48 protein-coding genes and 1 pseudogene (1 of these 49 running past the window's edge) are annotated in these 57,671 nt (G+C 63.2%); 24 read left to right on the forward strand and 25 right to left on the reverse strand.

Translation table 11 applies throughout. The features are described 5' to 3' along the window. Positions 1 to 247 (forward strand): annotated as a pseudogene (locus D0T21_RS32670) (IS110 family transposase); the annotation flags it as partial. Between the two features lie 9 nt (positions 248 to 256). Here D0T21_RS32670 and D0T21_RS29315 read toward each other — a convergent pair. Then, complete coding sequence (locus D0T21_RS29315) at positions 257 to 1,546, reverse strand: EAL and HDOD domain-containing protein (protein ID WP_229211686.1); 1,290 nt, start codon at positions 1,544 to 1,546, stop codon at positions 257 to 259. Positions 1,547 to 1,760: 214 nt separating this feature from the next. On the opposite strand from D0T21_RS29315, the gene D0T21_RS29320 reads away from it, so the two are divergent. Next, the gene (locus tag D0T21_RS29320) at positions 1,761 to 2,687 is read left to right on the forward strand and encodes an aldo/keto reductase family oxidoreductase (RefSeq protein ID WP_116994017.1); all 927 of its coding nucleotides are present in this window, start codon (positions 1,761 to 1,763) and stop codon (positions 2,685 to 2,687) included. 26 nt (positions 2,688 to 2,713) lie between these two features. On the opposite strand, the gene pssA is transcribed toward D0T21_RS29320, so the two are convergent. After that, complete coding sequence (gene pssA / locus D0T21_RS29325) at positions 2,714 to 3,493, reverse strand: CDP-diacylglycerol--serine O-phosphatidyltransferase (RefSeq protein ID WP_373995383.1); 780 nt, start codon at positions 3,491 to 3,493, stop codon at positions 2,714 to 2,716. Positions 3,494 to 3,653: 160 nt separating this feature from the next. Here pssA and D0T21_RS29330 point away from each other — a divergent pair, with 160 nt between their 5' ends. Together D0T21_RS29330 and D0T21_RS29335 are read left to right on the forward strand one after the other, a co-directional pair. After that, positions 3,654 to 4,616: a CAP domain-containing protein gene (locus D0T21_RS29330; protein ID WP_116994015.1), complete on the forward strand. Its 963-nt coding sequence runs from the start codon at positions 3,654 to 3,656 to the stop codon at positions 4,614 to 4,616. After that, a complete protein-coding gene (locus tag D0T21_RS29335) occupies positions 4,613 to 5,179 on the forward strand; it encodes an Hpt domain-containing protein (protein ID WP_116994014.1) in 567 nt (188 codons plus the stop codon). The genes D0T21_RS29330 and D0T21_RS29335 overlap by 4 nt, the downstream gene beginning before the upstream one ends. 18 nt (positions 5,180 to 5,197) lie before the next feature. Here D0T21_RS29335 and D0T21_RS29340 read toward each other — a convergent pair whose 3' ends face one another. Beyond that, a complete protein-coding gene (locus D0T21_RS29340) occupies positions 5,198 to 5,404 on the reverse strand; it encodes a hypothetical protein (RefSeq protein WP_116994013.1) in 207 nt (68 codons plus the stop codon). 336 nt (positions 5,405 to 5,740) lie between these two features. Between D0T21_RS29340 and D0T21_RS29345 the strand changes: the two genes are divergently transcribed. From D0T21_RS29345 to D0T21_RS29400, 12 genes are all read left to right on the forward strand, one after another. Continuing rightward, positions 5,741 to 7,924, forward strand: coding sequence for an ATP-binding protein (locus D0T21_RS29345; protein WP_116994012.1), 2,184 nt, complete (start codon positions 5,741 to 5,743; stop codon positions 7,922 to 7,924). Next, positions 7,921 to 8,535, forward strand: coding sequence for a response regulator transcription factor (locus tag D0T21_RS29350; RefSeq protein WP_116994011.1), 615 nt, complete (start codon positions 7,921 to 7,923; stop codon positions 8,533 to 8,535). Before D0T21_RS29345 ends, D0T21_RS29350 begins: the two co-directional genes overlap by 4 nt. A gap of 67 nt (positions 8,536 to 8,602) precedes the next feature. Then, positions 8,603 to 9,007 carry a response regulator transcription factor gene (locus D0T21_RS29355; RefSeq protein WP_116994010.1) on the forward strand — a complete coding sequence of 135 codons (405 nt, stop codon included), beginning with the start codon at positions 8,603 to 8,605 and terminating at the stop codon, positions 9,005 to 9,007. Further along, complete coding sequence (locus D0T21_RS29360) at positions 9,004 to 11,160, forward strand: EAL domain-containing protein (protein ID WP_116994009.1); 2,157 nt, start codon at positions 9,004 to 9,006, stop codon at positions 11,158 to 11,160. Before D0T21_RS29355 ends, D0T21_RS29360 begins: the two co-directional genes overlap by 4 nt. Position 11,161: 1 nt before the next feature. Next, positions 11,162 to 12,082 carry a sensor histidine kinase gene (locus tag D0T21_RS29365; RefSeq protein WP_116994008.1) on the forward strand — a complete coding sequence of 307 codons (921 nt, stop codon included), beginning with the start codon at positions 11,162 to 11,164 and terminating at the stop codon, positions 12,080 to 12,082. An 18-nt stretch (positions 12,083 to 12,100) separates the two neighbouring features. Next, a complete protein-coding gene (locus tag D0T21_RS29370; RefSeq protein ID WP_116994007.1) occupies positions 12,101 to 13,063 on the forward strand; it encodes a cytochrome-c peroxidase in 963 nt (320 codons plus the stop codon). Continuing rightward, positions 13,060 to 14,856: a DAHL domain-containing protein gene (locus D0T21_RS32675; RefSeq protein WP_229211687.1), complete on the forward strand. Its 1,797-nt coding sequence runs from the start codon at positions 13,060 to 13,062 to the stop codon at positions 14,854 to 14,856. Before D0T21_RS29370 ends, D0T21_RS32675 begins: the two co-directional genes overlap by 4 nt. 82 nt (positions 14,857 to 14,938) lie before the next feature. After that, positions 14,939 to 15,928 (forward strand): GGDEF domain-containing protein, encoded by a 990-nt coding sequence (locus tag D0T21_RS29380; protein ID WP_116994006.1) that lies wholly within the window; start codon positions 14,939 to 14,941, stop codon positions 15,926 to 15,928. Positions 15,929 to 16,108: 180 nt separating this feature from the next. Beyond that, complete coding sequence (locus tag D0T21_RS29385) at positions 16,109 to 16,888, forward strand: SDR family NAD(P)-dependent oxidoreductase (protein WP_116994005.1); 780 nt, start codon at positions 16,109 to 16,111, stop codon at positions 16,886 to 16,888. 3 nt (positions 16,889 to 16,891) lie between these two features. Next, positions 16,892 to 19,870, forward strand: coding sequence for a beta-galactosidase subunit alpha (ebgA, locus tag D0T21_RS29390; protein WP_116994004.1), 2,979 nt, complete (start codon positions 16,892 to 16,894; stop codon positions 19,868 to 19,870). Beyond that, positions 19,867 to 20,322: a beta-galactosidase subunit beta gene (locus D0T21_RS29395; RefSeq protein ID WP_116994003.1), complete on the forward strand. Its 456-nt coding sequence runs from the start codon at positions 19,867 to 19,869 to the stop codon at positions 20,320 to 20,322. Before ebgA ends, D0T21_RS29395 begins: the two co-directional genes overlap by 4 nt. Positions 20,323 to 20,328: 6 nt before the next feature. Further along, positions 20,329 to 21,774, forward strand: a complete 1,446-nt coding sequence (locus tag D0T21_RS29400; RefSeq protein WP_116994002.1) for an amino acid permease — start codon at positions 20,329 to 20,331, stop codon at positions 21,772 to 21,774. On the opposite strand, the gene ygjK is transcribed toward D0T21_RS29400, so the two are convergent. From ygjK to gcvPA, 5 genes are all read right to left on the reverse strand, one after another. Further along, positions 21,716 to 24,073 carry an alpha-glucosidase gene (ygjK, locus tag D0T21_RS29405; RefSeq protein ID WP_158568074.1) on the reverse strand — a complete coding sequence of 786 codons (2,358 nt, stop codon included), beginning with the start codon at positions 24,071 to 24,073 and terminating at the stop codon, positions 21,716 to 21,718. The genes D0T21_RS29400 and ygjK overlap by 59 nt on opposite strands. A gap of 76 nt (positions 24,074 to 24,149) precedes the next feature. Further along, positions 24,150 to 26,633, reverse strand: coding sequence for a TonB-dependent receptor (locus D0T21_RS29410; RefSeq protein WP_116994000.1), 2,484 nt, complete (start codon positions 26,631 to 26,633; stop codon positions 24,150 to 24,152). 54 nt (positions 26,634 to 26,687) lie between these two features. Continuing rightward, complete coding sequence (locus tag D0T21_RS29415; RefSeq protein WP_116993999.1) at positions 26,688 to 27,821, reverse strand: ATP-NAD kinase family protein; 1,134 nt, start codon at positions 27,819 to 27,821, stop codon at positions 26,688 to 26,690. Continuing rightward, positions 27,818 to 29,395, reverse strand: coding sequence for an aminomethyl-transferring glycine dehydrogenase subunit GcvPB (gene gcvPB / locus D0T21_RS29420; RefSeq protein WP_229211688.1), 1,578 nt, complete (start codon positions 29,393 to 29,395; stop codon positions 27,818 to 27,820). Before gcvPB ends, D0T21_RS29415 begins: the two co-directional genes overlap by 4 nt. 5 nt (positions 29,396 to 29,400) lie before the next feature. Beyond that, positions 29,401 to 30,798 (reverse strand): aminomethyl-transferring glycine dehydrogenase subunit GcvPA, encoded by a 1,398-nt coding sequence (gcvPA, locus tag D0T21_RS29425; protein WP_116993997.1) that lies wholly within the window; start codon positions 30,796 to 30,798, stop codon positions 29,401 to 29,403. A gap of 100 nt (positions 30,799 to 30,898) precedes the next feature. Between gcvPA and gcvA the strand changes: the two genes are divergently transcribed. Next, the gene (gene gcvA, locus D0T21_RS29430; protein ID WP_116993996.1) at positions 30,899 to 31,816 is read left to right on the forward strand and encodes a transcriptional regulator GcvA; all 918 of its coding nucleotides are present in this window, start codon (positions 30,899 to 30,901) and stop codon (positions 31,814 to 31,816) included. Positions 31,817 to 31,827: 11 nt separating this feature from the next. On the opposite strand, the gene D0T21_RS29435 is transcribed toward gcvA, so the two are convergent. Beyond that, positions 31,828 to 32,493, reverse strand: a complete 666-nt coding sequence (locus tag D0T21_RS29435; RefSeq protein ID WP_116993995.1) for a glutathione S-transferase family protein — start codon at positions 32,491 to 32,493, stop codon at positions 31,828 to 31,830. 116 nt (positions 32,494 to 32,609) lie between these two features. On the opposite strand from D0T21_RS29435, the gene D0T21_RS29440 reads away from it, so the two are divergent. Together D0T21_RS29440 and D0T21_RS29445 are read left to right on the forward strand one after the other, a co-directional pair. Continuing rightward, complete coding sequence (locus D0T21_RS29440) at positions 32,610 to 32,891, forward strand: type II toxin-antitoxin system RelE/ParE family toxin (RefSeq protein ID WP_116993994.1); 282 nt, start codon at positions 32,610 to 32,612, stop codon at positions 32,889 to 32,891. Between the two features lie 12 nt (positions 32,892 to 32,903). Then, positions 32,904 to 33,215 (forward strand): HigA family addiction module antitoxin, encoded by a 312-nt coding sequence (locus D0T21_RS29445; protein WP_116993993.1) that lies wholly within the window; start codon positions 32,904 to 32,906, stop codon positions 33,213 to 33,215. 12 nt (positions 33,216 to 33,227) lie between these two features. Here D0T21_RS29445 and mnmE read toward each other — a convergent pair whose 3' ends face one another. From mnmE to rpmH, 5 genes are all read right to left on the reverse strand, one after another. Next, positions 33,228 to 34,607: a tRNA uridine-5-carboxymethylaminomethyl(34) synthesis GTPase MnmE gene (mnmE, locus tag D0T21_RS29450; protein WP_116993992.1), complete on the reverse strand. Its 1,380-nt coding sequence runs from the start codon at positions 34,605 to 34,607 to the stop codon at positions 33,228 to 33,230. 66 nt (positions 34,608 to 34,673) lie between these two features. Then, positions 34,674 to 36,371 carry a membrane protein insertase YidC gene (gene yidC / locus D0T21_RS29455; protein ID WP_116993991.1) on the reverse strand — a complete coding sequence of 566 codons (1,698 nt, stop codon included), beginning with the start codon at positions 36,369 to 36,371 and terminating at the stop codon, positions 34,674 to 34,676. Between the two features lie 11 nt (positions 36,372 to 36,382). Then, entirely contained in the window at positions 36,383 to 36,646 is a 264-nt protein-coding gene (yidD, locus tag D0T21_RS29460) for a membrane protein insertion efficiency factor YidD (protein ID WP_116993990.1), read from the reverse strand. Then, positions 36,643 to 37,083 carry a ribonuclease P protein component gene (gene rnpA / locus D0T21_RS29465; protein WP_116994020.1) on the reverse strand — a complete coding sequence of 147 codons (441 nt, stop codon included), beginning with the start codon at positions 37,081 to 37,083 and terminating at the stop codon, positions 36,643 to 36,645. The genes yidD and rnpA overlap by 4 nt, the downstream gene beginning before the upstream one ends. A 35-nt stretch (positions 37,084 to 37,118) precedes the next feature. Then, positions 37,119 to 37,253 (reverse strand): 50S ribosomal protein L34, encoded by a 135-nt coding sequence (rpmH, locus tag D0T21_RS29470; protein WP_040378179.1) that lies wholly within the window; start codon positions 37,251 to 37,253, stop codon positions 37,119 to 37,121. Between the two features lie 386 nt (positions 37,254 to 37,639). Here rpmH and dnaA point away from each other — a divergent pair, with 386 nt between their 5' ends. From dnaA to gyrB, 3 genes are all read left to right on the forward strand, one after another. Then, the gene (dnaA, locus tag D0T21_RS29475; protein WP_116993989.1) at positions 37,640 to 39,037 is read left to right on the forward strand and encodes a chromosomal replication initiator protein DnaA; all 1,398 of its coding nucleotides are present in this window, start codon (positions 37,640 to 37,642) and stop codon (positions 39,035 to 39,037) included. Positions 39,038 to 39,141: 104 nt separating this feature from the next. Beyond that, positions 39,142 to 40,248 (forward strand): DNA polymerase III subunit beta, encoded by a 1,107-nt coding sequence (dnaN, locus tag D0T21_RS29480; protein WP_008453129.1) that lies wholly within the window; start codon positions 39,142 to 39,144, stop codon positions 40,246 to 40,248. A 54-nt stretch (positions 40,249 to 40,302) separates the two neighbouring features. Beyond that, entirely contained in the window at positions 40,303 to 42,807 is a 2,505-nt protein-coding gene (gene gyrB / locus D0T21_RS29485) for a DNA topoisomerase (ATP-hydrolyzing) subunit B (RefSeq protein ID WP_116993988.1), read from the forward strand. A 157-nt stretch (positions 42,808 to 42,964) separates the two neighbouring features. Here the strand turns inward: gyrB and D0T21_RS29490 are convergent, their stop codons facing one another. Further along, positions 42,965 to 44,206, reverse strand: coding sequence for a type II restriction endonuclease (locus D0T21_RS29490; RefSeq protein WP_116993987.1), 1,242 nt, complete (start codon positions 44,204 to 44,206; stop codon positions 42,965 to 42,967). 224 nt (positions 44,207 to 44,430) lie between these two features. Between D0T21_RS29490 and dcm the strand changes: the two genes are divergently transcribed. Together dcm and D0T21_RS29500 are read left to right on the forward strand one after the other, a co-directional pair. Then, the gene (gene dcm, locus D0T21_RS29495) at positions 44,431 to 45,795 is read left to right on the forward strand and encodes a DNA (cytosine-5-)-methyltransferase (RefSeq protein WP_199538637.1); all 1,365 of its coding nucleotides are present in this window, start codon (positions 44,431 to 44,433) and stop codon (positions 45,793 to 45,795) included. A 1-nt stretch (position 45,796) separates the two neighbouring features. Continuing rightward, positions 45,797 to 46,264 (forward strand): very short patch repair endonuclease, encoded by a 468-nt coding sequence (locus tag D0T21_RS29500; RefSeq protein WP_116993985.1) that lies wholly within the window; start codon positions 45,797 to 45,799, stop codon positions 46,262 to 46,264. 17 nt (positions 46,265 to 46,281) lie between these two features. On the opposite strand, the gene D0T21_RS29505 is transcribed toward D0T21_RS29500, so the two are convergent. From D0T21_RS29505 to D0T21_RS29545, 10 genes are all read right to left on the reverse strand, one after another. Beyond that, entirely contained in the window at positions 46,282 to 46,587 is a 306-nt protein-coding gene (locus tag D0T21_RS29505) for a hypothetical protein (protein WP_116993984.1), read from the reverse strand. 188 nt (positions 46,588 to 46,775) lie between these two features. Continuing rightward, a complete protein-coding gene (locus tag D0T21_RS29510) occupies positions 46,776 to 47,042 on the reverse strand; it encodes a PAAR domain-containing protein (protein WP_116993983.1) in 267 nt (88 codons plus the stop codon). An 89-nt stretch (positions 47,043 to 47,131) separates the two neighbouring features. Continuing rightward, positions 47,132 to 47,608, reverse strand: coding sequence for a hypothetical protein (locus D0T21_RS31920; RefSeq protein ID WP_147328209.1), 477 nt, complete (start codon positions 47,606 to 47,608; stop codon positions 47,132 to 47,134). A gap of 2 nt (positions 47,609 to 47,610) precedes the next feature. Beyond that, positions 47,611 to 48,528 (reverse strand): 3D domain-containing protein, encoded by a 918-nt coding sequence (locus D0T21_RS29515; protein WP_116994599.1) that lies wholly within the window; start codon positions 48,526 to 48,528, stop codon positions 47,611 to 47,613. A 65-nt stretch (positions 48,529 to 48,593) separates the two neighbouring features. Next, positions 48,594 to 51,398 carry a type VI secretion system Vgr family protein gene (locus D0T21_RS29520; protein ID WP_229211690.1) on the reverse strand — a complete coding sequence of 935 codons (2,805 nt, stop codon included), beginning with the start codon at positions 51,396 to 51,398 and terminating at the stop codon, positions 48,594 to 48,596. A gap of 9 nt (positions 51,399 to 51,407) precedes the next feature. Beyond that, a complete protein-coding gene (tssG, locus tag D0T21_RS29525; RefSeq protein ID WP_116993939.1) occupies positions 51,408 to 52,364 on the reverse strand; it encodes a type VI secretion system baseplate subunit TssG in 957 nt (318 codons plus the stop codon). Beyond that, positions 52,328 to 54,166, reverse strand: coding sequence for a type VI secretion system baseplate subunit TssF (gene tssF / locus D0T21_RS29530; RefSeq protein WP_116993940.1), 1,839 nt, complete (start codon positions 54,164 to 54,166; stop codon positions 52,328 to 52,330). Before tssF ends, tssG begins: the two co-directional genes overlap by 37 nt. 108 nt (positions 54,167 to 54,274) lie before the next feature. Next, positions 54,275 to 55,192, reverse strand: coding sequence for a hypothetical protein (locus D0T21_RS29535; RefSeq protein WP_116993941.1), 918 nt, complete (start codon positions 55,190 to 55,192; stop codon positions 54,275 to 54,277). Between the two features lie 140 nt (positions 55,193 to 55,332). After that, positions 55,333 to 57,261: an SPFH domain-containing protein gene (locus tag D0T21_RS29540; RefSeq protein WP_116993942.1), complete on the reverse strand. Its 1,929-nt coding sequence runs from the start codon at positions 57,259 to 57,261 to the stop codon at positions 55,333 to 55,335. Positions 57,262 to 57,525: 264 nt separating this feature from the next. Further along, positions 57,526 to 57,671, reverse strand: partial view of a DUF4214 domain-containing protein gene (locus D0T21_RS29545; RefSeq protein WP_116993943.1) — the final stretch only. It continues 3,226 nt past the right edge of the window; only the last 146 of its 3,372 coding nucleotides appear in the window; its start codon lies beyond the right edge, outside the window — the gene reads right to left on this strand; its stop codon occupies positions 57,526 to 57,528.

Below are 57,671 nucleotides of genomic sequence, written 5' to 3' on the forward strand. Positions count from 1 at the left end.
GATCAGTCGAACCGGCAGTACCTCATTGCGCGCTGCGCTGTACATGCCTAGCTTGGTGGCACGCCGGCACAACCCCATCCTGCATCAATTTGCAGAACGACTTACTGCAACTGGGATGGCGAAGAAAGCTGTCATCGGAGCAGTCATGCACAAACTGGCACACCTGATTTATGGAGTGATACGCAACGACAAGCCCTTCGATCCTAATTACTTATCGAAAGGGCTTGTCATTCAAGACGGTATCTGACCCCAGTTGTTAGTCGTCGTTGGCGTGGGTGTGCTGCATCGATTCCTGCGCCCACTTGAAGGCCGCCTGGCCGACCATGCCCAACCCATCCATATCCAGCCCCTCCTTCTCGGCGATCTCCAGCGCCCGTTCGACCTTGTCGCGTTCGAGCAGCAGCACGATCGTCAGATACGGCCCGTAGACCCCATCACTGTTCAGCAATACGTCGCGGATATCGTCCGACAGATGCATCTTGTCGACCAGGTTGGCCATCGGCACCCCCAGCAATACATCGAACAGCGACAGCAGCCCCACCAGGAACAACTCGTCGCGCTGCGCCTGCGGCAGCTTGCTGCACGTCTCCAGGAAACGCGCGCGCGTCAGCGCCACTTCCAGCAGCGATTCATCGCGCGCCTGGTTGGCGCCGCCGCCCAGACGGAACATCGACACCGTCAAGCCCCGGTATAGCTGATTGCGCCCCAGCACCATGAACGCCTGCTGCAAGCTGGTCACCTTGGTGGTCTGGCCGTTGCTCGGCGCGTTGGCCCATTGCAGCACCTGGTAGGTCATGCCGGGATCGCGCTTGGCCACCTCGATCATGGCCGGCAGTTCGGCGTCGGTGCGCAGCAGGTTGAGCAGCTCGATCGAGGTCATGCGGCTCTGGTCGACCTTGGCGTCCGGGTCCACCTTGTCGCTGGTGGTCAGGAAGTGGCCCATGAAGTAATTGCAGCCCCACGACATGCACATGCGCTGCTCATCCCAGGTTTCGACGCCGTCGACCGCCAGCTTCATGTCGGGATAGCGCATGCGCAACTGCTTGACCAGGGACTGGAAGTCGGCCAGCGTATGCTCGCCCAGCGACAGCATGGCGACGTCGCACACCGCCAGCAGCGGCGCGTCGGCCGGGTCCAGCGAAATGCCGCGCAGCGCCACCTTGCAGCCGGTCTCGCGCAGCGCCGTCATGCGGCCGGCGATCTGCTCCACCGGCAGGCTGGCGCCCTTGCGGTCTAGCATGAAAACGGTGTGCGGCGCCACCAGCGGCGCATGGCGGTTGAAGATCACCGCGTCCATGCTCAGCAGCACCAGCGCGATGCGGTTCTGGGCAAACTGCGGCAGACGCGCCGCGACCAGGGTCTCGACGAACACCGGCTCCGGCAGCGGCGCGCGGTTGCCGCCGAAGGGCACGGAAAAACGGTAGCCGCACAGGCGGTGGCGTTCGTCGACGATTTCGGCGCGCACCACGATCGCCTCGGGATCGCCTTCGGGTTCGGGCGGCGAGGCGGGCGCCGGCGCCGCCTTGGCGGGCGCGCTGGCCGGCACAGGCGCGGGTTCCGGTTTGGTTTTTAGAAACGATAAGAAGCCCACTTGCTTACCCTCCATCACCGTATATTAATTTCGATCATACAATGAAAAACCGGGCGAAAAACGCCCCCTGCCCAAAAATTCATTGCCAGACAAACACGAGCCCGCGTAACTAAAGTACAAGCTTGCCGCTATAATCTCCGCCACTCCCCTCAACCCTGAAAGTGCGACCATGAGCTACGCCCCGCCGACCGACCTGACCTGCCCCGCCATCGTCACCAGCAAAGGCGGGTTGTCCCTGTCGCGCATCGTCGCCGGCATGTGGCGCATGAACGAATGGCAGCTGACGCCGCAGCAGCGCGTCAGCTTCATCGAGCAATGCCTGGCCCTGGGCGTGACCAGTTTCGACCATGCCGACATTTACGGCGGCTACGGCGTCGAGGCGCTGTTCGGCGTAGCGCTGGCGCTGCAACCGTCGCTACGCGCGCGCATGCAACTGGTGAGCAAGTGCGGCATCAAGCTGGTCAACCAGGCGCGCCCGGAACACACCGTCCAGCACTATGACACCCGCGCCAGCCACATCGTCGCCTCGGCCGAGCATTCGCTGCGCCAGCTGGGCACCGACCACCTGGACCTGCTGCTGATCCACCGCCCGGACCCGCTGATGGATTTCGACGAGATCGCCGGCGCCTTCGAGCGGCTGCGCCAGGCCGGCAAGGTCAGGCACTTCGGCGTGTCCAACTTCAGCCGCCACCAGTTCGAGTGCCTGAACCGCCGCATCCCGCTGGCGACCAACCAGGTCGAGTTCTCGCCGCTGTGCGTGGCGCCGCTGTTCGATCAAACCTTCGACGGCCTGCAAGACCTGGGCGTGGCGCCGATGATCTGGTCGCCGCTGGCCGGCGGCCGCCTGTTCAGCCGCGACGACGCCGACGGCAGCCGCGTGCGGACGGCGATCCAGAAGGTGGCCGACGAGCTACGGCGCCCGTTCGGCAGCGTGGTGTTTGCGTGGATTATGCAGCTGCCGAGCCGGCCGCTGCCGTTGACGGGCTCGGGCCGCATCCAGGCGGTGGCCGAGGCGGTGGAAGCGACCCAGTTCAGCCTGAGCCGCAGCCAGTGGTTCGAGATCCTGCGCGCGGCGCGCGGTCACGAAGTGGCTTGAGTTCTACAACCTGTCTTTTTAGAAGCTTAGTCTTCGTAGACCAGCGGCGGCGCGATCCCGCGCCAGCCCTGCCGCCACGCCAGGTTCAGCACCAGCGTGCCGGCGATGTAGACGGCGAAGAACAGCGCGAAGTACACGGCCTGCAACCAGGCCAGCAAGCCCAGGTTGACCACCAGCAGCACCAGCGCGGCCTTGCTTTTCTTTTGCTTGGAGCTGGGGAAGCGCACGGTGGTCACCATCAAGCCGCCCACCACGAACAGCAGCGCGACGATCAGGCCGCCATGCAGCACCGTGGCCGCCGGGTCCGGCCACGCCACCACCACCGAGGCCACGCAGGCCGCGCCGGCCGTGCTCGGCATGCCGACGAAATAGCGCGGATCGGTACGGCCGACATTCACATTGAAACGCGCCAGGCGCAGCGCGCCGCAGGCCACGAAAAAGAAACTGGCGATGCCGCCCACCCGCAGCAAGGTCGGATGGTCCACGCCCAGCTGCACGAAGCCGTAACAATACAACAGCAATGCCGGCGCGCAGCCGAAGTTCATCATGTCGGCCAGCGAGTCGAGCTGCATGCCGAACGCGGAGGCGGTGTTGGTGGCGCGCGCGACCAGGCCGTCGAGCGCGTCGAACACCCCGGCCAGCACCAGCAGCACGGCGGCCAGCCGGTAGTCATGGGCGGACCCGATCAGGGCGTTGTCGACCGAGATCACGATGCTGCCGAAGCCGCACGCGATCGACATCAGGGTGACCAGGCTGGGCAGGGCGAACTTGGCGCGCTGCACGCGCGCATGGTGTAATGGCTTCAAATTGGGGCAATCAAAAAAACGCCGCATGGCACAGCAAACGGCAAGCTTACCATTTTAACCCGGTGTCATCGTTGTTCATACCGGGTGCTGCCAGACTGAAATCTGGCATAAAATTGCTACAGCCGGCCACGGCCCGGCGGCACACTGCACAGGAGTTTCCATGATGACCCACCGTCGATGCGCCCCCGCGCTGTCCGCCTTGCTGCTGGCCCTGTTGCTGTCCGCCTGTGGCGGCGGTGGTGGCGGCGGCGCGTCCTCCAGCGACAGCCCCAGCGTCGCACCGCCCGACTTGACCCAGGCGCCGGGCGCCCCCGTCTTCACCGGCAACACCGCGCTCGACGGCTATAACTGGATCAACTACCGGCGCGCGCAGCTGGGCCTGTCCACCCTGGCGCGCAACGCCGGCATCGACGCCGCGGCCCAGGGCCATTCCAACTACCAGCGCCTGAACAACACCGTCAGCCACGAGCAGACGCCCGGCCTGCCCGGCTTCACCGGCGCCACCCTGCTCGACCGCCTGACCAACGCCGGCTACCAGACCCCGCTGCCGTATGCGATCGGCGAAGTGATTTCCGCCACCAGCAACCCGTCCGGCTTTTACCAGGCGGAGGAATTGATCACCGCGATCTACCACCGCTTCGTGATGTTCGAGCCGGTGTTCAAGGAAGTCGGCACCGGCGCCGCGACCACCAGCGCCAACTACACCTATTTCACCGCCGACCTGACCGCTGTCGGCGGCTACGGCGCCGGCCTGGGCGCGGGCCGCATCGTCAACTACCCGGCCGCCAACCAGAGCGGCGTGCCGGTCAACTTCTTCAGCGACAGCGAATCGCCCGACCCGGTGCCGGGACGCAACGAGGTCGGCTATCCGATCAGCGTCCACGCCGACACCATCCGCGCCGGCGTCGGCGTGACGGTGCAAAACTTCACGGTGGCGCCGCGCGGCGGCGCCACGCTGGACGTGCGCCTGCTCAGCCACGCCGTCGACGCCCTGACGCCCGAGACCGCCGCCGCCATCGTGCCGCTGGCGCCGCTCAAGAGCGCCACCGTCTACGACGTCAGCTTCAGCGGCTTGGTGGCCGGCGTGGCGGTGACGCGCAACTGGTCGTTCACCACCCGATGAACGCGCCCGCCGCTGCCGTGCTGCATGTGGCCAGCGGGCTGCAACAGCTGATGGGTGACTACGCGCTGTACCTGAACATCGTGCGGCGCTTCCAGCAGCGCTACCACGCGGCCGCGGCCGAGGTGGGCGCGGCGCTGGCGGCCGGCGACCGCGCCGACGCGGTGCGCATCGTCCACACCGTCAAGGGCGCGGCCGGCATGATCGGGGCGCAGCAGGTGCAGCAGCTGGCGGCCGCGCTGGAGGCGGCATCCTGCGCCGCGCCGCTGGCGCCGCTGGAGCAGGCGCTGGCGCAGCTGATGCAGGCAATCGCCACGCTGCTGGCGGCCGAGGGCGCGCCGGACATCCCGGCCGCGCCGGCCCCGGCGGCGGACGCGCGCATGCTGGTGCAGCACCTGGCGCGGCTATTGGAGGAAGGCGATGGGGCGGCGATCGATGTGCTGGAACAGTCGGCCACAGTGCTGGCCGCCGCGCTGGGCGTGGCGCGCTTCGAGCGCGTGACGAGCGCGGCCCACCAGTTCGATTTCGAGACGGCGCTGGTGCAGCTGCGCGCAGACCCGGCCTGAATTCAACGATTCAGCGGCTCAGCGGGTATATTCCTTTTCCTCGTCGAAGGCGTCGGCGCACTCCTTGTCGCAGAAGCGGCGCACATTGTCCAACGGTTTGTCGCAGTACCAGCAGGCGCCCTTGGGCGGCAGCGTCTGCCGGGTGCGCGCGGGCGCCAGCGGCGCCGTGGCGGACGGCGCAACGCCGGCGCCATCATCCGGTACGCTCTCTTGTGTCGGTTCCACGATCGCCTCCTTTCCAGGCAGTGCTCAGGTCCACGTTTGCAAGATTACTTCAGCGGAATATCCGATGTATGAGAATTCTCAACCAAATCATGATAGCAGGTTCGGCATGGCGGCCCCATGCGCCAAAAGCCCAAAAACGTGGTTGCCCAGCCGCACCGCAAGCGCTGTAGAATGAAGAAAAATTTATTAATGGAAAAGTAGAAAATGATAGTGAGTCCGACAGGCAACATCGGGCCGCGAATTTTCGTGACTTGCTGGCGGTCCCGGGGCAAACTCGATCACCATCGACCGGTATTCCCGCCGTCCCGACGGCGCCGATAAAGCCTCCAGCGATCCATGACTTCCGCGCCTGCCCCGACCCGGCACCACGCTCCCGGCGTGCGCGCCAGTCTTGCGCTCCTGGCCATCGCTTGCATCTTGCCAGTCGTTGCCGTGACCGCTTTCCTGATCGTCCATTTCTACGACAGGGAGCGGACCCAGCTGATCGACAACACCGTCAGCCGCGCCCGCTCCATCATCACCGCCACCGACCGCGACATCGAAAGCACCCAGCTGGCCTTGCAAACGCTGAGCACCTCGAACATGCTGCTCAACCAGGATTTGCGCGGCTTCCACCAGCGCGCCAGCGGCCTGGTGGAGAAGCTGGGCGCCGACAGCATCGTCCTGATCGGCACCGACGGCGCCCTGCTGCTGTCGACCCGCCGCCCCTGGGGCGCGCCGCTGGCCAAGCTGGGGCGGGCGCCGCTGCTGCAGCGCATCCTGGCCAGCGGCCGGCCGGGCGTGTCCGACATGTTCATCGGCCCGCTGTACGGGCGGCCCATCTTCGTGGTCGGCGTGCCGGTGGTGCGGGCCGGCGTCATCGTCATGACGCTCAATGCCGTCTTCACGCCGCAGCGCCTGCAGCACGTGCTGACCGAGCAAAAACTGCCGGCCAACTGGCGCGCCAGCGTGCTCGACACCGAGGGCCGGGTGGCCACCCGCTCGCACGAGCAGGACACCTACGCCGGCCGCCAGGTCAGCGCCGAGCTGCGCCGGCAGATGGCCAGCGCCAGCGAGTCCGGCATGGCGACGCGCACGCTGGACGGGCAGGACGTCTACGTGGTCTACAGCCGCTCGACCCGCACCGGCTGGAGCGCCGTGCTGGGCATTCCAAGCGAGGAACTGACGGCCAGCCTGTACCGCACACTGGCCTGGCTGGTGTCGGTGACGCTCGCCGCGCTGGGCGCCGGCATGGCGCTGGCGTGGCTGCTGGGCGGGCGCATCGCCCGTTCGGTGCAGGCGCTGGTGGCGCCGGCGCGCGCGGTCGGCGCCGGCGCCAGCCTGGCGATCCCGCCGCTGCACTTCCGCGAAGCCAACCAGCTGGGACTGGCCTTGCGCGACGCCGCGCTCAGCGTGCGGCAAGCCCGCGCCGACATGCGCGAAAGCGAGCAGCGCCTGGCGCTGGCGGCCAACGCCGCCCACCTGGGCATCTGGACCCGAGAACTGAGCGACCAGCTGATCTGGTGCTCGGAGCAGTGGCGCGCGCTGTTCGGCTTCGCGCCGGAACAGCAGCTGACGCTGGCCGACCTGCTGGCCAAGGTGCACCCGGACGACCGCGCCGCCGTCCAGCACACCCTCAGCCACACCCGGCACGGCGCGCTGCGCTACGACATGGAATACCGGGTGCTGCTGGCCAGCGGCGAACAGCGCTGGATAGGTTCGCACGGCAGCATCGAGCACGACGGGCAGGGCCGGCCGCTGCGGGTGCGCGGCGTGTCGCTCGACATCACCCAGCGCAAGCAGGCCGAGCTGGAGGTGCAGCAAAAGCAGAAGGAAGTCACCCACCTGGCGCGGGTGGCCATGCTGGGCGAGCTGTCGGGCGCGCTGGCGCACGAGCTGAACCAGCCGCTGACGGCCATCCTCAGCAACGCCCAGGCGGCCCGCCGCTTCCTGGCCCAGCCGGCGCCCGACTTGGCCGAGGTGGCCGAGATCCTGGACGACATCGTCGACGAGGACAAGCGCGCCGGCGACATCATCCAACGGCTGCGGCGCCTGTTCGGCAAGCAGGACACGCCGCACCAGCGGCTAGCCGCCGCCGAGCTGGTGGACGGCGTGATCCGCCTGGTGCGCAACGACCTGATCCACCACGGCCTGACCGTGCGCACCGAGCTGGGCGAGGCGGCGCTGACGCTCAGCGCCGATCCGGTGCAGCTGCAGCAGGTGCTGATCAACCTGCTGATGAACGCCTGCGACGCCCAGGCCGCGCAGGCGCACGCGGACGGCGTGATCGTGCTGCGCTGCGTGCGCGACGGCGACGCCGTGCAGTTCAGCGTGATCGACCGCGGCGCCGGCATCGCGCCCGACGTCCTGGCGCGCATCTTCGATCCCTTCTACACCACCAAGGCGCGCGGCATGGGGCTGGGGCTGTCGATCTGCCGCAGCATCGCCACTGCCCACCACGGCACGCTGTGGGCGCACAACAACCCCGACGGCGGCGCCAGCTTCCACCTGCGCCTGCCGCTGGCCGAGGGTGCGCCATGAGCGGCGAACAAAGGGTGTTCCTGGTCGACGACCAGCCGGCCGTGCTGAAGGCGCTGGCGCGGCTGCTGGGCGCGGCCGGCTTCGCGGTGCAGCCCTACGCCAGCGCCCGCGCCTTCCTCGACGCGCTGGCGGCGGACGGCGCCGACGGTTGCCTGGTGCTGGACCTGTCGATGCCGGAGATGGACGGCCTGGCGCTGCAACAGGCGCTGGCCGGGCGCGCCAGCACCCTGCCGATCATCTTCCTGACCGGCCACGGCGACATCGACACCGGCGTGCGCGCCATGAAACTGGGCGCGGCCGACTTCCTGACCAAGCCGGTCGACGACGAACGGCTGATCGCCGCCATCCACGCGGCGCTGGCCCAGCACCGCCAGGCGCGCAGCGCGGGCGCCGAGCTGGACGAGATCCGCCAGCGGCTGGCCACGCTGACCCCGCGCGAAACCGAGGTGCTGCACCTGGTCATCGAAGGCTTGCTCAACAAGCAGGTGGCGGCCGCGCTGGGCACGGTGGAAAAGACCGTCAAGGTGCACCGCGCGCGCGTGATGGCGAAAATGCAAGTGCGCTCGGTGACGGCGCTGGTGCGCCTGGTCGACCGCGCGCGCCTGGGCTAGCCGGCGCAAAGGCCCATAGGCCCAAGGTCCAATAGCCGCGCCGTTTCCGCCGGGCTATTCTGCAGGCATGGATACCTCACTTCCCTGGGTGGCTGTAGTAGACGACGACGACGCGATACGGCGCGCGCTGCTGCGCCTGCTGCGTTCCAGCGGCATCGCCGCGCAAGCGTTTGCCGGCGGCGCCGACTTCCTGGCCGCGCTCGACGGCGGCCATCCGTGCTGCGTGGTGCTGGACGTGCACATGCCGGGCCTGTCCGGGCTGGAGGTGCAGGCGCGGCTGGCCGCGCTGGCGCCCGAGGTCGGCGTCATCATCCTCACCGGCCACCCGACTCCGGCCGAACAGGCGCAGGCGCAACAACACCGGCCGCTGGCCTACCTGAGCAAACCCGTCAACGATCAACTGTTACTGGACACCATCAGCCTGGCCTGCGGCCAGTCGGCGGCGCCCTTCACCGGAGGCCCACGGCCATGAACCCGACCACCCCACTGCACGCCGCCAAGATCCTGCTCGTCGACGACCAGCCGGTCAACCTGACGCTGCTCGAACACGTGCTGGCCAGCGCCGGCTACACCGACGTCAGCAGCACCAGCGACGCGCCGGCGGTGGCCGCCATGCACCGCCTGCATCACTACGACCTGATCGTGCTGGACCTGAACATGCCGGGCATGGACGGCTTCGAGGTGCTCGACAGCCTGCGCCAGATCGAGGCCGAGCAATACCTGCCGGTGCTGGTGGTGTCCGCCGAGCCGGACTACAAGCTGCGCGCGCTCAAGGCCGGCGCCAAGGACTTCCTGTGCAAGCCCTATGACTACGACGAGCTGCTGTCGCGCATCCGCAATATGCTGGAAGTGCGGCTGCTCTACACCCGCAGCCGCAACTACGGGCTGCGCATGGCCGGCCACGACCACCTGACCGGCCTGCCGAACCGCCAGCTGTTCGCGCAGACCATGGTGCCGCAGCTGGCGGCGGCCTGGCCGCGCGCCAGCGCCCTGCTGCTGGTCGACCTGGACGGCTTCACCGCCATCAACGACAGCCAGGGCCACGCCGCCGGCGACGCCCTGCTGTGCCAGTTCGCCCGGCGCCTGAACCTGCTGTCGCCGCCGCACGCCACCCTCGGCCGCCTGGGCAACGACGAATTCGCGCTGCTGCTGCCGGCCGAGCTGCAACAGGCCGGCGCGGTCTCCGACCAGATCCGCGAGGCGCTGCTGCAGCCGTTCAACCTGCCCGGCGGCCAGACCACGATCACCGTCAGCATCGGCATCGCCGCCTGCCCGTCCGACATCGACGACGTCGGCACGCTGCTGCGCTACGCCGACATCGCCCTGCACCAGGCCAAGCAGGAGGGGCGCGACCACTGCTGCTATTTCACCGACGCCATGGACCTGCAAGCGCAGACGCGCTACCAGCTGGAGCACGCGCTGCGCCATGCCAGCGAGCGCGGCGAGTTCGAACTGTACTACCAGCCCAAGGTGCAGATCGGCACCGGCCGCATGGTCGGCGCCGAAGCGCTGCTGCGCTGGAACCGGCCCGGCCACGGCCTGGTGTCGCCGGCCGAGTTCATCCCGCTGCTCGAGCGCAGCGGCCTGATCGTGCCGGTCGGCGCCTGGGCCATCGACCAGGCCTGCCGCCAGATCGCCGCTTGGGCGCCGCACGCCAACGGCCCGCTGCCGATCGCCGTCAACGTCGCCAGCCGCCAGTTCGCCGACGCCAAACTGGAGCAGACCGTGGCCGAGGCCATCGCCCGCCACGGCATCGACCCCGCCCTGCTGTCGCTGGAAGTGACCGAGAGCGCGATGATGGACGACATCGGCCGCACCGCCGCCACCCTGAGCGCGCTGCGCGCGAGCGGGGTGCATATCGCCATCGACGACTTCGGCACCGGCTATTCCAGTCTGGCCTACCTGAAGCGCTTCCCGGTCGACACGCTGAAGATCGACATCGCCTTCATCCGCGAAGTGACCAGCAGTCCCGACGACGCCGCCGTGGTGGACGCCATCATCGCCATGGCGCACAGCCTGAAGCTGGAGGTGGTGGCCGAGGGCGTGGAGACGGCGGCCCAGCTGGCCTACCTGGGGCGCCACCGCTGCGACCAGATCCAGGGCTACTACTACAGCCGGCCGCTGCCGGCGGCGCAGCTGGAACAACTGTTGCGCGACGACGTCCGCCTGCGCCTGCCGAACGACGCCGGCGACGCCCCCGAGCGCACCTTGCTGATCATCGACGACGAGCCGCACATGCTGACCTCCCTGCAGCGCCTGCTGCGCCAGGACGGCTACCGCGTGCTGACCGCCAACGGCGCGGCCCAGGCCTTCGCGCTGCTGGCGCAATACCCGGTGCAGCTGGTGCTGTGCGACCAGCGCATGGAGGAAATGAGCGGCACCGAACTGCTCGACAAGATCAAGCAGATGTACCCGGACACCTTCCGCATCATCCTGTCCGGCTACACCGACCTGAACACCATCATGGAATCGATCAACCGCGGCGCCCTGTACCGCTTCTACACCAAGCCCTGGGACAACCGCACCTTGCGCAGCAATATCGAGGCCGCCTTCCGCCACTACTGGCAGTTGCACGGCCTGCAGGAACCGGCGGCGCCGCAGCTGGCCATGGCCGCGGGAGGCTGACATGCATCCGCTGCTGGCCCAGCAGTTCAGCCTGCTCGATCCGGCGTCGGCGCAGTCCGATCCCGCCGCCTTCGGCGCCGCCGTCGACGCCAGCTACGAAGCGTACGACGAACAGCTGCGCGTACTGCGCCGCCAGCTGGACCTGGCCGGCAAGATGGCCAGCCTGGGCCAGGTGGCCGCCGGCATCGCCCACGAGATCAACAACCCGGTGGCCTATGTCTGCGCCAACCTGGAAATGCTGCAAGAGAGCCTGACGCCCCTGCTGGCGCTGCTGCAAACCTATGAACCGGCGGCCTGCGCCTGCCGGCCCGCGCCGGCGCAGGCCGCCTTGCGCGCGGCGCTCGACCTGCCCTTCCTGTGCCGCGACCTGCCGCAGCTGGTGCAGGAATCGCGCGACGGCATGCAGCGGGTGCGCCAGATCGTGCTGGACCTGAAAGCCTGGTCGCACGCCGGCGAACAGAACCAGCCGTGGGAGTGGGCCGACCTGCACCGCGGCATGGACGCCACGCTCACCATGCTGCGCAACGAGCTCCAGGGCCGCGCCGAGATCGTGCGCGACTACGGCGTGCTGCCGCCGGTGCAGTGCCTGCCCTCGCAGCTGAACCAGGTGGTGATGAACCTGGTGGTCAACGCCGCCCACGCGCTGGGCCCGCAGCATGGCCGCATCACCCTGCGCACCGGCGCCCAGGACGGCGAAGTCTGGTTCGCCGTCAGCGACACCGGCAGCGGCATCGCGCCCGAGCATGTGCCGCAGTTGTTCGACCCCAGCTTCACCACCAAGCCGGCCGGCCAGGGCACCGGCCTCGGCCTGTCGCTGGTGCAGGACATCGTGCACAAGCACGGCGGCCGCATCGACGTCAGCACCGAGCTGGGCCAAGGCAGCACCTTCCGCGTGGTGTTGCCGCAGCGGCACACCGCCTGAACGGACCAGGAGAACCCTATGCATTGCTTGACCACTACCCGCCGCATCGCCCTGCTGTGCCTGGCCGCCGGCCTGGCCGCCGCGCCGGCCGCGCCGGCCGGCGAGCCGATCACGCCGGTGCCGCTGAGCTTGCACCAGGACCCGGCCAAGGCCGCGCTGGGCCGGCGCCTGTTCAACGACGTCCGGCTGTCGGGCAACAGCAGCGTCTCGTGCGCCAGCTGCCACAACGTCGCGCGCGGCGGCGGCGACCAGCGCGCCAAATCGCTCGGCTTCCTGGGCAAGCCGGGCGCCGTCAACACGCCCACCGTGCTCAACGCCGCGCTCAACTTCAAGCAATTCTGGGACGGCCGCGCCGACACGCTGGAAGCCCAGCTCGACATGGTGATCCGCAATCCGATCGAGATGGGGTCGTCGTGGGAGAGCGTGCTGGCCAAGCTGGCGGGCGACGCCGCCTACCGCGACGGCTTCGCGGAGGCTTACCGCGACGGCCTGACCATCGCCAACCTGCGCCATGCCATCGTCAGCTACGAACGCACGCTGATCACTCCCAACGCCCGCTTCGACCAGTACCTGCGCGGCGACCGCAACGCCATCACGGCGGCGGAAAAGACCGGCTACGCCAAGTTCAAGCAGTTCGGCTGCGTGGCCTGCCACCAGGGCGTCAACGTCGGCGGCAATATGTTCCAGAAATTCGGCGTCATGGGCGACTACTTCGCCCAGCGCGGCGGCATCAACGAAGCCGACCGCGGCCGTTACGCCGTCACCCACAATCCCGACGACCTGCACGTGTTCAAGGTGCCCAGCCTGCGCAACGTGACGCGCAGCGCGCCGTATTTCCACGACGGCTCGGCCGCCACGCTGGAGCAGGCGATCGACGTCATGTTCAAGTTCCAGCTGGGACGCAGCGGCAGCAAGCAGGACAAGGCCGACATCATCCAGTTCCTCAATACGCTCAACAGCACACCGGCGGGGCAGCCATGAACGCGCACCGCCGGTGGTGGCGACAACGACTGCGGCTGTACCGGCTGCCGCTGGCCTGCCTGCTGCTGGCCGTCCTGCTGGGCGCGATCTACGCGCGCAGCCTCAGCTACGACAGCAACGACTACTTCGCCAACGTCGCGCTGCTGCGGCAAGTCGGCCAGCTTGACGCGCAATGGGAACTCGACGCGATGAAGTCGCGCATCGGCCTGAACCCGAGCTACGACGCGCTGGCCCATCCGCTGGAGGCCATGCACGAGCTGCCCTTGCAGATCAAGGCGTCGTCGCCGCAATTGGCCGCCGCGCTGGACGCCTACCAGGAGACCCTGAGCGCGAAGGCGGCGCTGATGGAGGCATTCAAGTCGCACAACGCGGTGCTGCACAATTCGCTGGACTTCCTGCCCGTCGCCGCCGACGACATCGGCGCTCCAGTCAACCTGCAGCGCGGCCACCGGCTGGAGGCGATGGGTCATGCGGAGGCGGCCGCCCACCGCCTGCTGCTGGCCTTGCTGATCTACAGCGACGGTCCTTCCGAGAGCGGCGTCGCCGAGGTCGAACGGGAGCTGGCCGCCCTGGAGGCCTCCCGCGCCGGCCTGTCCGGCGAGCTGGCCGAGCGCATCGACACCATGAGCGCGCACGCGCGCACCGTGCTGGTCGAACAGGCCGCGGTCGACCGGCTGCTGACCGGCATTGCGGCGGCCCCCACCGACGAAAGCATCGACGCCATCAGCGCCCTGCTGGGCCAGCAACAACAACTGGCGATGCAGCGCCTGCATGCCTACCGCTACGGGCTGATACTGCTGGCCGCGCTGCTGGTCGGGCTGCTGGCCTACACCGCGCTGCGGCTGCTGCGCAGCCACGCCACGGTCCAGCGCGTCAACGCCGAACTGAAGACCGCCAATGACCACCTCGAAGGCCGGGTGCAGGAACGCACCGCCGAACTGCTGCAAGCGAACCAGCGCTTGCAGCAGGAGATGGCCGAGCGCAAGGCCCTGCAAAGCCGGCTGGTGCAGTCGGAGAAGCTGGCCTCGATCGGCCAGCTGGCGGCCGGCGTGGCGCACGAGATCAACAACCCGCTGGCCTTCCTGGCCTCCAACTTCGGCACGCTGGAGGACTACCTGGACAAGCTGTTCGAGCTGCTGGGCGCCTACGAGCAAGCCGAGCCCGGCGCCGCCTCGCACGAGGCGGTGGCACGCTCCCGCAGCCGGGTCGACCTGGCCTACCTGAAGCAAGACATTCCGGCGCTGGTGGCCGAATCGCGCGGCGGCATGGAGCGGGTCGGCAAGATCGTGCAGGACCTGAAACAGTTTTCGCGCGTGGAAGCCACCCAGGACTGGGAGTGGGCCGACCTGCGCACCGGCCTGCAATCGACGCTCAACCTGATCGGCGGCGACCTGGAAGCGGTGGCCGACATCCAGACCGAATTCGGCCCGATGCTGGAAATCGAATGCATGCCGTCGCAGCTGAACCAGGTGTTCCTGCACCTGCTGCAAAACGCCGCCCAGGCCATCGGCCCCGAGCGCGGCCGCATCACCGTGCGCTGCGGCAGCGCAGGCTCCGAGGTCTGGCTGGAAGTCAGCGACACCGGCGGCGGCATCGCCGCCGAAGCGCTGCCGCGCATCTTCGATCCCTTCTACACCACCCGGCCGATCGGCAAGGGCACCGGGCTGGGGCTGTCGCTCTCCTACGGCATCGTGCAAAACCACTACGGCCGCATCGACGTGCAGAGCACGCCGGGCCGGGGCAGCACCTTCCGCGTGACGCTGCCGGTCAGCCACCGCATGGCCCAGGCCTAGAAAGGGCGGCCGCGGCGCGGCTGCGCTTATAATCCCAAGGTCACTATCCAGTCACTACACGGTCACGCCAGGAAAACAGCGCATGCAAGCAAACACCACCGTCACCCCGCCTGCCGCCGGCAGCCACGCCCACCTGTCCGGGCGCGTGCTCGGGCTGGCCAACCTGGGCCTGATGGTGCTCGACGCCAGCGGCCGCATCGTCATGTGGAACCAGTGGCTGGCCAGCCATTCCGGCCTGTCCGCCCACCGCGTGCAGGGCAGCGACCTGTTCGAGCAATTCCCCGAGCTGCGCGGCCAGCGGCTGGAGCAGGCGGTGCAGAGCGCGATGCAGAGCAACCTCCCGCAGCAACTGTCGCCGGCGCTGAACCGCTCGCCCTTCCCGCTGTACCCGACCGGCACCTGGGGCGGCGAACGGGTCGAGCAGGCGGTGTCGGTCACGCCTTTCACCGAGGGCAAGGAGCGCTACTGCCTGATCGAGGTGAGCGATATCAGCACCACCGTCGGCCGCGAGCGCCAGCTGCGCGGCCAGGCCGAGGCGCTGCGCGCGCAATCGTATGTGGACGGCCTGACCGGCATCGCCAACCGCCGCCACTTCGACGTCGCGCTGGACCGCGAGCTGCGCCGGGCGCAGCGCAACAACGGCCAGCTGTCGCTGCTGCTGATGGACATCGATTCCTTCAAGGCCTATAACGACCACTTCGGCCACCAGCAGGGCGACGCCTGCCTGACCCTGGTAGCGGAAGCCTTCGCCGCCATGCTGCAACGCCCGGCCGACCTGGCCGCGCGCTACGGCGGCGAGGAGTTCGCCGCCGTGCTGCCGGACACCGGCCCGGAACAGGCGGCCCAGCTCGCCGAAACGATCCGCGCCCGCATCGCCGCGCTGGAGATCACGCACGCGCCCGCCGCCATCCGCCCGCATGTGACCATGAGCATCGGCGTGGCCACCTACGACAAGGACCGCTTGTGTGACGCCGCCACCATGCTGGCCGCCGCCGACAGCTGCCTGTACGCCGCCAAGCGCGCCGGCCGCGACTGCGTGATCGTCGACCGTCCGGCGGAAAACGCCGCCTGACGGCGCCGGCCAGGCGCTCGGCCTGGCTATCCATCCATCAAATCCATGCATGCCTGCCGCTCCGCGCCGCGGGCTTTCATGCATTAGCTGGGCTTATGCATGCCATGCAGAGTATTCATTTGTCAACCTGGGCAAAAAGCGGGCAACATAGTGCATAACCCATAAAAATGGAGACAGCACATGCATCAGCAAGGCGAACTGGCAGGCAAGGTGGCGTTGATCACGGGGGGAGCGTCCGGCATCGGCCGCGCCACGGCGGAATTATTTGCGCGCGAAGGCGCCACCGTGCTGATCGCCGACCGCGACGGCGCGGCGGGCGAACTGGCGGTGGCGGCGCTGATCGAGGCCGGCGCGCGCGCCTCCTTCATCCGCACCGACGTCGCCGTGGCCGCCGACTGCGCGGCGGCGGTGGCGGCGGCCGTGTCGCGCTACGGCCGGCTCGACGTCCTGTTCAACAACGCCGGCATCACCCGCCGCGCCAACGTGATCGACACCACCGAGCAGGAATGGGACCAGGTCATGGCGGTCAACGTCAAATCGATTTTCCTGATGTGCAAACACGCGGTGCCGGTGATGCAGCAGCAAGGCGGCGGCAGCATCATCAACACCGCTTCGGGCTGGGGCCTGGTGGGCGGCAAGGACGCCGTGTCCTATTGCGCCTCCAAGGGCGCGGTGGTGATACTGACCAAGGCCATGGCGGTGGACCACGGCCCGCAGAACATCCGCGTCAACTGCGTCTGCCCCGGCGACACCGATACGCCGATGCTGCGCAACGAGGCGCAGCAGCTGGGGCTTGAGGAAACCGCGCTGGTGACGGCGGGCGCGGGACGGCCGCTGATGCGCGTGGGCCAGCCGCGCGAGATCGCGCAGGCGGTGCTGTTCCTCGCATCGGATCGTTCTTCCTTCGTCACCGGCGACGCGCTGGTGGTGGACGGCGGCGGCCTGGCCGGATCGGCATAAACCGTGAACAAGTGGGAGAACCCCCAGCTGCTGGAGGAGCACCGGCTGCCTCCGCACGCCTACTTCTTTGCCTACGACGATGTCGAATCGGCACGCAGCTTCGAACGTGAGCGCAGCCGCCGCTTCCTGTCGCTAAGCGGCACTTGGCGCTTCGCCCACTTCGGCCATCCGCTGCAGGTGCCAACGCAGTTCTACAGCGAATACATGGCGCACTGGGGCAGCATCGAAGTGCCCGGCATGTGGCAGCTGCAAGGCCACGGCCAGTTGCAGTACACCGACGACGGCATGCCCTTCCCGGTCGATCCACCCTACGTCCCGTCTGCGAATCCGACCGGCGCCTACCAATGCTGCTGGACGCTGGGCCCGGAATGGCGCGGCCAGAACGTGATCCTGCGCTTCGACGGCGTCGAGACCTACTTCGAAATCCACGTCAACGGCCGCTATGCCGGCATGAGCAAGGGCAGCCGGCTGGCGGCCGAATTCGACATCACCGCACTGCTGGTGGATGGCGAGAATCTGCTCAGCGTGCGCGTGCTGCAATGGGCCGATTCCAGTTATCTCGAAGACCAGGACATGTGGTGGACCGCAGGGATCTTCCGCGACGTCTACCTGATCGGCAAAGGCGCCATCCACGTGCAGGACGTTTGCGTGCAGACCCGCTTCGACGACGCCTGCCGCGATGCGCGCCTGTCCTGCGCGCTGACCGTGTCGGCGCAGGACGGCTACCGGATCGATTGGGCACTGTACGACGGCGCGCGCCAGTTGCATCAAGGCGGTGGCCAGGCGTCGGCATGGGAAGTGGACGTGCCGGCCCCGCGCCAGTGGAACGCCGAAGATCCCTATCTGTACCGCCTCGAAATCAGCCTGTACGACGCCGACGACGAACTGCTGGAAGTGGTGCCGTTGCGCGTCGGCTTCCGCGAGGTGAGCGTGCAGGATGGCCTGATGTACGTGAACGGCCGCTATCTGAAACTGCACGGCGTGAACCGCCACGACAACGACCACCTGCGCGGTCGTGCCGTGACGATGGCGCGCGTCGAGCAGGACATCGTGCTGATGAAGCAGCACAACATCAACTCGGTGCGCACGGCGCACTATCCCAACGATCCGCGCTTCTACGAACTGTGCGACCAGTACGGCCTGTTCGTGATGGCGGAGACGGACGTGGAAACGCACGGCTTCGTCAACGTCGGCAACCTCAGTCAGATCACCGACGATCCGGCGTGGGAAGCGGCCTTCGTCGATCGCATCGAGCGCCATGTGCACGCGCAGAAGAATCATCCGTCCATCATCATCTGGTCGCTGGGGAACGAGTCCGGCTACGGCTGCAATATCCGCGCAATGGCGGCGCGCTGCCACCAGATCGATCCGACACGCTTGATCCACTATGAGGAAGACCGCGACGCCGAGGTGTGCGACGTGGTCAGCACCATGTACTCGCGCGTGCAGATGATGAATGCCTTCGGCGAGTACCCGATGGACAAGCCACGCATCCTGTGCGAGTACGCGCACGCGATGGGCAACGGGCCGGGAGGCCTGAGCGAGTACCAGGCCGTGATGGACCGCCATCCGCACCTGCAGGGTCACTATCTGTGGGAGTGGTGCGATCACGCCATCCTGCAACCGGAGGTGGCGGGACGGCCCTTCTACGCCTTCGGCGGCGACTACGGCGACTATCCGAACAGCGGCAACTTCTGCTGCGACGGCTTGATCTACCCGGACCAGCGTCCCGGTCCCGGCCTGCGCGAGTACAAGCAGGTGATCGCGCCGGTGAAGGTGCGCGCCATCGACGCCGCCGCCGGCAGGCTGGAAGTGGAGAACCGCTATTGGTTCAGCAGCCTCGATTGCCTCACGCTGCTGATCGAAACCAAGGCAGATGGCGAGTCGCTCCGATTGCAGCGCGTGCCGCTGGCGCCGCTGCCGCCGGGCCAGAAGCAGGAGATCCGCATCCAGGAGCCGCCATCAGGCAGCGGCCAGCGCTATCTGAACGTGCGCGTAATCCGCGACCAGGCCACCGCCTACAGCGCGCCGCAGCACGAGCTGGCGGTGTACCAGTTTGCGCTGCCTTCCACGCCCTTGCCTGCCGTGCCGCCAAGCGCCAAGGCCGCGCCCAAGCTCACCGAGCATCGCCTTGAATACCGCATCGAAGGCCATGACTTCCACATGGTGTTCTGCAGACTCACCGGGAAACTCAAGGAATGGGTGGCACATGGCGCGCCTCTGCTCGCGCGTCCACCGCAGCTGACCTTCTACAAACCCTGCATCGACAACCACAAGCAGGAAAACGAAGCCCTGTGGCTGCCGCAGCACCTGAACATCATGCAGGAGCATCTGCGCGGCATGGAGATCAGGCGTGGCGACACGGCGGTGGAAATCATCGTCGATTGCCAGATCGCGCCGCCCGTGCTTGGTTACGGCATGCGCTGCCGCTACCACTACCACGTCGATGGCGCGGGCAAGCTGCGGCTTACCTTGTCCGGAACGCCCTACGGCGGCTTCCGCGACATGATCCCCAAGATCGGCATGACGCTGGGGCTGAGCCGCCAGCTGGACCAGGTCGAATACTTCGGACGTGGGCCAGGCGAGAACTACCCAGACAGCAAGGCATGCAGCATCATCGACCATTACCGCAGCAACGCGGCCGACATGTTCGAGCACTACCCCAAGCCGCAGGACAACGGCAACCGACAGGACGTCACGTGGGCATTGATGCGCGACAGCCAGGGCAAGGGCCTGCTTATCCAGGCGCCGCAAGGCATTCACTTCAGTGTATGGCCCTACAGCGCCGAACAGATCGCAGCCAAGAGGCACGATAACGAATTGTGTGAAGAAGACTTCTGGACCGTCAATCTCGATCACAGGATGAGCGGGCTCGGTTCCAATTCCTGGGGCTCCGAGGTGCTCGATTCGTACCGGGTCTACCTGGAGGCGTTCAGCTACAGCATGGACTTGTCGCCGCTGAATGGGGAGGACAGCTTGTGATTATCCTGAACAGCGTGGACGAATTCCGCCAGCGCTACCACTCCGCCCGCAAGTGGCAGCGCTGCATCGAGGCCATCGCCAACCTGCCAGCGTTGAAGCCCGACGTGTGCCACTCCATTGGCGATTCGCTGGTCTACCGGCTGGTGGACGGCCCGGTGGCCGCCGTCTCCGGCTTCACCGGCAACCGCCGCTACGTCGAGATGTACTACTACCTGTCCGGCAGCGAGACCATCGCGTATGCCGCCAAGCCGTCGCTGACACGCCTGGTGGCCTACAGCGACGAAACCGACCGCGAGACCTTCAGCGGCGACGACGCCCATCGTCACACCGCCAACGCCGGCCAGCTGCTCATCTTCGACAACGACTACGCTTACCGGCCGCTGGGCTCCGATCATCTGCGCAAAATGGTGCTGATGGTGACGATAGAAGGTGCTACTTTCCACAATAAGTGAGCTGACATGGCAATTTCAGGCAATGCGCAAATCGGCCGCTTCATGCTGCTGTCGATGGCGGTGGCGGCGATCTTCAATATCCGCAATGTCGTCAACAGCAATATCGCCATCGGCATGGTGGCTGTGCCGTCCTTCCTGTTCGCGACGGCGACCTTCTTCATTCCCTACGTGTTGATCATCGCGGAATTCGTCAGCTTGAACAAGGACGCCAAGTCCGGCATCTACCAATGGATACGCTCGTCGATGGGCGACAAGTGGGCCTTCGTCGGCGCCTACTGCTACTGGTTCGTGAACCTGTTCTACTTCACGTCGGTGCTGCCCAATATTCTCGTGTATTCGTCTTATGCGTGGTTGGGCTACGAATATCAGTTCTCGTCGCCGGTGACGGTGCTGCTGTCGATCGTGCTGTTTGCGTTCGCCACCTGGGTCTCCACCAAGGGCGCGACATGGGTGGGCCGCGTGACTTCCATCGGCAGCTCGCTGGTGCTATTGATGGCGTTCGGCTTCGTGGGATTGAGCCTGGCCGACTGGATCGGCGGCGTGGCGCCCGCCACGCCCATCACCGCCGCCGCGATGACGCCGACGTTCAGCTGGGGTTTCATGGGCGTCATGGCGTGGATACTGTTTGCCGCCGGCGGCGCTGAATCGGTGGGCGTGTTTTTGAACGATGTACGAGGCGGCGCGCGGACCTTTGTGCGCACCATCGTCTTCGCAGGCCTGCTGATCGGCGTGCTGTATTCGGTGTCGGCACTGGTGCTGAACCTGTACGTGCCCGCATCCAAATTGAGCTACACCTCCGGCGTGTTCCAGGTGTTTGGTGCGCTGGGTGCGCATCACCAGGTATCGCCAGTGCTGCTGAACCGTCTGGTGGGCGCGGTGATGCTGCTCGGCTCCTTCGGCACGCTGATGGTGTGGACCGCCGCGCCGGTCAAGGCACTGTTCTCGGAGATCCCGAAAGGCATCTTCGGGGAGCGCGCCATCGCCTTGAACCGCCATGACATGCCGGAGCGCGCCGCGTGGATACAGTTTTGCGTGGTGGTGCCGCTGCTGGTGATACCGGCACTGGGGTCATCCAACGTGAACCAGCTGCTCAATGTCGTGATCAACATGACGGCGGCCACCGCGCTGCTGCCGCCGCTGATCATCATGGCTGCCTACTTCCATCTGCGTCTGCGGCTGGACCACCTGCCGCGCGACTTCCGCATGGGATCGCGCCGCGTCGGGCTGGCGATTACCAGTGTGCTGTTGGCGTTCTTTGGCATCGCCTTCATCGCCGCCATCTTCCCGGCCGGCCAGAACCTGCTGCTCACGCTGGGCTACAACGTGGGCGGCGTGGTTCTGTTCCTGGGGTGGGCGTTGTGGAAGTACCGCCTGTATGAGCGCGGCCTCGTGATCACTTCTGAGGTTTTGCATCCAGCGCCAGCATCAGCAGGTGCGCGGCGCTCCAGCTGAAGTTCGTGGCGCCTTGCATGCGGCCGGTGATGGGATGGTAATTCTCCCGGATCGGCGCGTCGCCTTGCAGCCCTTCCGCGCCCGTCGTGAAGCGTTTGGCGATGGCGTCGGCTTCCGCAGCGTGGCCGTAGTTGCGCAGGCCGGCCGCGCCGAAATAGACCTGGTCCAGCCATACCCTGCCGCGCCAGTAGATCTCAGGATCGTAGGATGGATTGGAGACGGCCGCCGTCGGCATCGGGATGGGCGTGCCGAATTCGGCCGGGTCCAGCATCTTCGCGATCACCGCGTCGGCCTGCCGCTGTTCGGCGGCGCCGGCCCATAGCGCGGTCCAGCCTTCGGGGCCGCGTCCGCGCATGGTGAGCAGCGTGCCGCCAAGCTTCCGGTCGTAATAGAAGCCGCTGGCGGGATCGAAGAAGCTGGTGTTGATCAGGCCACGCAGATGCACCGCCTGTTCGCGCCACGCGCGCGCGGCGGCGTGGTCGCCCAGCTCCTGCGCAATGTCCGCCAGGATCAGCTTTTCGCGATAGAGGAAGGCGTTCAGGTCCACCGATTCCTGGTCGATGGAGTAACCCAGCAGCTTGCCTTGCTTGTCGCGGTTCTCGACCACGCGCACCTGCCAGTCGCGCCGCGCGGCGGCCAGATCGCCGCCGTGGACCTTGTCTGCATAACGCTGCAAGGCGGCGGGCTCGATGAAGCCGAAGCGGGCGGCGTTGTCCATGCCCGATTCGTAGCCCGCTGCCTGCTGCACCGGCAGCTCTATGGCCGCGTACTGTCCGGTATCGACGATGCGGCTGTAGGCAGCAAGGCCCAGGCAATCGCGCATGCCGTCCTGCTCCGCTCCGCAGCCGTCGAGCGGCGCCGACGACAGTGGCTTGACGCGGAAGCGCAGCTGGCCAGCGTCGTCGTTGTGCAGCGGGTGCACGGTCGCGCCGTATTCGGCCAGACCGTTGTGATCGTGGTCGCGGTTGAGATACCACCAGCGATGGTAGGCCTCCAGCTTGGGCTGCATCTCTTGCAGCCAGGCGAGGTCGCGGGACTGGCGGTAGATTTCCCATACGGTCCATGCGGCCAGCGGCGGCTTGGTATCGCGTTCGTTCCAGTTGTCGCCATCGCCACCGCGTGCGGCGTCCATGTTGTAGAAGACGTTGTCAGGCACCATGCCCTCGTCTTGCGGACGCACCGCATCGCTGGCTTGTATCTGGTAGTCGAACAGCGAGCGCACCGTGTTGGCAGCCAGCGCGGGATCGATGGCCGCCAGCGCGTAGGCCTGCTTCCACGTGTCCCATGTCCAGGCGCCGTTGAACCAGCGCGCCGTGGTGGACGGCACCATCGCATCGTGACGGAAAGCGCCACGTGGCGCGCGCCAGTTGCCGATCAGGGTCTCCAGCGCCTTGGTGCTGAGTGTGGATGCCGGAAGCTTGGCCTTCCACGCGGCCCAACGGCGCTCGTTGGCCACAATCGCCTGTTCGGCGCGAGCGGGGTTCGACAGCAGCGAGGCCGCATGTGCAGCGGCAGCATCCGTGCCGTCCAGCTGGTAGCTGTAGGCGCTGTAGATCGTCTGCTGTCGGCCGGCGGCCAGCAGCGGCAAGTCGGCGTTGCTGTCGTAGTGCTGGCTGTCCACGCTGTCCTGCGCGCGTACACTGCGTTCGATGCGGTAGCGCGAGCGACCGCTGGTCATCACGTTGCCTGCGTCGCGCACCTTGCCGAAGGTGATGCTGACGCCGCCGGCATCCTGCACCAGCTGCGGCTTCCACGCCGGCTGGCGAGCGGCCACGGCGCCGTCCTTGCCCCATTGGGTCATCAGGTCGCCCTGCCAGTGTGCCTTCAGCGACAGCGCCTTGCCGGACGTATTGCGCAAGCGGTAGCGCACCAGCGCACTGCTGGAGCTGACGAAATGCAGATCCACGTCCAGCTGCAACCCCGGCCACACCAACCGCTGGCTCAACACGCCGGGACGCGCGGTGCTGGTCCAGCGGGCCTGCTCCGGCCGGAAGCTGCGGCCCGTGCGACGGTCGCTCAGGTCCAGCCGCTCCAGCGCAGAGGCGATATACAGGCTGTACTCCTCGGCGATCACCAGCGGGCCGCTGAAGGTGCCGGCCAGTGTTGGCGCATCGGGCAACAGGTAGCCATGCCAGCTTCCCGCGTCGAACATGGGATTGAAGCGCTGGTTTTGCTCGGCGTCGAAATCGCGCGCGGCGGTCGGGGTTCCATATCGGTTGATGGAGGGCGATTGCGCGTGCGCGGCCCAAGCGGCAGTGCATGCCGCAATCAGCAGCAGGTTGCGAACAGATGAGGACATAGGCGGGAATGAAAACGAGTTGTCAGGAAGGGTAACACGATGAGGCCGGGCGTTTAAGGCGCCCGGCCCCGGTGCATCAGAAGCGGTAAGACAACGAGGCGGTGGCATTGCGCCCCAGGATAGGCCGCGCGTAGAACAGACTACCGTTCGAGCTTTGGTTAAAGCCGCTGCGTGGATTGCCCTCGGTCAGGCCGATCGAGTTGGTCACGTTGTTCACTTTCAGGTTCAGCTTCCACTTCTTGTCGATCTTGATCTCCGCGCCCATGTCGATCACATGATAGGCAGGCAGCGCCAGAGCGTTCTCAAAGTCGGCGAAGCGTTTGCCGATATGACTGTAGACCAGGAACACATCGCCAAAGCCGAAATGCACCGTCGGGATCAAGCGCACCTGCGTGTTCGGCGTGCGCATCACCTGGTTGCCGTTTTGCTTGGCCTCTTCCGCGTTCGGGTCGATGCCGTTGATGGTGGCCTTCTGCAAAGTGGCGACATACTCCAGCGAGAACTGCTTGAACGGATTGATGATGCCCTCCAGCTCAACACCGGTCGACAGCGTCTTGACGAACACCTGGCGGAAGTCGCCCGTGGCCTGGTTGGTTTCGCCGAAGGACAGGTTGTCGAACTTGGTGTGGAACACCGTGGCCGACGTGGTCCAGAACGGCGAGATGTAGCGCACGCCCGCCTCGGTGAAACTGAGCCGGCTGGCGCCGTCGACGAAGCTGTCGGCGCTGTACAGGGTCGGCATGTTGGTGCCGCTGGCGTAGCGGCCATACGTTGCCACATGGTCGTTGAAGGCATAGTTAAAGCCCGCCGTGTACGAGGCTTCCTTGATCGTCTTCTGCTTGCGGGTCCACACACCGGTGCCGGCGCGGCGCATGTAGTTGTTGGCGATGATGTTGTCCTTGTCGGTGCCGTCCGCGTTGAAGGCGCCGGGGATGATGGCGCCCTCGGTCAGGTTGTCGCCCGGCAGATCGTCGCCGGCCGCCAGCACGCCTTCGTCCTGCACGTCGTAGCGGGCTACTTCGTAGCGCACACCGGCGTCGAGGCGCAGGTTGTTACTGACCTTCCATTCGTCGTTGACGAAGTAGGACATCGACTTCATATCGCCTTTGTGGCGTTCGTAGAAGTAGCCGTTGCGCAGCACGCCCTTGTCCGACAGGTAGCCGAGGATCTTGTTGTTGGCGTCGACGGCGACGATATCGAGCCGGCTCGGTTGATCGCGCACGTCGGTGATGATGCGGGCGCCGTAGTCGGAATCGTCGTACAGCTTTTGTGCCGCGAACAGGATGCCGGCGGTGAAGCTGTTCTTGTCGTTCTCCTTCGTCACCGATAGCTTGTCGATGAAGTGGCCCAGTGAGCGGAAGCGTGTCTCGGCCACGGCGTCAGTGGTGAAGCCGTTGCCGTTCAGGGTGGACGGGTCGTTGATCAGCTGACCTGTGCCAGCGTAGGCCAGCTTGGCGGTGCCGCCGAAGCGCTTCAACAGCGCGGCGACATCGCTGGACTGCGCCGGATCGAGGCGGTTGCTGGCGCGGACCAGATAGCTGTTGGGGCCATTGAACACCGACTGTGGCGACACGTCGTAACGGGTGTAGCGCGCGTTGTTGCGGAACGACCAGTCGCCGCCCAGTTCATGCTGCAGGTCCGCGCCGATCACCTTGGCCAGCACGTGGAAGCCGGTATGGAGGTCGGTGGTCACGGGGCCATTGGTGGTCTGGTTGGTGATGTGCGCCAGGTCCGGGCCGTCCAGCGAGCCGTAATGCGGATTCACGCCCGGCACACCTGTTGGATTGCCGGGATTGGTCAGCGGGATAGGCAGGTAGAAGGTGTTGTGGTCATTGACGTACTTGGCCGACAGCGTCAGCTCACCGCGTTCAAGCTTGCGCGTCAGGTTCACGCGGAGCTGGCCGCCATGGTCGGCCGTGATGCCGATCGGGCGCACGCCCTTGCCTTCGCGGTAGTAGCCGCCGGCCGCGTACGTCCAGTCGTCGTTGATCGGTCCCGAATACACGCCCTCCGTGCGCACCATGCCGTAGTCGCCGATGGTGACCTTGGCCTCGCCCTGCGGCGTTTGCGTGCCCTTCTGGCTGATGAAGTTGACGATGGCCGCCGGGCCGTTGGTGGACAGGATGGCCGAAGTGCCGCCGCGGATCGCCTCGAAACGTTTGATGGTGACGTCCTCGCGCATCAGCACGTCCACCAGTTCACCGTCGTAGATCACCGGCAGGCCATCTTCCTGGAGGCTGATGAACTGGAATGCGGCGCCGCCACTCAAGCCGCGCGGCGAGACATTGTTCGATACCTCGCCGCCGGATGCTTCCACCCACAGGCCGGGAACCTGCTGCAGCGAGTCGGCCAGGCTATGCGGCGCAAGCTTCTCCAGCTTGGCCAGGTCCACGGTCGTAATGGCGACCGATGATTCCAGCTTGGTGCGATTTTTGGCGGTGGTGCCGGTGACGACCACCTCCTGAATGGGCTCGGGCGCTGTTTGCGCCTGCGCGCCGTGCATGGCCGCCAACTGGGCCAGGGTGGCGACCGAAAGGGTCAACCCGGTTTTTTGTCTCATTTGGAATCTCCAGATAGTTATCGTTATGTGTGCTGCTTTGCTTTTTTGCTGCCGCTACACCGAGACCGGCCACATGGTCTGCTCCCGGTAGCCGGTCGTCACCGGCAAATACCCATTGAATTGCGCGTCGAGTTCCGCGTCGCCGCTGTCGATGCGCAGCACGCCGCCGTGCAGCGACAGCAGCTTGTCCTGCGGCGCCAGCACATGCAGCCCGCGCCGGCCGGCCGCACGCAGCAGGCGCGGTGAAATCTGCTGATTGCCTCGTCCCAGCACCAGGCCCTGACCACCGATCGGCGACAACACCAGGTGCGGCGGCGATTGCCAGTCTCCGGCCAGGTCTTCCAGTTCTCGGCGCGAGGCGTCGCGCGCCAGCAGCGTGCCATCGCCCAGTACCGCATCCACACCCAGCAAGGTGCCGTCCACGCCCAGCAGCGACAGCAAGGCCTGCGTGGTCGAGCCGGGACCGATCAGGTACAGCGAGCGCGCCTCCATCCCTTCCGCAAAGCTGCGAGCGATGGCCATGCGCTGCGCGCCGCTGCCGCTGGCATGGCGCGACTTGCCGCCTTGCGTCAGCGACGGCGCCAAAGGCAGTTGCAAGTAGCCGTACAGGCGCGGCACGATCTGGTTGCGCCGCAGCGCTTCTTCGTCGAGGTCCATCACTTCGGCGTCGCAGCAGATGGCCACGCCGTTCTGCCGCAACTGGCGCAGCAGCAGCCCTGCTGCGGTTGGATGGTTGGCGAATACCGCCGATTGCATCTTCACGCCGGCCGGCACGCCCAGCACCGGCAAGGTGGCCATTACGCCGGCGTCGCGCAGGCCATCCAGCACATCGCGCGCGGTGCCGTCGCCGCCGGCGAACAGCAGCAGGTCTATCCCCATGCCGGCCAGGATGCAGCTGGCGCGGCGCGTATCCGCCGCCTGTGATGGCGACGCAACCGGCACCACGGCGCTGGCCTGCAAGCCAGCCCCGTGCAAAGCGCGCAGGCCCATGTCGCCATCGGCTGTGTACCAGCTGACGGCGTGCGCCGCGCCGCCGCAAGCCCCGAACATGGAGGCCAGGCGCGCGGCTACCTGCGGCAGGACGCCCGCCGCCAGCGCGGCCTGCACGCTGTCTGCGCCGTCCGAGCCTTTGAGGCCGGCCGGGCCGCCGACGCCGGCCCAGGGATTGACCACCAGCCCGATCTTCATGCCAGTCCGCGCTCGCCCAGCTTGCGTTGATAGGCGCGCCAGGTGATAGACCAGCGCTCCGAATCGTCCAGCATCTCGCCCTGCACGCGGTGCACCGGACAGTTGTGCGGCGCGGTCTTGACCAGATCCGGATCGCTGTGCGCCTCGCCGGCGATGTGGCGCATCACGCCGATGAATTCATCGAGGTCGGCGCGCGAGTAGGATTCGGTCGGCTCGATGGTGGCCGGCTCCGGCACTACATACGGATGGTGGCTGGTCCAGTAATGCACGCCGAAGTCGGCGGCGCGCAGGCCGATTTCTTCCGACGTCACGCCGGTGGCCTCGGTCAGGCCCGCCCAGCTGTAACGCACCTGTTCGATGCGGCGCTTGCCCGCCGCGTAGGGCGCGGACATGCCATCGATTTTCAGCAGCTCGTGCATCATGTAGTTGTTGTTCAGGACCGCGATCTCGGACACGGTGCGCAAGCCCTCGGCGCCCAGGTTCATGATCCACGCATAGGCGCGCAGCATGATGGAGGCGGTGCCGGTGAAGCTGCTGATCTTGCCGATCGATTGCACGGCGCCATCCACCAAGTGATAGCGGCCATCCTTCTGCCGTACCAGTGGGCCGGGCAGGAACGGCGCCAGCGCCGCCGTGCAGCACACCGCGCCGACCGCCGGGCCGCCGCAGGCATGAGGCGTGGCGAAGGTCTTGTGCAGGTTGAAGTGGCACAGGTCGAAGCCGGCTTCACGCGCGCGGGCGATGCCCAGCAGGCCGTTGGCGTTGGCTTGGTCGTACACGCACAAGCCGCCGGCCGCATGCACCACGTCGACGAATTCGCGGATACGGCCGTTGAAGATGCCGGTGTCCTCCGGATTGGTGATGACCAGCGCCGCAGTGCGCGGCGACACGGCCGCCTTCAGCGCCGCCAGGTCCGGGTAGCCGTTGGCGTCCGGGTAGAGCGTGATGACCTTGTAGCCGGCCAGCTTGGCGCAGGCGGCGTCCGACGGGTGCGAGAAGATGGTGGTGATGACTTCATCGCGCCGGCCTGCTTCGCCGCGGCTCTCGTGCCAGGCGCGCACCATCGCCATGTTGGCGAAGATGGCTTGCGATCCGCCGCGTGCCTGCAACGATACGGCATCCATGCCGGACACTTCACGCAATACGCCTTCCAGCTTGTCCATCACCTCCAGCATGCCTTGTACGGTGCTGTCGGCCTGGCGCGGATGCAGCTCCGCCATGCCGGGCTGGCGCGCGAGCTGGTCGTTGATCTTTGGGTTGTACTTCATGGTGCAGGTGCCCTGCCCCACGTCTACGTTGAGGTCCGCGCCCAGCGTCTCCTGCGACAGGCGCAGGTAGTGACGCAGCACGCGGTTCTGCGACATCTCCGGCAGCGCCGGTGCGCGCTGGCGCAGCATGGTGGCGGGCAGCCCGGCCAGCGGCTGGCCTGCCAAACGCACGATGTCCGGCTCCACTTCCGGCACCAGGATGCCGCGTTCGCCGGGCTGGCTCAGTTCAAAAATAACTGGTTCGTCCCAGCGCGCCTGGTGGTAGCGGCGCATCTGCTGTTTGCGGTGGTGGGCGATGTTATCCATGACGTTCATTGGTTGAGGACTTTCTCTAGCGTTGCGCACAGCAGGTCAATGTCTTCCTGCGTGTGGACTTCGGAAAAGGCGTACAGGGCCGACTGGCCCAGCGCGGGGAAGGCGGCGCTCAGGTCATGCCCGCCGAAGACGCCCTGTTGCAGCAAGGCGGCATTGATGGCTGCCACCGGCAGGCCGGTGTCGTCGAAGTTGACGACGAACTCGCGGAAGTGGCAGCTGCCTTCGTGCGTGATGCGCACGCCGGGCAAGCGCGCCATGCACTGCCTGGCGTAAGCGGTGCGCTGGGCGATGCCGGTGGCCAGTTCGGTCATGCCTTGTGGGCCCATCAGCGCGAGGTAGACGCCGGCCGTGATGCCCCACAGCGCGGCGGCGGTGCCGACGAATTCATTGCCGTTCTCGCGCTTGTCGAACGAGGTGCGGCTGTAGGCGACGTCGCCGAAGCCGTACTCGCCCGGCACGCTGGTCGGCACGATGCCGAACAGCCGCGATGGATACTGCATGACGATGGCGGGATCGTCGTGGCTGGCGATGAAGCCGCCCTGGCCGCCGCCGTAGTTCATGTGCATGCCGAGCGGCTGGATGTCGCCGCAGACGATGTCGGCGCCGTAGTTGGACGGCGGCGCCAGCACGCCCAGCGACACCGGATCGACGCCGACCACGAACAGCGCGCCCACCGCATGGGCGGCGGCGGCCAGCGCGGCGCCATCGTCGATGGTGCCGAGGAAGGATGGGATGTCGATGTACAGCGCGGCGGTTTCCTGGTCGAGCAGCTGTTTCACGCTGGCCAGGTCGAGCAGGCCGGTTTTCGGATCGAACGGCGCGGTGATGAAATCGAGATCGGCGCGGCCGTAGGTGTTCATCATGGACAGCTTGTCCGGGTTGACGTGGCCAGCCACGACGACGCGCCGGCGGCCGGTGTGGCGGCCCGCCATGCGCACGGCGGTGGCTGCGGCCTGCATGCCGTCGTACACCGGCACGTTGACCACGTCCATCTCCAGCAGCGCGCCCATCATGCTGCAGTATTCGAACAGCGACTGGAAGCGGCCATGATCGTCATACGGTTCGCCGGCGTAGGCGGTGGCGAACTCGCTGCGGCCGTTGATCTCGTCGCAGACGGCCGGCACGTGGTGCTGGTAGCAGCCGCCGCCCAGGAAGCTGAGCTGCCCGGCGCAGTGGCTGTTCTTGCGCAGCAGGCCGTCCACGTGGCGCTTGAGGCGCGCCTCCGACAGGTGCGGCGCGGCGATCGCCAGCGGCGCCTGCATGCGCAGGGCGGCGGGGATGTCGGCGAAGAAGTCTTCGGTGCTGCTTGCGCCCACGGCGCGCAACATGGCGTCGCGCACAGCGGGCACCGAGTTGGGAATGTAGGGGTGGATAAAGGGTTTGCCAGGTGCCATGTCGTTTCCTGTTGATCGAGATTGGATACCCCATCTTGTAGGAGCGAAATAACATTGACAAATGATCAGTATGCATGCGATACATTAGAAAAATTCATGCATGGAGAGCGCCTTGGTTCATTCTTCCAGTCTGTTGCGGCAGTTGAAAACGTTTGAAGTTACGGCGCGGCACATGAGTTTTACCCGTGCCGCCGATGAGTTGTGCATCTCGCAGGCGGCGGTCAGCCACCAGATCAAGACGCTGGAAGACGCGCTGCAGATCAAGCTGTTCAAGCGCATGACGCGGGCCATCACGCTGACCGGCGAAGGGGCGATTTTGCAACGCAGCCTAGTCGACGCCTTCGGCCGCATCGACCGTGTGCTGGCGCAGTTGGCGCAGGGCGAAGGACGCGCGCGCAAGCGGCTGACGGTGGCGGTGACGCCGGCCTTCAGCTCGCGCTGGCTGGTGCATAGACTGGACCGTTTTCTCGCGGCGCACAGCCAGCTTGAAGTGCGGCTGGTGCACACGGTGATGCATACGGACCTGGGACGCGACAGCATCGACCTGGCGATACGCTGGGGGGATGGCAAGTGGCCGGGCGTGGAGTGCGAACGCCTGTTCGGCACCGAGCTGCTGCCGGTGTGTTCACCGGCGATGTTGAAGGACGGCCCGCCGTTGCTGGAGCCGTGCGATCTGGCGCATTACACGCTGCTGCACGAAGACAGCTGCGACGATTGGGAGCGCTGGTTCGAGCAGGCGGGTTTGGCGCCATCGCTGGCGCTGCGCGGGCCACTGATCGACGACAGCAATGCGCTGATGCAGGCGGCGCTGAACGGCCAGGGCATCGCGCTGGGCCGCATGGCGCTGATCCGCGACGACCTGAGGCGCGGTACCTTGGTCAGCCCGTTCAGCCAGACGCTGTCCACGCAAGGCGCCTACTACATGTGCTGGCGCCCTACCCGCACCGAGCAGGAGGCGCTGACGTGGTTCTCGGATTTCCTGCGTGACGAGGCGCGTGAGCAGGAAGCAGACCGCTAGCTCTCGCGCTACTACGCCGGTAGTTCTGTTGCGGGCCGCGACGACACGCCCTGCGCCGATGCGGCAGCCTGCTCGGCGGCCTGCGCGCGCAGGAAGGCGGGACGCTGGCGCAGCCGCTGCCAGTAGGCGGCGACTGCCGGTGTGAAGGAGGTGTGCAATCCCAGTTGTTCGGCCAGCAGCAGCGCGTAGCCGACCGAGACATCGGCCGCCGTGAAGCGGCCGGCAGACAGGAACTGGTTCTGCTCCAGGCGCGGCGTCAGTGTTTTCAGGCGCGACAAAAACCAGCGCGAATAATCCTCCACCACCTGCGGCTGCAAGCGCTCCGTCGATTCGAAGCGGCTGTAGCGCAGCACCAGCGTTTGCGGGAAGGTCAGCGTGGCTTCGCCAAAGTGCAGATAGTTCAACCAGGCGCCGTAGTCCGCTTCGTCCAGCGCGACGTTCAGTCTGGCCGCCGGATGGCACTCGGCCAGGTATTGGCATATCGCCGCCGATTCCGTCATCCGCATGTCGCCGTCGAAGAAGGCCGGCACGGTGCCGCAGGGATTGATGTCGAGATAGGACTTGTCGTGCACACGCGGCGGGAAAGCCATCATGCGCAACTCATATGTCAGCCCCAATTCCTCCATCATCCACAATGGACGGAAGGAACGTGCGGCGATGCTGTGGTAGAGGATCATGAGAACCTATTTATTAAAGCCAGTGACCATTGCAAATTTTATCATTGACCGAAATTTACGCAGAGGGAAACATGAATTGACATTGGTGCGCGTAACGTTACGCGCTACAATGACTCATGATAAAAACATTCCAGCACAAGGGGTTGAGAGTTTTTTTCGAGACTGGGAGCATGGCCGGCATTCAAGCAGCCCATGCGCCCAGACTAGGCGCCATGCTGCGCCGCCTGAACGAGGCCACATCTCCCCAAGGAATGAACCTGCCTGGTTGGGGCCTGCACCCATTAAAAGGCAAAGCACTCAGGGGACATTTTTCCGTATCGGTAAGTGGCAACTGGCGCCTGACATTTAAGTTCGAGGGTACGGACGCCATCCTTGTGGACTATCAGGACTATCATTAAGGAATAAATATCATGGCACGCATGTTTAATCCACCGCACCCGGGGCTGACCTTACGCGATGACGTTCTGCCCGCGCTGGGCCTAACTGTTACCGAAGCGGCGCAGCAACTGGATGTCAACCGCGTCACGCTGTCCCGCGTCCTCAACGGCCGCGCTGCGATTTCGCCTGAAATGGCGTTGCGTATTGAAGCTTGGCTGGGCGTAGAGCGCGGCGGTGAGGCCCGCCTTTGGCTGGCAGAGCAAAGTGCCTACGATGTTTGGCAAGCTGCACAAAGATTCCTGGAAACTCCGATGCAGGTTCAGCCCGCCCCTTTGGCGGCCTGAGCTGCAAGCTACTTATTTTCCGATACAGAAGCGCGAGAAGATCACACCCAGCAAATCATCCGACGAAAACGCGCCGGTGATGCTCGACAGCTGCACCTGCGCCAGCCGCAGCTCTTCCGCGAACAAGTCCAGCGACTGATCGTTCTGCGCCGCGTGTTCGCCGGCGCGGTCCAGATGGGCGCCGGCGTTCTTCAGCGCGATCAGATGGCGTTCGCGCGCCAGGTACAGCGATTCGCCGGTCTGCTGCCAGCCGGCGATGCGCAGCAGTTCGGCGCGCAGCAAATCAATGCCGATGTGCTCGTGCGCCGACAGGTACACATGCGTCGCATCCTCCATCGGATCGACGCCCGGCTTGTGGCCCGAAAGATCGATCTTGTTCCAGATCCGCAGCACCGGCACGCCCGGCGGGAAGGCGGCGACGATGCCTTCGTCCGCGCGCGACGGGCCGTGGTCGGCGTCCAGCAGGTGCAGGATGACGTCGGCCTTGCCGACTTCGCCCCAGGTGCGCTCGATGCCGATGCGCTCAACCACGTCCACGCCATCGTCGATCGCGCGGATGCCGGCGGTGTCGATGATGTTTAGAGGGATGCCTTCAATCTGGATGGTCTCGGTGACTTTGTCGCGGGTGGTGCCGGCGATCGGCGTGACGATGGCCACGTCCGTGCCCGCCAGCGCGTTCAGCAGCGACGACTTGCCGACGTTGGGCTGGCCGACCAGCACCACGTTCAAGCCCTCGCGCAGCAGCGCGCCTTGCGAGGCCTGCTTGAACACCTGCTCCAGCGCGGCGACGATGCCGGCCAGCTGGCCGCGCGCGTCGGATTTTTCCAGGAAGTCGATTTCCTCCTCCGGGAAGTCCAGCGTGGCTTCGACCAGCATGCGCAGGCCGGTCACGCCGTCCACCAGCGCGTTGACCGTCTTCGAGAACGCGCCCGACAGCGATTGCGACGCCGACTTGGCCGCCGCTTCGGTGGAGGCGTCGATCAGGTCGGCCACGGCCTCGGCCTGCGCCAGGTCGAGCTTGTCGTTGAGGTAGGCGCGGCGGGTGAATTCGCCCGGCTCGGCCAGCCGCAGGCCAAGCTCGGCGCCCGCTTCCAACACGCGCGCCAGCAGCAGTTGCAGCACGATGGGGCCGCCGTGGCCCTGCAGTTCCAGCACGTCTTCCCCGGTGTAGGAATGCGGGCCCTTGAACCAGATGGCGATGCCCTGGTCGATCAGCGCGCCGTCGGCCTGCTTGAACGGGATGTAGGTGGCGTGGCGCGGCTGCAGGGCGGTGGCGCCGAACAGCGCGGTGATCAGTGCTTGCAGGTTCTTGCCGGATGCGCGTACCACGCCGATGCCGCCGCGGCCTGGTGCGGTGGCGATGGCGGCGATGGGGGAAGAGTCGATATTCATAGGGGAATTGTAAAGTAAAAAAAAAAGCCCGCGATTAACACGGGCTTTTCTGCAACAAGCTGGCTATCAGGAGTTGGCGGCCGCTGCCGGCGCAAACTTCTTGGAGATGACGTATTGCTGAGCGATCGACAGCACGTTGTTCACCACCCAGTACAGCACCAGGCCGGACGGGAAGAAGAAGAACATGACCGAGAACGCCAGCGGCATGAACAGCATCATCTTCGCTTGCATCGGATCGGCAGGAGCCGGGTTCAGCTTGGTGGTGATGTACATCGAGATCGCGTACAACACTGGCAGGATGTACCAAGGATCCGGCGCGGCCAGGTTGGTGATCCAGCCGATCCACGGCGCGCCGCGGATTTCCACCGACGCTTGCAACACCCAGTACAGGGCGATGAAGACCGGCATCTGCACCAGGATAGGCAGGCAGCCGCCCAGCGGGTTGATCTTCTCGGCCTTGTACAGTTCCATGGTGGCCTGGTTCATCTTGGCCGGATCGCCTTTGTAGCGCTCGCGGATCGCCTGCATCTTCGGCGTGACCAGCTTGACCTTGGCCATGCTGCGGTAGCCGGCGGCCGACAATGGGAAGAACGCCAGCTTGATCAGGATGGTGAAGGCGATGATGGTCCAGCCCCAGTTGCCCAGCACCTGGTGGATGTGGTCCATGACCCAGAAGATAGGCTTGGCGATGATGGTCAGCCAGCCGTAGTCCTTGACCAGTTCCAGGCCGGGCGTGACCTGTTCCAGCAGCTTAGCTTGTTGCGGGCCGGAGTACAGCTTGGCCTCGTTGCTGACGGTGGCGCCCGGCGCCAGCGTGCCCAGTTGCTGGATGGTGCCGATCGCGTACTGGTTGGTCGTCACTTTCTTGGTGAAGATGGTGCGGGCCAGCTTATCCTGCGGGACGAAGGCGGACACGAAGAAGTGCTGCGAGATCGCGAACCAGCCGTTGTCGGCCTTGGTCGGGTGATCCTGCACGGCGTCCTTGCCGGTCTTGGCGGCTTCGGCCGCTTCTTTTTCCAGCGTGTCGAACTTCAGCTTCTTGTAGTGGTCTTCGGCGGTGTACAGCGTCGGGCCGGTGTAGCTGCTGTTGAAGTAGGAGTCGCCGGCCGGCTTGTTGCCGTCGTGGACCAGTTGCAGGTACAGCTCAGGCTTGACCGGAGCCGCGCCGACGTTGGTCACGTCGTGGCGCACGTCGATCACGTAGTCGCCGCGCTTGAAGGTGTAGGTCTTGGTCAGCTTGACGCCGGCCGATTCCGCTTCCAACACCAGTTGCACCTGGTTGGCGTCGTTCAGCATGCGCGGGCCAGGCTTGGCGACGAAGCCGGTCTGGTGGTTCGGCAGGCCGGCGGCGCCGATCAAGCCGGTTTGGGCCAGGTAGGTCTTGCCGGTGCCGGCGTCGACGTCGAACAGCACCTGGTTCTTGCTGGTGTCGACGCCGTCCTTGAACTTCAGCAGTTCCAGGCGCTTGATGGTGCCGCCCAGGGTGTCGATGTCGACACGGAACAGATCGGTGGTGACGGTGATGCGCTCACTCTTGAACGCCTCGGCCGCCGCGGGCGCGCCCGGCAATGCCGAAGCGCCTGCCGCGGCGGTCGCGGTGGCGGCCGGCAGATCGGATTTCTTCGCTTCCGGGGCCTTGGCGGTTTGAGCCGGCGCTGGAGCAAACATGGAAGGCTTGCCTGTCGAGACCATCCAGTTGTTCCAAAGAACTACCAGCGACACGGCAAACACGATCCACAGGATGGTACGTTTATTGATATCCATTAGGCTATTTGTCAGGAGTGGTTGCAACCGCAAGCGGTCGTAGAAGAATTCGTTTTGCCGTCCGCCGGGGGAACGGGATCATGCCCGCCCGGATTCCACGGATGGCAGCGGCACACGCGCTTGGCCGCCAGCAGGCTGCCCTTGGCGGCGCCGTGCACCTGCAACGCTTCCAGCGCATAGTTCGAGCAGCTCGGATGGAACCGGCAGCTCGGCGCCATCAGCGGGCTGATGGCCAGCTGGTAAAAACGCAGCAGGAAGCGTAGCAGTGTTTTCATGATGCCACAGGTGGAGGCGGCGGCGTCGAAGGCAAGGCCGGTTTCGGCAGCTTGGCCACCTTGGCCTGCGCGAACAGACGTGCCAGTTCCACCCGCAAAGCCGCTTTCAGCTTGGCAGTGGTGGCCGGTCCGTCCTTGCTGTTGACCGGCTTGGCCAGGCGCACCAGGCAGTCGATCGCCGGCAGGCCGGTCTGGCGGAACAATTCGCGGGTGACGCGTTTGATCGTGTTGCGCGTGACGGCGCGCGGCGCAAATCGCTTGGCCACAACGACGCCCAGCCGCGCATGCGGCAATTCATTCAGACGGGTGTAGAGCACGAAGTGCGCGCTTTTTTGGGTAGGGCGCAAACGAAAAACGGATGAAAATTCATCCGTTTTAACGATACGCCGAACGCGCGCGAAGTCGTGTGAACCTTCGCCTGTCGAGCCGCTTGAAATACAGCTTTCCACGCGATCAGCTAACAAGCGATGGCTTATACAGCCAGACGCTTGCGGCCTTTGGCGCGACGTGCGTTGAGCACTTGGCGGCCGCCACGGGTGGCCATACGAGCGCGGAAGCCGTGGGTACGCTTACGGCGTACAACGGAAGGTTGGTAAGTACGTTTCATGTTGGTCTCGCTAAAAGCAGAAAAAAATGCAAAATCGGGTTGTGGCCCCGTCAGTTTTTGGTGCCAATGACACTTCGCGCACCCATGCCAACGCTACCGGCACAAGCTGGGTCCATCTCATCGCCCGCTAAATCCACGCTTACTCCATATTGACGTTCATGTGAATAAACTAGGAATACGGGCGGGGAACCCTGAATTATCAGCATTTCGGTCCCGCTTGTCAACAACTGATGGTCTCGGGCCGCCATTCGGGGGCCGCCTAAAGTGCGAAAATAAGCGTCGTGCCTGTGGATAACTTGGGCCGGCGAGAGTAGAATAGCGCGTTACGTGTGGCGAACCCGGGTTCGCCGACACCCTTATCAGCAGTAAAGAATAGATAAAGATTCATGGAAAATTTCTGGCAGACCTGCTCCGCCCAGCTGGAGCTGGAGCTGACGCCGCAACAATTCAGCGCGTGGATAAAACCGCTCATCCCCCTCGACTACGAGGCGGGCAAGTTGCGTGTGGCCGCGCCCAACCGGTTCAAGCTGGACTGGGTCAAGACCCAGTTCGCCAGCCGCATCACGGCCCTGGCCTGCCAGTATTGGGAAGCGCCGACCGAGGTGCAGTTCGTGCTCGACCCGCGCCTGGCGCTGCCGAAAAAGCCGGCGACCGTGGTGCCCGCACCCGACTACAACGACGGTAACCCGAACGGCCACGCGCGCAACGCCGATCCGGTGCCGTCGGTGCCGGAACTGCCGGCTTCGGCCGCGCCGCGCCGTGAGCAGAGCCGCATCAACACCGACCTGACCTTCGACAGCTTCGTCACCGGTAAGGCCAACCAGCTGGCGCGCGCCGCCGCTATTCAAGTGGCCAACAATCCAGGCGTGTCGTACAACCCGCTGTTCTTCTACGGCGGCGTCGGCCTGGGTAAGACCCACTTGATCCACGCGATCGGCAACCAGGTGATGGCCGACCAGCCGGGCGCCAAGATCCGCTACATCCACGCCGAGCAGTACGTGCGCGACGTGGTGACGGCTTACCAGCGCAAGGGCTTCGACGATTTCAAGCATTACTATCACTCGCTCGACATGCTGCTGATCGATGATATTCAATTCTTCGGCGGCAAGAGCCGCACGCAGGAAGAGTTCTTCTATGCGTTCGAAGCGCTGATCGCCGCCAAGAAGCAGATCATCATCACCTCGGATACCTATCCGAAGGAAATCACCGGCATGGACGACCGCCTGATCTCGCGCTTCGATTCCGGCCTGACGGTGGCGATCGAGCCGCCGGAGCTGGAAATGCGCGTGGCGATTTTGCTGAAAAAAGCCAAGCAGGAAGGCGTCACGTTCTCGGACGACGTCGCCTTCTTCGTGGCCAAGCACCTGCGCTCCAACGTGCGCGAGCTGGAAGGCGCGCTGCGCAAGATCCTGGCGTACTCGCGTTTCCACGGCAAAGACATCACGATCGATATCGTGAAAGAAGCGCTGAAGGATTTGCTGTCGGTGCAGAACCGCCAGATCTCCGTGGAAAACATCCAGAAGACGGTGGCGGACTTCTTCAACATCAAGGTAGCCGACATGTACTCCAAGCGTCGCCCGGCCAACATCGCGCGGCCACGCCAGATCGCGATGTACCTGGCCAAGGAGCTGACGCAGAAGAGTCTGCCGGAGATCGGCGAACTGTTCGGCGGCCGCGACCACACGACCGTGCTGCACGCCGTGCGCAAGATCGCGCTGGACCGCACCAAGAACCCGGAATGCAACCACGAGCTGCACGTGCTGGAGCAAACGCTGAAAGGCTAGCCGGACAGTTGGTTTGCCTTTATGATCTAGGCAAAAATGCACGTCTGCTCACAAGGCAACATTGTTATAAAAATATCGTTTAATCTTTACTATTGAGGATAACTATGCAATTGGTCAAAACCACCCGAGATACCCTTCTCCGGCCACTGCAGATCGTGAGCGGTATTGTCGAGCGTCGGCACACTATGCCGATTCTGGCCAATATCCTCATCCGCAAAGAGGGCGAAAGCGTATCCTTCCTGTCGACCGACACCGAAGTCCAGATCACCACCAACGCCGAGATCGGCTCCGGCAGCGAAGTGACCGGCACCACCGTGGCCGCGCGCAAGCTGCTCGACATCCTGCGCGCGCTGCCTGAATCGGGCGACGTGACGATGACCCTGCTGAACAAGCGCCTGACGGTGCAGACCGGCAAATCGCGCTTCGCGCTGCAGACCCTGGCCGCCGAAGAATTCCCGACCGTGCAGCAGGCCGACAGCTACAGCGCCTCCGTCACCCTGCCGCAGAAAACGCTGAAGCACCTGTTCAACATGGTGCACTTCTCGATGGCGCAGCAGGACATCCGCTATTACCTGAACGGCCTGCTGCTGGTCCTGGACGGCAAGAACGTGATCGCCGTGGCCACCGACGGTCACCGCCTGGCGTTCTGCCAGGTCGAGACCGAGCAATCGTTCGAGCGCCAGGAAGTGATCATCCCGCGCAAGACCATCATCGAACTGCAGCGCCTGCTGGAAGAGAACGACGAGACCGTGCAGCTGGACATCGCCGCCAACCAGGTCAAGCTGACCTTCGCCGACATCGAGCTGATCTCCAAGCTGGTCGAGGGCAAGTTCCCCGACTACACGCGGGTGATCCCGAAGGGCTACAAGAACGAATTCACGATCGGCCGCGATGAGCTGCTGCGTTCGCTGCAACGCGCCGCCATCATGACCAGTGACAAGTTCAAAGGCGTGCGCTGCATCATCACGCCGGGCAGCATGAAGATCAGCTCGACCAACGCGGACCAGGAAGAGGCCGTGGAAGAACTGGAAATCGACTACGGCGGCGACAGCGTCGACATCGGCTTCAACGTGACCTATCTGCTGGACGTGTTGAACAACCTGAAGTGCGACCAGGTCAACGTCGCGCTGGGCGATTCGAACTCGTCCGCGCTGATCTCGATCCCGGACAATGCCGACTTCAAGTACGTCGTCATGCCGATGCGCATCTAAGTCTTTTGTAGCCGCCGTAAGAACATCAGTAATCGATAACAGAGAAAGCAGCACATGTCCGCCATCCCAGAAGAGAATCCAGTACCAGTACCGGCCAAAACCGAAGAATACGGCGCCTCATCGATCCAGATCCTCGAAGGTCTGGAAGCAGTCCGCAAACGACCCGGCATGTACATCGGCGACACCTCGGACGGCACCGGCCTGCACCACCTGGTGTTCGAAGTGCTGGACAACTCGATCGACGAATCGCTGGCCGGCCACTGCACGGAAATCCACGTCACCATCCACTCGGACAACTCGATCTCGATCACCGACAACGGCCGCGGCGTGCCGACCGGCCTGAAGATGGACGACAAGCACGATCCGAAGCGCTCCGCCGCCGAGATCGTCATGACCGAACTGCACGCCGGCGGCAAGTTCGACCAGAACTCGTACAAGGTGTCGGGCGGCCTGCACGGCGTGGGCGTATCGTGCGTCAACGCGCTGTCGAAGCTGCTGAAGCTGACCATCCGCCGCGACGGCAAGGTGCACTACATGGAGTTCGTCCGTGGCGTGCCGCAGAACCGCGAACTGGCGGAGAAGGACGGCTTCGCCGTCTCGCCGATCAAGGTCATCGGCGACACCGACAAGCGCGGCACCGACGTGCACTTCTGGGCCGACGAGGAAATCTTCACCCACGTCGAATTCCACTACGAGATCCTGGCCAAGCGCATCCGCGAACTGTCGTTCCTGAATAACGGCGTCAACATCAAGCTGACCGATCAGCGCAACGGCAAGGAAGAGATCTTCGCGTTCGAAGGCGGCACCCGCGGCTTCGTCGAGTACATCAACAAAGCCAAGACCGTGCTGCACCCGACCGTGTTCCAGGCCACCGGCGAACGCATGTCGGACCAGGGCACCAACATCTCGGTGGACGTGTCGATGCAGTGGAACGACGCCTACAACGAACAGGTGCTGTGCTTCACCAACAACATCCCGCAGCGCGACGGCGGCACCCACCTGACCGGCCTGCGCGCCGCGATGACCCGCGTCATCAACAAGTACATCGACGAGCAGGAATTCGCCAAGAAGGCCAAGGTGGAAATCTCCGGCGACGACATGCGCGAAGGCCTGACCTGCGTGCTGTCGGTCAAGGTGCCTGAGCCGAAGTTCTCGTCACAGACCAAGGACAAGCTGGTGTCGTCCGAAGTGCGCGGCCCGGTCGAAGAGATCGTCGCCAAGACGCTGTCGGACTACCTGCAGGAAAAACCGAACGACGCCAAGATCATCTGCGGCAAGATCGTCGAAGCGGCGCGCGCGCGCGAAGCGGCCCGCAAGGCCCGCGACCTGACCCGCCGCAAAGGCATCATGGACGGCCTGGGCCTGTCGGCCAAGCTGGCCGACTGCCAGGAAAAAGATCCGGCGCTGTGCGAACTGTACATCGTCGAGGGTGACTCCGCAGGCGGTTCCGCCAAGCAGGGTCGCGACCGCAAGTTCCAGGCGATTTTACCGCTGCGCGGCAAGGTGCTGAACGTGGAGAAGGCGCGCTTCGAGAAGATGCTGTCGTCGGAACAGATCACCACGCTGATCGCCACGCTGGGCACGTCGATCGGCCCGGACGAATTCAACGTCGAGAAGCTGCGCTACCACCGCATCATCATCATGACCGATGCGGACGTCGACGGCGCCCACATCCGCACGCTGCTGCTGACGCTGTTCTATCGCCAGATGCCGCAGCTGGTCGAGCGCGGCCACATCTACATCGCGCAACCGCCGCTGTACAAGGTCAAGGCCGGCCGCGACGAACGCTACCTGAAGGATGACGCGGAAGAAGCGAGCTACATGATGAACGTGGCGCTGAACACCGCCGCGCTGATGCCGCGCGAAGGTGCCGATCCTATCGTCGGCGAACCGCTGGGCGAGCTGGTGCGTCAGTTCAATCTGGCCAACGTCATCATGACGCGTCTGACCCGCGTGATCGACCGTGCGGCGCTGACCGCCATCATGACCGGTGTGACCTTGGATCTGAGCACGCAGGAACTGGCCGATGCATCGGCCCGCGCGCTGGTGGCGGAGATCAACGATATCGCGGTCAAGGTGACGGTGATTTCGGACGAGCTGTCCGAGAAGCACGCGCTGCGCATCGAGCGTATGCATCACGGTAACATCAAGGTCAGCTCGATCGATGCGGACTTCGTGCAGGGCGCGGACTACAACGTACTGGCCAGCGCGGCAGCCACGTTCAAGGGCCTGATCGGCGAAGGCGCGTACGTGCGCCGCGGCGAAGGCGAGCGCACCAAGGAGTCGGCCGTGGTCGACTTCCACCAGGCGATGCAGTGGCTGCGTGATGAGGCGGAACGTGTGGTGTCCAAGCAGCGTTACAAAGGTCTGGGCGAGATGAATCCGGATCAGCTGTGGGAGACTACGATGGATCCGACGGTTCGTCGCTTGCTGAAGGTGCAGATTGAGGACGCGATTGCTGCGGATCAGATCTTCACTACGTTGATGGGTGATGACGTTGAACCACGTCGGGCGTTCATTGAGAACAATGCTCTGCGTGCTGGCAATATCGACGTGTAACTCGAACTAAACTCAAAAAAAAGCCAACCAATCCGGTTGGCTTTTTTACTTCGATTGCAAAATTCCGTACTACACCGGGTGGGCAGAGCGCTGATTTGACAAACTAATCAAACCTCTCGAATAGGGCTCCTTCATGCCGTCCCATTTCTTGCGCTCATCACCTTACCGTACCGCTACCAATTTTCTTTACGTGCTCCAAAAATTGAGCGACGCTCAGAATCGCGCCGCGCTGATTTGGCTGGAAGGACTCATGGAGCGAGCAAGGAACCACCAAGTGTAAATTTGCACGATTCATTTCAGTTGTCTGTGCCACGGAAATACCCGGCTCCAAGGTCAGCAAATGTTTATGTGCAATCCGATCGGCCTCCGCCAAGACTTGGCGCCAACGGTCCTTGCAAGATGTCTTTACTCCCAACATTGTTAAGCTTGATGCAGGGACTGACGGGTCGTGATATGCCTCTTCAGTGGGGAACAAAAAATCCGGACCGTTGCGTTTTTCTGTCGTGGCTTCACGGCAATATGTTAAGCCATGAGCCTTGAGCATTGCCTCGACATGATTTGCAAACGCCCAGCCTGCACGGGACTTGCGCCTGTTTTGAACGCTCAAAGAATATTGAACAAATCCATCTACATCCGGCTGTCCATCTACGATGAAGCCACGCTTCAAACGTTCACCAACAATATGGCGTTCCAAAGTCATAAACAGACGCTCTTCCAAATCCATCCAGTAGAGCAAAGCGCTATCTGGGTCCGCCACCGGATCAACATCACGCGTCAACTGCCGGGCGAAAAGCGAAAATTTTGCTGTAGATGGGAAAGATTCACCGAACTTGTTGAGTAACTTATGCAGCCACTGATCTTCCGTTACCGTGATCTCTATATCGATCAACTCTAAAATATGGCGGGCAGAAATATCCAGCGCCCGCCCAGCCTTGCCTCGCAGATCTACTTGGTCAATCGAATAACTCTCCCCCCTTTTAAGACCAAAGAGCCAAAGCAGCTGCTGCTCAACTGAACTACCCTGTGGGCAAAGCACGGCAAGGAGCGGTCCACTCTTGGGTTTGCATAAGAAGAGTCTATCGCCGGCGCTTGCACGATGAACAACCTCTTCGGATGCCGCTGGATAGTAAAGCCGGTACTCTGGCTCCCGATGACTTTGGCCTCGCCGGCTGTCGTACCAAGTTCCAGTTAGGGCCACGCTTGCCGGCTCCATTTCATCACTAAGCCAAACATAGGTCACTGGGATGGAAGTTTTAGCCTCCGGCGACCCAAGGAATGCACGAAAATCGCTAACGCCTTGAAATTCATGGCCTCGCGATACCGAAGGGTCGACTTCGGTTCCTTGGAGCAATTTTGTACCAATGCCATCGAAATAGTCTGAGAGTTCGCCTTGTTTCACTTAGGAGTCCAAAAATAGTTGCAAGTCATCAATATACCCCCGTATGCATCAAGTTATCAATAACCAATCGTTACACTTTATTTTTTCATCACGGTCACAGCAAATTGGAACCATTTTTTGCAGGGTGCGTCTGATAGTTGGGTAGCCGATCAGTAAAGACTCCACCGCTGGGTCAAGTGAGTGATATCATGTCACACGTTTATTCCGAACAGCTAGAACTGCCCATGACTACCAACAATTCCGAAGACTTAGCACTGATCACGAGACTTCTTGAGATCTACGATCAAAAGCAAATCGCTGAATTTCTCAACCCTGAGAAAAAGGCAAACGGACGATGCAGGGAGACGATTAATCGTTGGCTGAAAGGCACGACATCTGGTCCAGCACTCACCCATGCGGAATTTGAAACTCTGACCGCACTACTGCCTCAACCACCTAAAAATCACCCAAACTATGACTTTAAATTCATCGACCTATTTGCAGGAATCGGTGGTATTCGTCGAGGATTCGAGGAGATTGGCGGACAATGCGTGTTTACCAGTGAGTGGAACACGTACGCGGTGCGGACCTACAAAGCGAACTATTATTCTGATCCTGAGAACCACACCTTCAATACGGACATTCGGAAGGTGACACTGAGTGAGGATGAGAGTATTTCTGAGGAAGAAGCATACAAGCATATAGACAAGATCATTCCGGATCACGATGTGCTCTTGGCGGGATTTCCTTGTCAGCCGTTCTCTATCGCCGGCGTTTCTAAGAAGAACGCGATGGGACGTGCGCATGGCTTTGAGTGCAAAACTCAAGGTACCTTGTTCTTTGACGTCGCCAGGATTTTGGCAGCAAAGCGCCCCTCAGCGTTCCTGCTAGAGAACGTAAAGAATCTCAAGAGTCATGACAAAGGAAGGACGTTTAAAGTAATCCTCGAGACTTTGGAAGAGTTGGGCTACTGGGTATCGGACGTTGACGTTAGCGGCGCCGCAGATCCTAAAATCCTTGACGGGAAGCACTTCGTTCCTCAACATCGTGAGCGGATCGTGCTTGTAGGATTCCGTAGGGATCTAAACGTTCACGATAAATTCACTCTTACTGAAGTGGCGAAGCAGTACCCCAAGAAGCGCCCTAAGCTTGGTGATATTTTACAAGATGAAACTGACCCTAAGTATATTTTGACCCCAAAACTGTGGGAGTACCTCTTTAACTACTCCATCAAACACAAACTTAAAGGCAACGGATTCGGCTATGGCTTGGTGAAAAGCAGTGATGTAACTCGCACGCTCTCTGCTAGGTACTACAAAGATGGCTCAGAAATTCTTATAGATCGCGGTTTTAATCACGCACTAGACTTCCATCATCCAGACAACTTGGACAACCGGCCACGACGCCTCACCCCAATTGAATGCTCAAGGCTTATGGGCTACGCTAGCGTAGGTGAAAAACCTTTCAAGATTCCAGTATCGGACACCCAAGCCTACAAGCAGTTTGGTAATTCTGTAGTCGTCCCAGTCTTCCGCGCCGTGGCTAAGTTGATGAAGCCTCGTGTCATGGAAGCGAAAGCCAAAATCGCTGGAATTTCGAAAGCAGCTTAGCGTGGTGGACGTACATGATCGGGAAACGCGCTCGAGAAACATGAGCGCGATCAGATCTAAGAATACCAAGCCCGAATTGCAAATCCGTCGATGGCTGCATGCTGCCGGCTTCAGGTTCAGGCTGCACCGGAACGATCTTCCAGGACGACCTGATCTTGTCCTCGCCAAATACCGCGCGGTCATTCTTATACATGGATGTTTCTGGCATGGTCACGACTGCCACATGTTTAAGATACCAAATTCAAGGAGAGAATTTTGGCTCGAAAAAATCAATGCGAATCGCGACCGTGATGCGCGTGACATCGCTAGATTGTTTGATGCCGGATGGCGAGTGATGACTGTTTGGGAATGTTCGATGAAGGGCACACGGCGACGCACCGCCGATGCAATTACAGCGGAAATAGCTGATTGGCTGAACTCAAATGTCCAGTTTGCATCTGTTACCGCAGATAATGTTGAACAGGTCTAGTTCGCAACCAACCTCCCCTATTCGCCAAAATCAGTCCAGCCGAGGCGAAGGTCTTCGATGATATCAGTAGCAATCTCGAAATCCGCGTCACTTTCGACCTCGACTTCTAGCACGACCTTACCGCGTCGGACCGCTTCCCATTGGATCAACGGTGCGGTGTCTTCGGAAGAATACTGAAACATTCTCCGAAAAAAATTCTGCATATCGTCACCAAGGGTATAGCCGTCACCTGCTGACGCGCCCTCATCGAATGCCCAAGCGTCATCGGGAGCCTCGCAACTGCGGATCAAAACAAGAGCTTCGCTTCCGAAGCCTGCTAACATCAGCTCAGTTCTTGCACATTCTGCTTGACCGTGACTGTCGAACACCGCCGTAATTCTATTTCTCATAGCAAATCGTCCAGGCTCCAACCTCTATTCAGTTAGACCTATATGTCCGCGCATAGTTTTGGTTTGTGGCCAAAAAGCAGCGACAAGACGCGGCAGACGCCAATTGTCCTTAACCAACAAATTCAGCTCGACGAAAAAGTAGCGATAGTCGATGTAAGCGTCGCACCACACGAGGTTTTGTCACCATCATAGGCTACCGCCTTACCGCTCACTGTATGCGTCGAGCTGCCACTCGCAACAGTGCAATTCTGATGGCCATTGATGGGACAACTACATTTGTCGCCAACGACGACGACAGATTTTCCCTCAACAGTAAAATGGGCGACGCTGCTGCTAAGGACGCTGCCGCCGTGCGATGTAGGATCGCCGACGCGTATGACGTTTGACATATTGATTTCCTCATCCTAAACAGCTTAGCAGTAGCGACAAATAAGAAATGGAACTACGGCGACTGCTTAAATAATTGAAATCTTTATTACTAATACGGAACAGCCCATGCGGGGAGCTTTTCATAAGGAACGTTTGGCTGAAAAATTGATTCTATTATTTTACCAGTACGGACGTCATATAAAGTTAATGTCCCTGCAAAGTGCCGCCCGCCGCAATCTATCCCTATCTTTCTTCCGTCCTCCCAAAACCAATAGTCGCGTATGAATGGCTGGCATTCAATATGTAAAAATCTTCCATCGCGATAAACTGTGAGATTGCTGCTTCCCGGCCCCACGTCTCCCTCCGCAGTCCAGGTATTTTCTATCAGCCAAGCAGCGGTGCGCTTATCTTTCGACAATTCAGCCTGTGTCGCCCGCCCCACCTTAGTTAGCTTCTTTTCTTTTCCGTTCGAATAGATTACATGAACGTTCGCAGATTTATCTATATAAATACGTTCTAAAATTACTTCTTGCGCCCACACGTTTGTCATAAGTAAACAAAGGAAAGAATAAATAATATATCTCATCTTTAATTCCCTAAGAATTTCACCCGGCGCTGCGTTCCATTAACACCGCCGTGCAGCCATGCTTTGACAACTGCGTTACCCGCACCCAAAAAATTATCTATATGGTAATTTTTAATTGCACTGCCTTTGTCATCAGCAAACCGCAATCCGACTCCTTCTATCTCGACTTTCGCATCACCGGGAATTACGTGTGGATCGACGGCAATCGAATGATTTTCCTTCACCAATCCGAATTTTCCCTTTACCGCTGGAACGTACTGAAATGCCGTATTTTGAGGGAGAACATGATCGGGATTTCCTCTTGAATTGTTAATCCATTTTCCTGTCATATGAAGAAGCGCAATGTACTGCCCACTCAAATCCATTCCGGTTCCCTGCATCGGAATCCCTTGTGCCCCAAACAAAAAGTCCTCTTTGTGTTTCTCATTCAGGCCATCACCATCAACCAAAGGACCGGAACAATCTATTTCATTGCAAACGTTGTATCCAGTAATCAAAAATGAGGACTCATACCATGCGTCCTTAAGCGTAATTTTGAGGGGATTCGATGATATTCCAGAACTGGAAACGTTTAATTCAAGATTGCCGGATTCGTATGTTTCTAACGTTATTAGCATAACCCCTTCACTATCTGTTTTACCGCAAGAAGTTATCTTATCCGAGCGCCGGTTAGATGTGATACTAAGCGACTGACCACAGACCATCTTTCCACTGGAATGCTGAACAAGTTCAACCTTCACTTTCAGTTGATAAAGAATTTTCCTATCTTCGACTCTTGCCCCTTTGGGAATTACTGGCAAGGTATCTTGATATTTGTTTTTTTCGATAGATAGCCTGCAAACCATTTCTTCAATATTAACGTTAACTATCGATCCTGGTATCTGATTAGTATTTGCGGTCGCAACAATTGTATTTGTCATATTGGTACCTGTGGGTTTGAGTATCAATAGTTTCTGTAAATTGCAAAGGCAGATTCGGAATGACGTTAGCCCTCATCTGAAAGCAACGACAGGGAAATTTCACTTGGCAAAGCTGTGTAGACGCGCTCAGTAAGCCCATTAGCGTCGCTGACTCCGTCCCAGCAGGTCCCGTCTTGCGCCGTAATGCGGTAGCGCTTATTGCAAATGGGAGTCTGTCCGTCACTAGAAACCAGTCGAAACTGTTCATCAAAAGACTCAAGAGACGCGCCATCGGCCACGGGCAGATCCATGGAAGGGACCGGGAAGCTCTTCCCCCCGAGGAATTCATGCTTGGCAGCATGGCCAACGAATCCTCCATTGCTTCCTTGCTCAATGCCTCCTGCATTGAATTTGACGTAGCTACCGCCGCCATTTATTACAACCTCCTCTTTGGCACATATCGAGATGCAGTTAGCCGTTTGAGTGACATTAAGCTTAGCCAGAAGATTGATACTTTCCGAAAGTGCCCGCAAATCAATGTCGCCAGCCGCAGCGACCATCTTCATGCCCGCTTTGTGGACGAACAAACGAAAAGCTTGGCGAGTACTAGCGAAAAATCCGCCACCGCTGGCTATGGAGAGGTCCTTTCCACTAGTTAGCGCGACATGCTGTTCACTAGAAAAATGAGTACTTCCTCTTGTGGTAGTCTCAATTCCCGCAGGACTCGCCAACACCAAATGCGGCGCGGCCAATTGAGGAAAACCAGCGTCACCACCGACTCCCCCTTTAACATTTTCGTTTTGAGCCTTAATTGCCGCTGCCACGTTTGTTTGCATCTCTTCCTGTGCCCCAGCTTGCTGAGCCAACTTCGCAAGTGCCTCATGTTGCTTCTGCGCGGCATTCAGCCTTTGTAACGTCTCGCCCATGTCTTTGATGGGAGATACCCCTATACGACGCGTTTCAGTCGTAAGGAGCATCCCCTTGTTGGCACGCGCCACGCCCCATGCACTGGTCGCCAGCTCCCAGCCTTCGCCACGAGCCCGGCCAACGCCATTCGCTCTCGCTTGAGTGACAAAACCCAGACTGAGTTGTGAATCACAGTGGTCACTGGCCAGTTGCGCGCTAATCTGCCCTTCGGTGTCATCCAACCGCAGCTGGTTAGCACGGCCGCCTTTGATTTCGCGGCTTTTGATACCGGATAGGTAGCGGTTGCCAGGAAGGTCGCCGACGTTGCTGAGGGCTGGCGGGCAAGCCTGCTGGTTGTAGAGCTGGCCAACGATCACCGGCTTGTCCGGGTCACCTCCAATGAAATTGACCAGCACTTCGGTGCCGATGCGTGGCAGGCCGATGGTGCCGCATTGCTGAAGGCTGCCGGGTCCGTTGCCTGCCCAGTTCGAGGCTACGCGCACCCAGGCGGAATCAGTCTGGGTATCGGATGCGCCGGCGTTGGAGGCTTGCTCGTGGTCCACCGCGCGCGTGCCGGGGAAGCGAATCTTCACCCGCCCCATCTGATCGCAGTGAACTTCCTCCCCTTCCGGCCCGACAACGATCGCACTTTGCATCAGCGCCTGCGGCAGATCCGTGTGCGGATCGTAAGCCGGCACGATGATCACCCCACGCCGCACCGCCGTGAACTGGATATGCATGCGCAGCGGTCCCGATGCCACCTTGTCCGCCACATCCCTTTGCATCTGCAACTCTTGCGCGCCCTGCATCCAGCGGCTGCGAGCGAACAGGCGCTCCACGCGCGCCGCCAGCGCCTTGGGCAGGTTGTTCTGCGCGTTCACCTGCAAGGCCGTGACGACAAAATCCCGCTCCTCGGCCGGATGCTGGTCCACCTCCGGATGCTCGGCCAGCGTGAAGTACTCCCCCGCGCACAGATCGCGCACGCTGCCTTCGCCGTGGAAGCATTTCGTTTCATAGTCATGCCGGTTCATGCGCAGCCTGCCCAGCCGGCACAGATCCTCGTTGTCGCTCCCCGTATGCGGCGCCAGGATTTGATAGTCGTCCAGGCTCGCGGCGAGCTCGTTGCCGCTCACGCCCTGGTTCACGCCGCTGCCGACGTCCATCATCATGAAGTCGCGGCCTTGCGAGTTGCGATAGTCCCAGCTATGCCGCGTCACCGTGCCCGGTTGCAGGCTGCGCACCGCGCTCCAGGAAGTGATCGTGTCGCGCTGCTCGGTCGCCGCGTCGCGGTGGTAGCGGATGGTGCCGGCGGCGTTCTGGCGCAGGCTGTCGGCGTTGTTGAACAGCACCAGCGTATGCACCGGATACTCGCCGCCCTCCGCGCGCACGAACCAGCCGATGCCGCGCCGCTTCAGCAGGCGCCGGATGAAGGCCGCGTCCGATTCGTTGTGCTGCATGGTGAACTCGCGCTGCGGATATTCGCGCTGGTGGAAGCATTCGTCCACCTCGTGCTTGAAGCAGACGCCGAGGATGGGGCTTTTGTGCCGCCATTCGTTCAGGATGCGCTGGACGATCTCCACCTCGTCCATGTTGCGGAACACGCGCGTGTTGGTGCGCTTTTCCAGTATCGACAGCGCGTCGCGCAGCACCAACTGGTAGCTGGCCAGGCCGCCGTCGCTGTCGCCCGAGCTGGCCTCGGTGACGATGCCGCAGACGCTGCGCAAGTCGCCCATGTCGGTGACGAACTCCAGCGCGGCCGGCACGGCGATCATTTGCTTCAGCGGCAGATACGCGTCGGACGACACGCACAGCACGCGATACTCGATGCCGCCGCACAAGCTCTCCGAGCCGAACACCCGCTGCGGCAGCAGCATGTCGTCGTTGACGCCGCCGGGCAGATCCAGCCGCAGGCGCAGCGGCCGGTTGCTGGCCACCAGTTCCTTGGCCAGGCCCATGAAGCTGAAGAAATCATTATCGCTTTCCACAATCGCTCCTCAGGTATGCAGCAGGTACATCAGTTCTTCGCGGTCCTGGCGTGGCGGCCCGTCAACCAGGCAGGTGTTGACGCCCAGCCTGCATCCGCCGTCCAGGCTTGGCGTACGCACATCCTCCCCCCGCTGGATCAGATGCACTTCATACGTCATGCCCACGCCGCAATGCAGGCCCAGCATCGCTTCCAGCCGCTGCGCGGCGCTGTGGCCGGGCAGGAAATCTTCGTAGGCAGCCCGATCCAGCGGACCGATACGCAGGCGCACGCGCGCGTCGCAACCGTAGATGCGCTCGCCCAGCATCACGCCCGCGCCCAGGTCGACATGGGCCTTGCCCAGCCGCGCCTGATCCGCGGCCGGCAATGCCTGCCACTGCCCGACCAGCTGCTCCACCACAAAGCGCGCGTTGAAGTATTCCGAGTAGATCCCGGCCATCAGCGGCGCCGACACGCTGCGGCTGCGGAGCTGCATCGCGTAGCGCGCCAGCGTCTCGCGCTCGACCGATCCGTCGGGTGCCGTACCGGACAGTGCAAGCAGCATCGCGAGAAAACCGTCGCCGTCATCCGCCGCCGTCATGCATTCCGGCCGGTGCTTGGCCCACGCCTGGTAGAACATGCACAGCGACCGGTGCGACAACATGTCCAGGAAGGCGCGCGGGCCGCCGTCGTTGCTGGTCCTTTCGTGACGGTGGAGACGCTCCGAGTAATGCAGCGGCAGCGCGCCGTGGCTGCCCAGCAGACCCATGAAGGCGGGCGTCAGGCGGATCAGGTCGTCGCCATCGTCGCTGACGTTCTCGATCTGGTTCGGCGGGAAAGCCAGCGACAGCCGGTTGCGATAGCGCAGCCGGCGCGGCGGCTGCGCCTGCTCGACCAGGCGCACCGCCTGGAAGAACTCGAAGCCTTGCGGCTCCGCCAGCAGTTCGTCGATCAGGCCAGCGTCAGTGCGCCGTTGCGAGGCAGGCATCGCAGCAACTCCTTTCCGCTCACATGGGACAGCACGACCAGTTGCGTGAAGCTATTCAAATGCACGTGCAGGCCGAACAGGTGATCGAGCATCTGCGCGAAGGCGTGCACACCGGTGCCGGCATATGCCTCCTCGTCCAGCGACACCCGCACTTCCACGCCGCGCAGATAGGCGCTGCCACGCGCCTGCCGCACCCACGCGGTGGCCGGCTGCTGCGACAGCGCCATGACGCCGTCGATCTGCCGCTGCGAGACGGCGCTGTCCTGCTGGGCGTACAGTCGCAGCATCGCGGTCAGCGCCGGCAAGCCCTCCTGCGTCAGCGAGCGGTGGTTCAGGGCCAGTTGCGTGATGAGTCCCCATTGATTGCCGCCGCTTGCCTGCCGGTAGGACAGTGTCGGCCGCCGCAGCAGGCGAATCGGGAAGCTGCCGGCGGCCGCCTCGGTGCTGAGGTCCCCGCGCGCGCGGCCATATTGCATGCCATGAGGCAGGTTGCGATTGGTGCAGGTGACGCGCACCGACGCCGTGCCTTCGTCCAACGTCAGCGGCGAGAAATCGCGGTCCACCAGCGACAGAGAGTATTCGTGGCCGGCGGCGGCATCGGCCAGTTCCTCGTCGCGATGGGCGAGCCAGTAGTGGCCTTTGCGGCTGTCCTCCTCGCCGTGGCGCAGCGAATAGTAGGGAAAGAACTCGGTGATCGCGCTGCCTTGCGGCGTCTTGCGCAGCAGCTGCACCGTATCGATGCTGTAGATCTCGCAGGCGCTGCCTGGCATTTCGTCCGGCATCAGCGGATAGCTGCTGCGGCGATGGTCGATGCGGATCGGCGTGGCCTGCTGCGTGTACAGATTGATCACGGGCGTGCAGCCCAGCACCAGATGGTCTTCCGACAGCGTGCGCAGGATGCGCACGGCCGGCGCGTCGGGCCGCAGCTCGGCCAGGGCGATGCGTAACGTCAACCGCGAGCAATCGGCCGGACTGGCAGCCACCAGCGCGGCCAGATCGATATCGAAGAAGTCGAATTTTTCCGGGAAGGCGAAGTACTCGCTCAGCAGCCGGTAGGCGCTGTGCTCCGAGGACGTGGCCGGCAGCAAGACGTCCTCGGCGGCAAAACCGGCCGGCGCGATCGGCAGGCGGGCCAGCATGCGCCACTGGCCATCCGCCTCCACGCAGGCGCAGGCTGCGCGCATGAAGAGCATGTCGCGCAGGGTGGCCCGCAGCGATGCCTCGCCGTCGATGAAAATGCGCAAGGTGGACAAGCCCAACGCCGCCAAGCCCCGCGCGGCGGCCGTGCTGTCGATGGTGATGCAGATCGCGGAACCGGCCTCGCCCGGCAGCGGCAGGGTCGACGGTGCCTGGATGTACGGTTCGAACCAGGCGGCGCCGATGGTCAGCGGCGCCACCGTCACATCGTAGACGGTGCGGAAGCGGCAGGCGACGGCGCTGCGCCCCAGCGACTTCATCTCCGTGCCGCGCGGCAGCGTGGTGACGCTGCTGATTTCGTTGACCTTGGCGCCGCTGTAGTCGATGCGGGCGATGGAGCAGGAAGGCATCGGCCGCAGGTAATGCGGATACAGCATGCCCAGCAGCGCTTCGGTGAAGTTGGAATAGCCGTCATCGAGCAGCTTGGCGACGCGGGCGTTGAGAAACGCCGTAGCCTGGATCAAACGTTCGACATGCGGATCGGCGCAAGTCTCGCCGCTCATTTGCAAACTGCCCGCCAGCTTGGGGTAGCGACTTGCAAACTCGGCGCCAGTCCGGCGCAGCATGCTCAATTCGCGTTCGAAGTAAGGCAGCAGTTTTTCCATCGTGGCATCCGTCGCAAGATGGGCGGCCCACAGAAATTTATGGACCGCTCAGGTTGCCGATCATGTCATGCCAGCAGGTTCGCCTATTTGATCTTCAGCAACGCAGCCTTACTTCGTCACCCGCTCCCAACCGGCGCGCACCGCCTCCTTGAACTTCTCCCAACTCGACTGCGCGTGCTTGCTTTCCCAATTGCTGCGCAGTTCAGGTTCGACCTCCTCCCACGGCTTGTCCTTGTAGCCGGGATTGCCGGCCATCGATTCGCCGTAGCGGTAGGCCGGATCAAACTCCTGATAAGTACCGCCGCCATACGAGAAAGTGTTCTGCCAGTGCGTACGGAAATACAGGACGTCGTCGCCCTCGCCGCCGCGCAGGATGTTCAGGCTGTCCTGGTTGGGTCCCGTCGCATCGCGCGGGTAGATGCGCATGCCGCTGCGCTGCACCGTGCTCTGCTCCGAGATCGGCGCGTTCACGCCGGTCAACGACGGTGACGCTGTTTCGCCGCGCTGCATCGAACCCGGCGTCAGCGATCCTTGCTCGGAACGCGCAAAGTCCACCGCCTCCTCGCGCTGGCGGATGCCGTGCTGCTCCGGCGCGCTTTGCTGCGCGCCCAGGCCGCTCTGCTTGGCGCCGGCGCCACTATGCAGCACCTCGCCGCCGGTCCAGCCGCTAGCGCGCCACATGGTCTCGTGCTCGTCGATGTCGATCGGATTGAAATCTTCCACGATGTCGGCCGCGCGGTCGGCCGCGTCCAGGCTGACGGTCTGGATGGTCAACACCACATGGCCGCGGTTCAACGCTTCCGCGTAGATGTGGCGGTCCGCATGCTCGCGTCCCAGCAACTGGCTGAACATCTGCTTGATGCTGTGGAGGATGGATTCGTTGTCGTTGATGCGCGGCGTGCCGGCCACGCTGCCGGAATCGCTCACGGTGATGCTCTCGGCGGCATAGCCGCTGTGGATCAGTTCGTCCTTGGCTCGGTTAGCCTCGGCACGGGTTTCAAATACAGCTGCCAATGTGTGTGTCATGTTGGGCTCCTGGGTTGAGACGCTAACGATCGGTCACCATTCCAGTCTACGTCCGATGCCACAGGCGTAGCGCCCGTTTGCCAGCAGGCAATCACTGCGCACGAACACCGGCGATGTCCGTGCGCTCCGGCTGTTTAAGATCAGCCCTTGTTTTCGATAGCCTGGGTCAACTCCCCAGCCTTCATCGCGCTCATCAGGCCCATCAAGGTGCCGAAGGCGTTGCTGTCGCCGCCGCCCATCTGCACTTGCGGCACCAGCGGCACTTTGGCCGTTTCAAACGCTTCGGCCAGGCGCAGCATCACGGTTTGCATCAGCTGCTTGTCCGCGCCTTCGCCCTGCATCGCTTCGGACTTGGCCTGGATGGCCGCAGCCTCCGCCTCACCGACCGAGCGGATCGCCGATGCGCGGCCGGCGCCTTCCATCTCCTGGCGGAACTTGTCGGCCTGCGCCAGCGCTTCGATTTCCTGGCGGCGCTTCTCGGCGGCCTTGACGTTGGCCGAGCCCTGGTTCTCCTTGATCGAGATGTCCACCAGCGAGCCGGTCAGCTCCTTCTGCTTGGCGGCGCGTTGTTCGGCTTCGTTCAGTTCGCGCTGCTTGTCGGCCGCGATCTGTTTCTGGGCAAACGTTTCGACCTGCTCGCGCGCGATCTGGCGGTCGCGCAGCTGGGCCATGATGTCCTCGATCTTGTTATCGCCAGGCTGCGGTTTCGGCGTGCCGATCAGCACCTCCTGGAATTCCAGCGAGTAGGCCTGGAAGCGCTGCTTCATGTCGATCGACGCGTTGTTCTGCAACTCGCTGCGCGACTGGATCAGGTCGATGAAGGTCTTGGTCTGCGAAACGTTTTTAAAGTACGACGACACCATCGGATCGAGCGTCTGCTCTACCAGCTGCGCCACGTTGCCGAAGCGCTGCACCACCATCGGCGCCTTGCGGTAGTCGATGTGCACCACCACCGACAGCGGCAGCTGCGGCTCGAACGCGTCCTTGGTGATCAAGGTGATCTCGCGCAGGTTCTTGTCGAAGTTGGAGCCGCTCTCGCCGGACTTCCACATCAGCACGAAGTTGGTGGTCGGCACCAGCTCGATCTTGCCGGCGTAGGTGTTGAAGGCGTACTTGCCAGGCATCAGCGCATCGCGCCACACGCCGCGGCAGCCGGTCTCCACCAGCTCGCCGTGCGAATACTCGCTGCCCGACAAGTCCGTGCCCACGCGGCCCGTGTACGACACCACCACGCCGACAAAGCCGACCGGAATGATGGTCTTCTTGATGAACTCGACCGTCGCGAACAGGCGGTTGATGAAGTAGGTGCCCTCCACCAGCACCCGCTCCTGGCGGCCGCGACGGCCACCGGCGGCGAGGAATTTCTCCGGCTCCTGGAAGGCGTTGTGGGTGTCGCCGACATCGGGCGCCAGCAGCTCGTCCTTCAGCAGGCCGGGACCGTCCTGAACCGTCACCACGGCCAGCTGGTCGGAGTCATGCGAACCGGTCACTTCCTTGATCACCACAGGCTTGAAGCCGCCGCGCTCGTCGAGCACGCCGCGCATCTGCTGGTAGTAGGCTTTTTCCAGCGCATCCAGCGACATCGAATAAGTCGTCTCTTCCGTCATCACGACGAACAGTGCGGGGTTGATGATATGCGTACCTTCGCGCAGCACCATGCGCTGCGGGCCTTTCTGGCCGCCGTCGCGCAGGAAGTCGCGGACGTTGCGGAAGTCGACGATGCGCGAGTTGTCGGCCAGCGTCTGGCCGGCCGGCAGGTCCAGGCCGTCGCGGGCGAACACGTAGGCGATGGTGCCCTGCGTGACCGAGACCATCGGATGAATGTGCACGCGATACTGGAACGGTGCGAAGAAATGGAAGCCACCGCGGCGCAGGTCAGGCTGCAGGCCGGCCTCGCCGTTCAGCGCCAGCAGGCCGTTCTGCACCGAGCCGGACGAGCTCCATAGTTTTTCGATGACCCCAACCCTGTCGTTGGGGATGTACTTGATGATCCCGGAAAACTTGATCAAAGCGGCGATGATTAAAATCAGGACGACAACGGTCACTTCACTGCCAAGCAGGGTAAACATACGAACCTTTCGGTTGTGGAAAAAGTTGTGGATGCAGGTGTAGCGTGTGCGGTCTGACGCAGCTAGCGCGGCGGGCTGGCAATGGTCAGGCTGGCGTGTGGGGGAGTTGCTGCGGTTGCCGCGAGGGCACTTGCGAGTGGGGTGAACACGATTTTTTGTTAGGACTTTTCAGTGAGTTCGTGCAGCTCATTCTGGCACAAATCCCTTGAAGGTAAAGGCTGTCTGCCGCGATTAGAGCTGCAGCTCTAATCGCGGCAGACCACCTTAACCGGCCGGGGTGTAGCTGAAGCCGGCGCCGACGATCTTGGCGATGGCGGCCTGGTTTTCCACGCTCTCGCTAAAGCCTGTCAGCAAGTCGGCGCGCGACACGCCGTCGTGCAGCCGGTCCAGCCAGAAGCTGTTGCCGCCGG

This window comes from Duganella sp. BJB476, assembly GCF_003416895.1.
Classification (GTDB): domain Bacteria; phylum Pseudomonadota; class Gammaproteobacteria; order Burkholderiales; family Burkholderiaceae_D; genus Rugamonas.

Coding starts and splice junctions, on each gene's coding strand:
- D0T21_RS29320 (WP_116994017.1), top strand. CDS start 1,761: ATGAGCTACGCCCCGCCGACCGACCTGACCTGCCCCGCCATCGTCACC.
- D0T21_RS29330 (WP_116994015.1), top strand. CDS start 3,654: ATGATGACCCACCGTCGATGCGCCCCCGCGCTGTCCGCCTTGCTGCTG.
- D0T21_RS29335 (WP_116994014.1), top strand. CDS start 4,613: ATGAACGCGCCCGCCGCTGCCGTGCTGCATGTGGCCAGCGGGCTGCAA.
- D0T21_RS29345 (WP_116994012.1), top strand. CDS start 5,741: ATGACTTCCGCGCCTGCCCCGACCCGGCACCACGCTCCCGGCGTGCGC.
- D0T21_RS29350 (WP_116994011.1), top strand. CDS start 7,921: ATGAGCGGCGAACAAAGGGTGTTCCTGGTCGACGACCAGCCGGCCGTG.
- D0T21_RS29355 (WP_116994010.1), top strand. CDS start 8,603: ATGGATACCTCACTTCCCTGGGTGGCTGTAGTAGACGACGACGACGCG.
- D0T21_RS29360 (WP_116994009.1), top strand. CDS start 9,004: ATGAACCCGACCACCCCACTGCACGCCGCCAAGATCCTGCTCGTCGAC.
- D0T21_RS29365 (WP_116994008.1), top strand. CDS start 11,162: ATGCATCCGCTGCTGGCCCAGCAGTTCAGCCTGCTCGATCCGGCGTCG.
- D0T21_RS29370 (WP_116994007.1), top strand. CDS start 12,101: ATGCATTGCTTGACCACTACCCGCCGCATCGCCCTGCTGTGCCTGGCC.
- D0T21_RS32675 (WP_229211687.1), top strand. CDS start 13,060: ATGAACGCGCACCGCCGGTGGTGGCGACAACGACTGCGGCTGTACCGG.
- D0T21_RS29380 (WP_116994006.1), top strand. CDS start 14,939: ATGCAAGCAAACACCACCGTCACCCCGCCTGCCGCCGGCAGCCACGCC.
- D0T21_RS29385 (WP_116994005.1), top strand. CDS start 16,109: ATGCATCAGCAAGGCGAACTGGCAGGCAAGGTGGCGTTGATCACGGGG.
- D0T21_RS29400 (WP_116994002.1), top strand. CDS start 20,329: ATGGCAATTTCAGGCAATGCGCAAATCGGCCGCTTCATGCTGCTGTCG.
- ygjK (WP_158568074.1), bottom strand. CDS start 24,073: ATGTCCTCATCTGTTCGCAACCTGCTGCTGATTGCGGCATGCACTGCC.
- D0T21_RS29410 (WP_116994000.1), bottom strand. CDS start 26,633: ATGAGACAAAAAACCGGGTTGACCCTTTCGGTCGCCACCCTGGCCCAG.
- D0T21_RS29415 (WP_116993999.1), bottom strand. CDS start 27,821: ATGAAGATCGGGCTGGTGGTCAATCCCTGGGCCGGCGTCGGCGGCCCG.
- gcvPB (WP_229211688.1), bottom strand. CDS start 29,395: ATGGATAACATCGCCCACCACCGCAAACAGCAGATGCGCCGCTACCAC.
- gcvPA (WP_116993997.1), bottom strand. CDS start 30,798: ATGGCACCTGGCAAACCCTTTATCCACCCCTACATTCCCAACTCGGTG.
- gcvA (WP_116993996.1), top strand. CDS start 30,899: ATGGAGAGCGCCTTGGTTCATTCTTCCAGTCTGTTGCGGCAGTTGAAA.
- D0T21_RS29435 (WP_116993995.1), bottom strand. CDS start 32,493: ATGATCCTCTACCACAGCATCGCCGCACGTTCCTTCCGTCCATTGTGG.
- D0T21_RS29440 (WP_116993994.1), top strand. CDS start 32,610: ATGATAAAAACATTCCAGCACAAGGGGTTGAGAGTTTTTTTCGAGACT.
- D0T21_RS29445 (WP_116993993.1), top strand. CDS start 32,904: ATGGCACGCATGTTTAATCCACCGCACCCGGGGCTGACCTTACGCGAT.
- mnmE (WP_116993992.1), bottom strand. CDS start 34,607: ATGAATATCGACTCTTCCCCCATCGCCGCCATCGCCACCGCACCAGGC.
- yidC (WP_116993991.1), bottom strand. CDS start 36,371: ATGGATATCAATAAACGTACCATCCTGTGGATCGTGTTTGCCGTGTCG.
- yidD (WP_116993990.1), bottom strand. CDS start 36,646: ATGAAAACACTGCTACGCTTCCTGCTGCGTTTTTACCAGCTGGCCATC.
- rpmH (WP_040378179.1), bottom strand. CDS start 37,253: ATGAAACGTACTTACCAACCTTCCGTTGTACGCCGTAAGCGTACCCAC.
- dnaA (WP_116993989.1), top strand. CDS start 37,640: ATGGAAAATTTCTGGCAGACCTGCTCCGCCCAGCTGGAGCTGGAGCTG.
- dnaN (WP_008453129.1), top strand. CDS start 39,142: ATGCAATTGGTCAAAACCACCCGAGATACCCTTCTCCGGCCACTGCAG.
- gyrB (WP_116993988.1), top strand. CDS start 40,303: ATGTCCGCCATCCCAGAAGAGAATCCAGTACCAGTACCGGCCAAAACC.
- dcm (WP_199538637.1), top strand. CDS start 44,431: ATGACTACCAACAATTCCGAAGACTTAGCACTGATCACGAGACTTCTT.
- D0T21_RS29505 (WP_116993984.1), bottom strand. CDS start 46,587: ATGTTAGCAGGCTTCGGAAGCGAAGCTCTTGTTTTGATCCGCAGTTGC.
- D0T21_RS29510 (WP_116993983.1), bottom strand. CDS start 47,042: ATGTCAAACGTCATACGCGTCGGCGATCCTACATCGCACGGCGGCAGC.
- D0T21_RS31920 (WP_147328209.1), bottom strand. CDS start 47,608: ATGAGATATATTATTTATTCTTTCCTTTGTTTACTTATGACAAACGTG.
- D0T21_RS29515 (WP_116994599.1), bottom strand. CDS start 48,528: ATGACAAATACAATTGTTGCGACCGCAAATACTAATCAGATACCAGGA.
- tssG (WP_116993939.1), bottom strand. CDS start 52,364: ATGCCTGCCTCGCAACGGCGCACTGACGCTGGCCTGATCGACGAACTG.
- tssF (WP_116993940.1), bottom strand. CDS start 54,166: ATGGAAAAACTGCTGCCTTACTTCGAACGCGAATTGAGCATGCTGCGC.
- D0T21_RS29535 (WP_116993941.1), bottom strand. CDS start 55,192: ATGACACACACATTGGCAGCTGTATTTGAAACCCGTGCCGAGGCTAAC.
- D0T21_RS29540 (WP_116993942.1), bottom strand. CDS start 57,261: ATGTTTACCCTGCTTGGCAGTGAAGTGACCGTTGTCGTCCTGATTTTA.